The 57,671-nt window shown below is 54.9% G+C and carries 51 protein-coding genes, 7 tRNA genes, 1 pseudogene and 1 riboswitch (1 of these 60 running past the window's edge); of the genes and pseudogenes, 32 read left to right on the top strand and 27 right to left on the bottom strand.

Annotation, left to right across the window (positions count from 1 at the left end; translation table 11 throughout):
- The 9 genes in view from H7U36_RS08590 to H7U36_RS08550 are tightly spaced (at most 30 nt apart) and all read left to right on the top strand, a layout consistent with a single transcriptional unit that may run on beyond the window.
- Positions 1-134: the final stretch of a cobyrinic acid a,c-diamide synthase CobB gene (locus tag H7U36_RS08590; protein WP_205156016.1), read on the top strand. The gene continues 1,318 nt to the left of window position 1, outside the view; the window shows 134 of its 1,452 coding nt (coding positions 1,319-1,452); its start codon lies off the left edge, out of view; it ends in the stop codon at positions 132-134.
- Entirely contained in the window at positions 115-1,191 is a 1,077-nt protein-coding gene (gene cobT, locus H7U36_RS08585; protein ID WP_033126345.1) for a nicotinate-nucleotide--dimethylbenzimidazole phosphoribosyltransferase, read from the top strand. The genes H7U36_RS08590 and cobT overlap by 20 nt, the downstream gene beginning before the upstream one ends.
- Before the next feature lie 19 nt (positions 1,192-1,210).
- Entirely contained in the window at positions 1,211-1,756 is a 546-nt protein-coding gene (locus H7U36_RS08580) for a bifunctional adenosylcobinamide kinase/adenosylcobinamide-phosphate guanylyltransferase (protein ID WP_138303089.1), read from the top strand.
- Positions 1,753-2,511: an adenosylcobinamide-GDP ribazoletransferase gene (locus H7U36_RS08575; RefSeq protein ID WP_033126343.1), complete on the top strand. Its 759-nt coding sequence runs from the start codon at positions 1,753-1,755 to the stop codon at positions 2,509-2,511. Before H7U36_RS08580 ends, H7U36_RS08575 begins: the two co-directional genes overlap by 4 nt.
- A gap of 5 nt (positions 2,512-2,516) precedes the next feature.
- Complete coding sequence (locus H7U36_RS08570) at positions 2,517-3,122, top strand: histidine phosphatase family protein (protein ID WP_033126342.1); 606 nt, start codon at positions 2,517-2,519, stop codon at positions 3,120-3,122.
- Positions 3,079-4,047 (top strand): adenosylcobinamide-phosphate synthase CbiB, encoded by a 969-nt coding sequence (gene cbiB, locus H7U36_RS08565; RefSeq protein WP_243426732.1) that lies wholly within the window; start codon positions 3,079-3,081, stop codon positions 4,045-4,047. The genes H7U36_RS08570 and cbiB overlap by 44 nt, the downstream gene beginning before the upstream one ends.
- Before the next feature lie 18 nt (positions 4,048-4,065).
- Complete coding sequence (locus H7U36_RS08560) at positions 4,066-5,133, top strand: pyridoxal phosphate-dependent aminotransferase (RefSeq protein WP_243426739.1); 1,068 nt, start codon at positions 4,066-4,068, stop codon at positions 5,131-5,133.
- Complete coding sequence (locus H7U36_RS08555; RefSeq protein ID WP_205156014.1) at positions 5,121-6,632, top strand: cobyric acid synthase; 1,512 nt, start codon at positions 5,121-5,123, stop codon at positions 6,630-6,632. Before H7U36_RS08560 ends, H7U36_RS08555 begins: the two co-directional genes overlap by 13 nt.
- Before the next feature lie 30 nt (positions 6,633-6,662).
- Positions 6,663-7,316 carry a precorrin-8X methylmutase gene (locus H7U36_RS08550; protein ID WP_087173737.1) on the top strand — a complete coding sequence of 218 codons (654 nt, stop codon included), beginning with the start codon at positions 6,663-6,665 and terminating at the stop codon, positions 7,314-7,316.
- A 3-nt stretch (positions 7,317-7,319) separates the two neighbouring features.
- Here the strand turns inward: H7U36_RS08550 and H7U36_RS08545 are convergent, their stop codons facing one another.
- From H7U36_RS08545 to H7U36_RS08500, 10 genes are all read right to left on the bottom strand, one after another.
- A complete protein-coding gene (locus H7U36_RS08545) occupies positions 7,320-8,099 on the bottom strand; it encodes a sirohydrochlorin cobaltochelatase (protein WP_205156013.1) in 780 nt (259 codons plus the stop codon).
- A 60-nt stretch (positions 8,100-8,159) separates the two neighbouring features.
- Positions 8,160-9,017, bottom strand: coding sequence for an energy-coupling factor ABC transporter ATP-binding protein (locus H7U36_RS08540; RefSeq protein ID WP_033126336.1), 858 nt, complete (start codon positions 9,015-9,017; stop codon positions 8,160-8,162).
- Between the two features lie 16 nt (positions 9,018-9,033).
- On the bottom strand, positions 9,034-9,834 hold the full coding sequence (gene cbiQ, locus H7U36_RS08535) for a cobalt ECF transporter T component CbiQ (RefSeq protein WP_191493855.1): 801 nt from the start codon (positions 9,832-9,834) through the stop codon (positions 9,034-9,036).
- Positions 9,818-10,192, bottom strand: coding sequence for a cobalt ECF transporter S component CbiN (locus tag H7U36_RS08530; protein ID WP_191493860.1), 375 nt, complete (start codon positions 10,190-10,192; stop codon positions 9,818-9,820). Before H7U36_RS08530 ends, cbiQ begins: the two co-directional genes overlap by 17 nt.
- Before the next feature lie 16 nt (positions 10,193-10,208).
- On the bottom strand, positions 10,209-10,958 hold the full coding sequence (locus H7U36_RS08525) for an energy-coupling factor ABC transporter permease (RefSeq protein ID WP_191493859.1): 750 nt from the start codon (positions 10,956-10,958) through the stop codon (positions 10,209-10,211).
- Positions 10,959-11,154: 196 nt separating this feature from the next.
- Positions 11,155-11,368: riboswitch (cobalamin riboswitch) on the bottom strand.
- A 32-nt stretch (positions 11,369-11,400) separates the two neighbouring features.
- Positions 11,401-12,147 (bottom strand): PHP domain-containing protein, encoded by a 747-nt coding sequence (locus tag H7U36_RS08520; RefSeq protein ID WP_207750589.1) that lies wholly within the window; start codon positions 12,145-12,147, stop codon positions 11,401-11,403.
- 2 nt (positions 12,148-12,149) lie between these two features.
- A complete protein-coding gene (locus H7U36_RS08515; RefSeq protein ID WP_033126333.1) occupies positions 12,150-12,479 on the bottom strand; it encodes a hypothetical protein in 330 nt (109 codons plus the stop codon).
- Between the two features lie 3 nt (positions 12,480-12,482).
- Positions 12,483-13,856: a [Fe-Fe] hydrogenase large subunit C-terminal domain-containing protein gene (locus H7U36_RS08510; protein ID WP_191493853.1), complete on the bottom strand. Its 1,374-nt coding sequence runs from the start codon at positions 13,854-13,856 to the stop codon at positions 12,483-12,485.
- Positions 13,857-13,886: 30 nt separating this feature from the next.
- Positions 13,887-14,309, bottom strand: a complete 423-nt coding sequence (locus H7U36_RS08505; RefSeq protein WP_191493852.1) for an ATP-binding protein — start codon at positions 14,307-14,309, stop codon at positions 13,887-13,889.
- A gap of 36 nt (positions 14,310-14,345) precedes the next feature.
- Complete coding sequence (locus tag H7U36_RS08500; protein WP_191493851.1) at positions 14,346-14,678, bottom strand: DRTGG domain-containing protein; 333 nt, start codon at positions 14,676-14,678, stop codon at positions 14,346-14,348.
- A gap of 306 nt (positions 14,679-14,984) precedes the next feature.
- On the opposite strand from H7U36_RS08500, the gene H7U36_RS08495 reads away from it, so the two are divergent.
- From H7U36_RS08495 to H7U36_RS08445, 11 genes are all read left to right on the top strand, one after another.
- A complete protein-coding gene (locus tag H7U36_RS08495; RefSeq protein ID WP_087173729.1) occupies positions 14,985-15,479 on the top strand; it encodes an NADH-quinone oxidoreductase subunit NuoE family protein in 495 nt (164 codons plus the stop codon).
- A 2-nt stretch (positions 15,480-15,481) separates the two neighbouring features.
- Entirely contained in the window at positions 15,482-16,039 is a 558-nt protein-coding gene (locus tag H7U36_RS08490; protein WP_191493850.1) for an ATP-binding protein, read from the top strand.
- 25 nt (positions 16,040-16,064) lie between these two features.
- Positions 16,065-16,445, top strand: a complete 381-nt coding sequence (locus H7U36_RS08485; protein ID WP_205156012.1) for a (2Fe-2S) ferredoxin domain-containing protein — start codon at positions 16,065-16,067, stop codon at positions 16,443-16,445.
- Between the two features lie 15 nt (positions 16,446-16,460).
- The gene (nuoF, locus tag H7U36_RS08480; protein WP_205156011.1) at positions 16,461-18,248 is read left to right on the top strand and encodes an NADH-quinone oxidoreductase subunit NuoF; all 1,788 of its coding nucleotides are present in this window, start codon (positions 16,461-16,463) and stop codon (positions 18,246-18,248) included.
- 15 nt (positions 18,249-18,263) lie between these two features.
- Positions 18,264-20,009, top strand: coding sequence for an NADH-dependent [FeFe] hydrogenase, group A6 (locus H7U36_RS08475; protein ID WP_138303081.1), 1,746 nt, complete (start codon positions 18,264-18,266; stop codon positions 20,007-20,009).
- A 459-nt stretch (positions 20,010-20,468) separates the two neighbouring features.
- Entirely contained in the window at positions 20,469-21,038 is a 570-nt protein-coding gene (locus H7U36_RS08470) for a VanZ family protein (protein WP_243127157.1), read from the top strand.
- Between the two features lie 337 nt (positions 21,039-21,375).
- Entirely contained in the window at positions 21,376-22,224 is an 849-nt protein-coding gene (locus H7U36_RS08465) for a helix-turn-helix transcriptional regulator (protein WP_138303080.1), read from the top strand.
- A gap of 63 nt (positions 22,225-22,287) precedes the next feature.
- Complete coding sequence (locus tag H7U36_RS08460) at positions 22,288-23,244, top strand: AAA family ATPase (protein ID WP_033126325.1); 957 nt, start codon at positions 22,288-22,290, stop codon at positions 23,242-23,244.
- 2 nt (positions 23,245-23,246) lie between these two features.
- Complete coding sequence (locus H7U36_RS08455; protein ID WP_138303079.1) at positions 23,247-24,296, top strand: DUF58 domain-containing protein; 1,050 nt, start codon at positions 23,247-23,249, stop codon at positions 24,294-24,296.
- 13 nt (positions 24,297-24,309) lie between these two features.
- Entirely contained in the window at positions 24,310-26,385 is a 2,076-nt protein-coding gene (locus H7U36_RS08450) for a transglutaminase-like domain-containing protein (RefSeq protein WP_033126323.1), read from the top strand.
- Between the two features lie 58 nt (positions 26,386-26,443).
- The gene (locus H7U36_RS08445; RefSeq protein WP_191493739.1) at positions 26,444-27,094 is read left to right on the top strand and encodes an HAD family hydrolase; all 651 of its coding nucleotides are present in this window, start codon (positions 26,444-26,446) and stop codon (positions 27,092-27,094) included.
- A gap of 109 nt (positions 27,095-27,203) precedes the next feature.
- On the opposite strand, the gene H7U36_RS08440 is transcribed toward H7U36_RS08445, so the two are convergent.
- Positions 27,204-28,604, bottom strand: a complete 1,401-nt coding sequence (locus tag H7U36_RS08440) for a CapA family protein (protein ID WP_205156010.1) — start codon at positions 28,602-28,604, stop codon at positions 27,204-27,206.
- A 199-nt stretch (positions 28,605-28,803) separates the two neighbouring features.
- Between H7U36_RS08440 and H7U36_RS08435 the strand changes: the two genes are divergently transcribed.
- Positions 28,804-30,531, top strand: coding sequence for a [Fe-Fe] hydrogenase large subunit C-terminal domain-containing protein (locus H7U36_RS08435; protein WP_205156009.1), 1,728 nt, complete (start codon positions 28,804-28,806; stop codon positions 30,529-30,531).
- Position 30,532: 1 nt separating this feature from the next.
- A complete protein-coding gene (locus H7U36_RS08430; protein ID WP_033126319.1) occupies positions 30,533-31,705 on the top strand; it encodes a SpoIIE family protein phosphatase in 1,173 nt (390 codons plus the stop codon).
- Between the two features lie 77 nt (positions 31,706-31,782).
- Here H7U36_RS08430 and aroA read toward each other — a convergent pair whose 3' ends face one another.
- Both aroA and H7U36_RS08420 read right to left on the bottom strand, forming a co-directional pair.
- The gene (gene aroA / locus H7U36_RS08425) at positions 31,783-33,102 is read right to left on the bottom strand and encodes a 3-phosphoshikimate 1-carboxyvinyltransferase (protein ID WP_205156008.1); all 1,320 of its coding nucleotides are present in this window, start codon (positions 33,100-33,102) and stop codon (positions 31,783-31,785) included.
- Positions 33,089-34,192, bottom strand: a complete 1,104-nt coding sequence (locus H7U36_RS08420) for a prephenate dehydrogenase (protein WP_033126318.1) — start codon at positions 34,190-34,192, stop codon at positions 33,089-33,091. Before H7U36_RS08420 ends, aroA begins: the two co-directional genes overlap by 14 nt.
- Positions 34,193-34,431: 239 nt before the next feature.
- On the opposite strand from H7U36_RS08420, the gene H7U36_RS08415 reads away from it, so the two are divergent.
- The 6 genes from H7U36_RS08415 to H7U36_RS08390 all read left to right on the top strand — a co-directional run bounded on the left by H7U36_RS08415 (position 34,432) and on the right by H7U36_RS08390 (position 43,872).
- Entirely contained in the window at positions 34,432-36,507 is a 2,076-nt protein-coding gene (locus H7U36_RS08415; protein WP_033126317.1) for an elongation factor G, read from the top strand.
- Between the two features lie 231 nt (positions 36,508-36,738).
- Positions 36,739-38,100, top strand: coding sequence for a Trk system potassium transporter TrkA (trkA, locus tag H7U36_RS08410; RefSeq protein ID WP_033126316.1), 1,362 nt, complete (start codon positions 36,739-36,741; stop codon positions 38,098-38,100).
- Between the two features lie 12 nt (positions 38,101-38,112).
- A complete protein-coding gene (locus H7U36_RS08405) occupies positions 38,113-39,555 on the top strand; it encodes a TrkH family potassium uptake protein (RefSeq protein WP_205156007.1) in 1,443 nt (480 codons plus the stop codon).
- A 21-nt stretch (positions 39,556-39,576) separates the two neighbouring features.
- Positions 39,577-41,181, top strand: coding sequence for a hypothetical protein (locus H7U36_RS08400; protein ID WP_033126314.1), 1,605 nt, complete (start codon positions 39,577-39,579; stop codon positions 41,179-41,181).
- A gap of 83 nt (positions 41,182-41,264) precedes the next feature.
- Positions 41,265-42,197 (top strand): AEC family transporter, encoded by a 933-nt coding sequence (locus H7U36_RS08395; RefSeq protein ID WP_033126313.1) that lies wholly within the window; start codon positions 41,265-41,267, stop codon positions 42,195-42,197.
- Positions 42,198-42,243: 46 nt separating this feature from the next.
- Entirely contained in the window at positions 42,244-43,872 is a 1,629-nt protein-coding gene (locus H7U36_RS08390) for a Na/Pi cotransporter family protein (RefSeq protein WP_033126312.1), read from the top strand.
- Between the two features lie 111 nt (positions 43,873-43,983).
- Here the strand turns inward: H7U36_RS08390 and H7U36_RS08385 are convergent, their stop codons facing one another.
- Entirely contained in the window at positions 43,984-44,406 is a 423-nt protein-coding gene (locus H7U36_RS08385) for a P-loop NTPase family protein (RefSeq protein WP_033126311.1), read from the bottom strand.
- 431 nt (positions 44,407-44,837) lie between these two features.
- Positions 44,838-46,151: an IS30 family transposase gene (locus tag H7U36_RS08380; protein WP_205156006.1), complete on the bottom strand. Its 1,314-nt coding sequence runs from the start codon at positions 46,149-46,151 to the stop codon at positions 44,838-44,840.
- A 236-nt stretch (positions 46,152-46,387) separates the two neighbouring features.
- Between H7U36_RS08380 and H7U36_RS08375 the strand changes: the two genes are divergently transcribed.
- The gene (locus H7U36_RS08375) at positions 46,388-46,966 is read left to right on the top strand and encodes a DUF5104 domain-containing protein (protein WP_033124991.1); all 579 of its coding nucleotides are present in this window, start codon (positions 46,388-46,390) and stop codon (positions 46,964-46,966) included.
- Between the two features lie 275 nt (positions 46,967-47,241).
- Here the strand turns inward: H7U36_RS08375 and H7U36_RS08370 are convergent.
- From H7U36_RS08370 to H7U36_RS08340, 7 genes and pseudogenes are all read right to left on the bottom strand, one after another.
- Positions 47,242-47,327 (bottom strand) — tRNA-Leu (locus H7U36_RS08370).
- Positions 47,328-47,350: 23 nt separating this feature from the next.
- Positions 47,351-47,423: transfer RNA gene (locus H7U36_RS08365), tRNA-Val, on the bottom strand.
- Between the two features lie 103 nt (positions 47,424-47,526).
- A tRNA-Asp gene (locus H7U36_RS08360) sits at positions 47,527-47,600 on the bottom strand.
- A gap of 62 nt (positions 47,601-47,662) precedes the next feature.
- A tRNA-Ile gene (locus H7U36_RS08355) sits at positions 47,663-47,736 on the bottom strand.
- 27 nt (positions 47,737-47,763) lie between these two features.
- Positions 47,764-47,836 (bottom strand) — tRNA-Thr (locus tag H7U36_RS08350).
- A gap of 34 nt (positions 47,837-47,870) precedes the next feature.
- Positions 47,871-47,942: transfer RNA gene (locus H7U36_RS08345), tRNA-Glu, on the bottom strand.
- A gap of 116 nt (positions 47,943-48,058) precedes the next feature.
- A pseudogene (locus H7U36_RS08340) lies at positions 48,059-48,505 on the bottom strand (NAD(P)-dependent oxidoreductase); the annotation flags it as partial.
- A gap of 89 nt (positions 48,506-48,594) precedes the next feature.
- Between H7U36_RS08340 and H7U36_RS08335 the strand changes: the two are divergent.
- The 3 genes from H7U36_RS08335 (at position 48,595) to H7U36_RS08325 (ending at position 51,407) form a co-directional block, all read left to right on the top strand.
- Entirely contained in the window at positions 48,595-49,017 is a 423-nt protein-coding gene (locus H7U36_RS08335) for a PaaI family thioesterase (protein WP_033124946.1), read from the top strand.
- A 75-nt stretch (positions 49,018-49,092) separates the two neighbouring features.
- Positions 49,093-50,184, top strand: a complete 1,092-nt coding sequence (locus H7U36_RS08330) for a CdaR family transcriptional regulator (RefSeq protein WP_191493743.1) — start codon at positions 49,093-49,095, stop codon at positions 50,182-50,184.
- A 95-nt stretch (positions 50,185-50,279) separates the two neighbouring features.
- Positions 50,280-51,407, top strand: a complete 1,128-nt coding sequence (locus H7U36_RS08325; protein ID WP_138305029.1) for a glycerate kinase family protein — start codon at positions 50,280-50,282, stop codon at positions 51,405-51,407.
- 22 nt (positions 51,408-51,429) lie between these two features.
- Here the strand turns inward: H7U36_RS08325 and kynU are convergent, their stop codons facing one another.
- The 5 genes from kynU to H7U36_RS08300 form a co-directional block, all read right to left on the bottom strand.
- Complete coding sequence (gene kynU / locus H7U36_RS08320; RefSeq protein WP_033124943.1) at positions 51,430-52,704, bottom strand: kynureninase; 1,275 nt, start codon at positions 52,702-52,704, stop codon at positions 51,430-51,432.
- 2 nt (positions 52,705-52,706) lie between these two features.
- Positions 52,707-53,834, bottom strand: a complete 1,128-nt coding sequence (locus H7U36_RS08315) for a YkvI family membrane protein (protein WP_033124942.1) — start codon at positions 53,832-53,834, stop codon at positions 52,707-52,709.
- A gap of 160 nt (positions 53,835-53,994) precedes the next feature.
- Complete coding sequence (locus H7U36_RS08310; RefSeq protein WP_033124941.1) at positions 53,995-55,350, bottom strand: helix-turn-helix domain-containing protein; 1,356 nt, start codon at positions 55,348-55,350, stop codon at positions 53,995-53,997.
- Between the two features lie 92 nt (positions 55,351-55,442).
- Positions 55,443-57,359 carry a sensor domain-containing diguanylate cyclase gene (locus H7U36_RS15410; RefSeq protein WP_191493742.1) on the bottom strand — a complete coding sequence of 639 codons (1,917 nt, stop codon included), beginning with the start codon at positions 57,357-57,359 and terminating at the stop codon, positions 55,443-55,445.
- Positions 57,360-57,447: 88 nt separating this feature from the next.
- Positions 57,448-57,520 (bottom strand) — tRNA-Asn (locus H7U36_RS08300).
- Positions 57,521-57,671: the final 151 nt, after the last annotated feature.

Here is a 57,671-nt window from a genome sequence, read left to right as displayed (position 1 = left end):
GAAGGAGCTGGACCTGTGGACATATAGGGGAGGGCTTCTACGCGGGATTTCCCCACCTGTACCTGTACTCCTCCCCAAAGGTGGCCGCAAGATTTGTCAGAAAGGCGGAAGAATATGGAAACAAGAGACAGTGAGATAAAAATACCGGGAAAGGGGGACATCCCCGCCCTCGATGAGGCGGCCGTGGAGAAATGCCAAAGCAGGTGGCTCTCCATAGCAAAGCCTCTCTTTGGCCTGGGCACCCTGGAGGATGCTGTCACGCAGATAGCGGGTATAACCGGCACGGCGGACGTGTCCATTGACAAAAAGGGACTCATCGTCATGTGCGCGGACAACGGCGTGGTGGAGGAAGGCATCTCCCAGACCGACAGCAGCGTCACCGCGGTGGTGACAGACAACTTTTCCAGAGGGCTTACCTCCGCCTGTATTATGGGCCGGACAGCCGGGGTGGATGTGTTTCCCATAGACATTGGCGTGTCAGTGGACACGAAGGTGTACACCGATAAGATAGCCTACGGCACAAAGAACATGTTAAAGGAGCCGGCCATGACCCGCAGGGAGGCGGAGGAATCTATCCTTGCCGGTATCCGGGCGGCAAAAAGGCTGAAAAAACAGGGTTACCAGATCCTTCTCACCGGGGAGATGGGCATCGGCAACACCACCACCAGCAGCGCTGTGGCTTCTGTTCTCCTGGAGGAGGATCCGGAGGGGCTCTCCGGGCGGGGCGCCGGACTGTCGGATGCGGGGCTTCAGAGAAAGCGGGAGGTAATCCGCCGGGCCATCGGGCTGTGGAAGCCGGACCCGGCAGACCCCATAGACGTCCTTGCCAAGGTGGGTGGATTTGACATCGGAGGTCTGGCAGGAGTCTTCCTGGGCGGCGCCATGGAGCGCCTGCCGGTGGTGATGGACGGATTTATCTCCGCGGCGGCGGCTCTTCTGGCCTGCCGCATCGCCCCAGGGACGGAGCGTTTTATCCTGCCCTCCCACATGTCCGGGGAGCCGGGCATGGGGCGGATTTTAAGAGAACTGGATAAGGAGGCCTTTATCGGCTGTCACATGAAGCTGGGAGAGGGGACAGGGGCTGTGGCCCTGATGCCCCTTCTGGACATGACGCTGGAGGTCTACCGGAAGATGCCGGACTTTGACGGCATCCAGATCGAGGCCTACAAGCCCCTGGGCGGGGAAGCATAGGAAAGAGAGGAGACGAGCGATGCTGTACATGATTTTTGGAGGCAGCGGCAGCGGCAAATCCGCCTACGCGGAGGATCTGGCTGTGAAGCTGTGCCCCGAAGAGAAGGTCTACCTGGCCACTCTGACAGACATTGACGAGGAGATGGAGCAGAGGATCCGGGACCACAGAAAGATGCGGGAGGGTAAAAATTTCCGCACAGTGGAGCAGGGACTGGCCCTGGAGACACTGGACCTGTCCGGGGAGCGGCTTGTACTTCTGGAGTGCATGACCAATCTGCTGGCCAACGAGCTGTATGACCCGAGGGCCAGGCATCCGGAGGCTCCGGCCGCCTACATCATGGAGGGGATCCGGCATCTGAAGGACCAGGCGGAGAACCTCATCGTCATTGCCCAGGACGCCTTCTCGGAGGTGCCCATGGATCCGGAGCTGCGCAGGTATGTAAAGGAGTCCGGCCGGGTGAACCAGCTGCTGGCAAAGGAGGCGGACGTAGTGGTGGAGGTGAAGTTCGGCCTGCCCCTGGTGCTCAAGGGCAGTGAGCTCTTAAGCGAGGTGGAGAGACGATGAGACAGGTCAACAGCTTTCTCGTTGCCTTCAGCATGTACTCCCGCATCCCGGTGCCCCAGCCGGACTGGGAGCGCTCCTCCATGGACTATGTCATGTGCTATTTTCCCTTTGTGGGGACCGTCCTGGGGGCGCTCGCCTGGCTCTGCTTTCAGGGGGGGCGCTTGCTGGGACTGTCCCCTCTCCTTCTGGGGGCTGTGCTGACGGCTCTGCCCCTGTGGATCTCAGGAGGCATCCACATGGACGGGTACATGGACACCCGGGACGCCCTGGCCTCCTGCGGGGATAAGGAGAAGAAGCTGGCCATTTTAAAGGACAGCCACACAGGTGCCTTTGCGGTCATGGGCTGCGGCCTCTACCTGCTCCTCTCCTTTGGCGCCTGGTGCGCTGTGAAGCCGGGGCAGGGACTCCTGTGCGTCTGCCTGGGCTACACGGTCAGCCGGACATTGAGCGGCCTGTCCGTGCTCTGTTTTCCAAAGGCGAAGAAGAGCGGCTCCTATGTGACCATGTTCGCAAAGAGAGCCAGCAAGGGGAGGGCAGTCCTCTTTCTCGCCCTTCTCCTCGTCCTGGAGGGGGTTCTCCTTCTGTGGCTTGGCGGCTGGAGAGGAGGGCTTTCGGCTGCAGCGGCGGCGGCCGTCTTTGGCTGGTACTATTACATGAGCAGAAAACAATTCGGAGGGATCACCGGAGACCTGGCGGGATATTTTGTGCAGCTTTGCGAGCTGGCCGTCCTGCTGGCCATGGCGGTGACAGGTTAGAGAAGATGGAAATCATATTGGTCCGTCACGGACAGACAGAAGGAAATAAAATACACAGATTTATCGGGGGCAGGACGGACGAGCCGGTGTCCCGGGAGGGGATGGAGGCGCTGAAAAAGAGGACATACCCCCAGCCGGAGCACATTTTTTCCAGTCCCATGCTGCGCTGCGTCCAGACGGCGCAGAGCATCTTTCGGGGACGCAGCCCGGAGGTGGTGGAGGGCTTCCGGGAGTGCGACTTTGGCATCCTGGAGGGGAAGACCCACGAGGAGCTTTTGGGGGATCCGGCCTACGACGCCTTCATCGGCACAGAAGGGGCGGACACTTTCCCCGGCGGGGAGAGTATCCCCGGCTTTAACGCCCGGTGCCTGGAAGCGCTGAGGGAAACGGTGGAGATAAGCCGGAAGAGAGGCTATGGCTCCATCGCCTGCTGCGTCCACGGGGGCGTCATCATGGCGGTTCTCTCCCAGGTCATAGAGGGCAGCAGCTACTATGGATGGAATGTGGAGAACGGAGAGGGATACATACTGGAGATTGACGAAAACAAATGGAAGGATGGACAGCTGGATGGTACAGTCACTGGCGGCATTGATCATCGGATCTATAGTTGATTTTATCCTGGGGGATCCAAGGGAGCTCTGGCACCCGGTGCAGGGCATAGGCTGGGTCATCAGCAGGCTGGAGAAAATCCTCCGGCGGCTCTTCCCGGCAGGCAGGAGGGGGGAGAGATGGGCGGGGGCCGTCCTTGTGGTCCTGACCCTTCTTGTCTCTGTGGGTGTGCCGGCCCTGCTCCTCTTCTTTTTGTCTCTTGTCCATCCCCTTCTCTCTTTCCTCCTCTCCTGCATCTTCTGCTGGCAGCTGCTGGCGGCAAGATCTCTGAGGACAGAGAGCCTGAAGGTGGAGGAGGCTCTGGAGAAGGAGGGGCTGGAGGCCGGCCGGCGGGCCGTCTCCATGATCGTGGGGAGAGACACCCGGGACCTGACCGAGGAGGGGGTCATCAAGGCGGCTGTGGAGACGGTGGCGGAGAACACCTCCGACGGCGTCACGGCTCCCCTGTTTTACATGATCCTGGCAGGCCCCCTGGGGGGATTTGCCTACAAGGCGGTGAACACCATGGACTCCATGGTGGGCTATAACAATGAGAAATATCAGTATTTCGGCACCTGCGCCGCCAGGCTGGACGATGCGGCTAACTTTATCCCGGCCCGCCTGAGCGCTCTCTTTATGACCGCCGCCGCCTTCCTTGCCGGGTACGACGGGAAGAACGCGTGGCGGATATTGAAGCGGGACAGGAAGAAACACAAGAGCCCCAACGCGGCCCACACGGAGGCGGTCATGGCAGGGGCTCTGGATGTGCAGCTGGCGGGGGATGCCTGGTATTTTGGGAAGCTTGTCAGAAAGCCCTTTATCGGTGACGGGATACGGCCCATAGAGCGGCAGGATATCAGGCGGGCCTGCCGCCTGGAGTATGCCACCGCCCTTCTCCAGCTCCTTGTCCTTGGAGCCCTGAAGGCGGCGGTCCTTTTTATGCTGTAGAAGACTGAGGTGGATGAGATGGAAGACCACGGCGGAAATATTTACGACAAAGACATACGGATCGACTTTTCTGTCAATGTAAATCCTTTCGGCATGCCGGAGGCGGTCAAAAGAGCGGCCGTCCGGGGAGTGGAGGAGTCCTTCCGCTACCCGGATCCCCGGCAGAGGGAGCTCAGGCAGGCCCTCTCTGACGCCTTTTGCATACCGGCGGAGCGGATCGTGGCCGGCAGCGGGGCGGCGGAGCTTATCTGGGGGATCACGGCGGCCCTGCAGCCGGGGAAGGCTCTCGTATGCGCTCCCTCCTTCGGGGAGTACGAGGGAGCCCTCCTGGCCCGGGGCTGCCAGGTGGAGCGGTTTTATCTGCGGGGAGAGAACGACTGGCTGGCGACCCGGGAGCTGGTCCGCAGGGCCGGGGAGGAGCCGGGGCTTGAGATGCTTTTTCTCTGTCATCCAAACAATCCCACCGGCAGGCTTGCCCCGGCAGAGATATTAAAGGGGCTGGCCCATGTCTGCCATGAGAGGAAGATCACCCTGGTGGTGGATGAGTGCTTCCTGGACCTGACCCGGGAGGGGGAGGCGGCCTCCGCCCTGGCGCTCCAGGGAGACTGCCCGGAGCTCCTTGTGCTGCGGGCCTTCACGAAGATGTATGCCATGCCCGGGCTGCGGCTTGGATGGCTGGCAGCAGGCGGGGAGGAGACGGCGGAGAGGATCCGCCGGATGCTGCCCCCCTGGAACGTGTCCTGGCCGGCCCAGATGGCAGGCTGCGCGGCCCTGGAGGAGCAGGAATTTGCCCGAAAGTCAGCCGACCTCCTTCTGGAAGAGCGGGAGTGGCTGTCCGGACAGCTCCGAAAGCTGGGCTTTCGCGTCTGGCCCTCCGACACCACCTTTCTCCTGTTTGAGGGGCCGGAGGACCTGCAGGAGGCCTGCCTTAAGGAGGGCATCTATATCCGGGACGGCGCCAGCTTTCCCGGCCTTTGGGCGGGGACATGGCGGATCGGCGTGAGGACCAGGGAGGAGAACCTGGTCCTCCTGGAGCTCCTCCGGGAAATCATGAAAGAGAGGAAGATGGACAGATGGCAAAAGTGATCATGATACAGGGGACTATGTCCGGGGCGGGCAAGAGCCTCCTCACAGCGGGACTGTGCCGGATACTGAAGGAGGACGGGCTGCGCGTCGCCCCCTTCAAGTCCCAGAATATGGCCCTCAACTCCTACATCACGGCGGAGGGGCTGGAGATGGGGAGAGCCCAGGTAGTCCAGGCGGAGGCCGCCGGGACAGAGCCCTCTGTCCTTATGAACCCGATCCTCCTAAAGCCCACCACGGACACAGGCTCCCAGGTCATCGTCATGGGGAAGGTGCTGGGAAACATGAGCGCCCGGGAGTATTTTGCCTACAAAAGGAAGCTGGTCCCGGTCATCCTGGAGGCGTACCGGAAGCTGGCTGACCAGTACGATGTCATCGTGGTGGAAGGGGCCGGCAGCCCGGCAGAGATCAACCTGAAGGAAAATGACATTGTGAACATGGGCCTGGCCCGGATGCTGGAGGCTCCCGTGCTTTTGGCCGGAGACATTGACAGAGGGGGCGTCTTTGCTCAGCTCTACGGCACGGCCGCCCTTCTGGAAGAAGAGGAGAGAGCCCGTATCAAAGGGCTTGTCATCAACAAATTCCGGGGGGACAAGACCATCCTGGAGCCGGGCATTGCCATGCTGGAGGAGAAGACCCGCATCCCGGTGGTGGGCGTTGTGCCTATGATACAGGCGGATATCGAGGAGGAGGACAGCATTTCCGAGAGGCTGCGGGAGGACGGGGAAAAAGCAAAGCTCGGGATTCTGGATATTGCCGTCATCCGGCTCCCCAGGATTTCCAACTACACAGACATGGCGCCCCTGGAGAGCCGGCCCTGTGCCGGTGTCCGCTACGTTTCCGGCGCGCGGCAGCTGAAGGAGCCGGACCTTGTCATCCTGCCCGGGAGCAAGAATACCATGGAGGACCTGCGGTGGCTGCGGATGTCCGGACTGGAGGCCTCCATCCTGAAGCTGGCCGGAAAGGGGGTGCCTGTCTTTGGCATCTGCGGCGGTTACCAGATGATGGGGGAGGAGCTCGAGGATCCCTGCGGAGTGGAAGCCGGCGGCTCCATGCGGGGGATGGGGCTCCTTCCGATGCGGACCGTCTTTGGACGCTCCAAGGTGACCACCCGGACGGAGGGGCAGACGGAGCAGCTGGAGGGATTCTGGCAAGCGCTCTCCGGGCGAAGCTACGAGGGATATGAGATCCATATGGGAGATACAGAGACCTCGCCAGAGCTGGCGGAGGTGCAGGTCATGGCCAGAAGGGGGGACCGGGTCCTGGGCATCTGCCGGGGCAATGCGGCTGGGACCTACATCCACGGCATCTTTGACAGCCGGGAGATGTCCGATGCCATCCTTGAGAAGCTGGCTGCGGCGAAGGGCATCACCCTGGAGGCTGTGGGGGAAGGAACAGATTTCAGGACCTACAAGGAGAGCCAGTACAGACTGCTGGCAAAAGAGCTGCGGGCCTCTCTCGATATGGAGGCGGTGTACCGTATCATCGGTGAGGGGCTGTAGTGAATACACAGAGAAGGAGACAGAAGAGCTATGACAGAGAAGCTGGAGCAGGTGCTGCCGGGAGACATTGAGAAAAGGAGCTTTGAGATCATCACCCAGGAACTGGGGGACAGGACCTTTGACCCCCTGGAGGAGCCTGTCATAAAGAGATGCATCCACACAAGTGCGGATTTCGATTATGCGGACAATCTGGTCTTCTCCCCGGGGGCTGTGAGAAAGGCGCTGGAGGCCATCCGGTCCGGAGCCCTCATCGTCACGGACACAAATATGGGAAAGGCTGGAGTCAGCAAGAAGACCCTTGCCTCCTTCGGCGGGGAGGTCCTCTGCTTCATGGCCGACCCCGATGTGGCGGAGGCCGCAAAGAGAGAGGGGACTACCCGGGCAGTGGCCAGCATGAGGAAGGCGGCGGCCCTCTCAAGGGAGACGGAGCGCCCCCTCATCCTGGCGGTGGGGAACGCCCCCACCGCCCTTGTGGAGATATGCAGCCTCATGGACGCGGGGGAGCTGTCCCCTGCCCTGGTGATCGGCGTGCCGGTGGGATTTGTCAACGTGGTGGCAGCCAAGGAGCTGCTCCTGGAAAGAGACGTGCCATCCATCGTGGCGAAAGGAAGAAAGGGCGGCAGCAATATTGCCGCCGCCATCTGCAACGCCATCCTGTACATGGCGCGGGATGGTGTGAAATAGAAATCAGAGAAGGGCCTGAAGGGCGTGGCGGACGTAGAGGTCACAGATGCCGTCGTACTCTCCCAGGCCTTTTAAAATGCAGCAGGTCTCGTACCCCTCCGCTTTGAAGATGCTGTCCCAGGAGTCCTCGTCCTCCCCGGCCAGGTCGTTGCACGCGTGGTCCCCTGCCACCAGCATGAAGGGCGTCAGGTACACCCGCCGGATGTCCTTTTCTCTCAGCTGAGACAGCACGGCCCGGGCGTCAGGGAAGGCCTCCACCGTGCCCACGTACACGCCCGGGTGCCCGGCCTGCTTGAAGGCGTAGTCCAGGGCGGCATAGAGAGTGTTGGCATAGTGGGTGCTGCCGTGTCCCATAAAGACCAGGGCCTCCTGGTATGAGAGGGAGGGAAGTTCTCCCATCAGGGCCTCTATGACTGCAAACTGGTCCTCTGTGCTGGAGATGAGGGGAGCGCCGATAGAAATCCTGTCAAACTGGTCCGCAAAGCTCTGCACGTCCTCCTTCATCTGGTCATTCTCAATGCCGTTCATGATGTGGGTGGGCTGGACGAGGAGGTCCCTGACCCCGTCCTCCAGAGCCGCCTGGACTGCCTCCTTCACGCTGGGGATGAGGAGCTGGTCCCGCTCCCGCAGCTTCCTGCGTATCATGCCGCTTGTGTAGGCGTGGTAGAAGGTCCTGTCCCGGAAGGCCGCGGACAGAAGGCTCTCTATATGTTCGATATTTTTCTTTCTTGTCTCCGGATAGCTGGTGCCAAAGCTGACAACCAGGAGTCCTCTGTGTTCCATGTCTATTCTCCTTATGTTTTTATACAAGTGTACCTGATCTTTACGAAGTGTGTCTGACATTTATACAGTGTGTCTGATATAGTCGGTGAGCTGGTCAAGATGCTTCGGGGCGGGAAGGTCCGCCCCCAGAAGTCCCGCCGCCTGCAGGCTCTCAAAGACCTTTATGACGCCGGGTAGATCCAGGCTGGCCCGGGCCAGCAGCTCCCGGTCTGTCAGGACGGAGGCGGGAGCTCCCTGGGCCAGCACCTGTCCCTCGCTGAAGAGGATGACCTCATCTGCCCACTCCAGGGCAAAGTCCGTGTCGTGGGTGGCGATGACGACAGTCAGGGGGCCGGAGGGGGAGCTGTCCTTTTCCAGGTCCCGTATCATGTCGCGGATGATGTGGACATGGCTGGGGTCCAGGGCGGCAAAGGGCTCGTCCAGGATGAGGAGCTCCGGGTGCATGACAAGGATGTCCGCCAGAGCCACCTGCTTTTTCTGACCGCCGCTTAAGGCGTGGGCGGGGCGGTGGCGGAAGGGAGTGATGCCCAGCCGCCGGATGACTGCCTCCACCTCCCTGGCGGCCTCCTCCCTGGGAAGTCCCAGGTTGAGAGGACCAAAGGAAATCTCCTGGTACACGCTGGCGCAGAAGAGCTGCATGTCCGGGTCCTGGAACACGATGCCCACCTTCTCCCGCAGAGAGAGGAGGTCCTTCTTCCGGTAGGAGAGGGGCTGGCCATTGTAGTATATCTGACCTTCGTCCGGCCGCAGGATGCCGTTGCAGCAGAGGAAAAAGGTGGATTTCCCCGAGCCGTTGGCGCCCATGACCGCGGTGCGTCTGCCCCGGCGGATGGACAGGGACAGGTCCTTCAAGGAGGGCGTCTCCCCGCTGCCGTAAGAGTATGATACATGTCTCGCTTCAAGAATAAGATCGTTCATAGTCATCCTTTCTGTTCTACAGCCATGCACCTGCTCCCGCGGCTCCGGCTGCGAAGGGAAGCAGGGCCAGCAGGAGGAGTACTGCCTCAAACACTGCTATGGAGAGGATTTCCCGCCTTCTGGGCGGGTGTTGCTCCTCCAGCACCCGGATCTGTCCGTCGTAGCACCGGGCCTCCATGGCATCGTAGAGGGAGCCGGCCTGTCTCATGGCCCGTATAAAGAGCATGGAGGCCAGCATGCCCCGGGACCTGAAGGCTGTCCGCAGGTCCCGGTTCCCCAGCCTGGCGTCCTGGGAGAGGAGCATGGCGGAGGCGTTTTCCAGGAGCAGGAAAATGAACCGGTAGGTGAGCATCATAAGTTCAATGAGAAGGCGGGGCAGCCGGCAGGCCTTCAGCACGCCCAGTATGTCTGTCATGGGTGTATTGAAGGACAGGAAGAAGAGGGCAGACACGCTGGAGAGGGCTGTCAGGATCAGCTGCGCGGCCTGCAGCACTCCCGCCCGGCTCCCGGTCAGATAGAGAGAGCCCACAGGCAGGGCAAAGGCGTCCAGGGGAGTCCGGGAGATATTGACCAGGATGGCTCCTGTGCCAAGGAGCAGAAACGTAAGGGGCAGAGTCATGTATCTCAGCCAGCGCTTTATAGAAATACCGCCCTTTCTCACAGTCAGGTACGTGGAGGCGATAAGGAGGAGAAGGGCCGCCGGGACGGACCGGCTGACAATGCAGAGTATGACAGAAGCCAGGGAAAAGAAACACTTTTCCCCGGCGTTCACATACCGCAGCTTTGACGTGTAGCAGAGCTTATCTATCTCCAGCATAGTCTCTTGCAATCCCTCCGTCTTCTTCCGTTTCTTCCTGCTCCTTCTCATATTTTTTCATCCATTTTTTCCGCTCTACAAGGCGGCCCATGCAGAAGGCGATGATGCCAACGCCGATGCCGGTCTGGACGCAGAAGATGAGGCTCTCTACCTCTCCAGGCAGCTCGCCGCCCAGAAGATTTTCCAGGACAGGAGTGGACCAGGGCTCGTAGGATGCGCCTCTGACTTCCTCCACCATGACGCTGCCTGCGTCGTCGGACCCGCCGAAGGAAGCTCCCTTCCGTGCAAAGAGGGGGACTACGGCGATGAGGACAGCGATAACAAGCAGGATAAGCACGGTTTTTGTATTTTTGCTCATATGTTTCTTCTTCATCCTATTTTACCTCCCTGTAGTAGCCGATCAGCTTCAGCTCCGGCTGTGCGTAGGACTCAAGAGCGATGACGATGACCACTGTGAGTATTCCCTCGATGACAGCAAGAGGCACCTGTGTGGGGGCAAAGACACCCAGAAATTTCAGGGCGGAGGCGGCCACTCCCCCCTGCTGGGACGGATAGGCCAGGGCAAGCTGCAGGCTGGTCACGCAGTAGGTGAAGAGGTCTCCCAGAGCGGCAGAAAGGAAGATGGACACTCTCCGGTTGACCCTCAGCCTGCTGAGGAGTGCGTACAGTCCCCAGGCGAGAAAGGGGCCTGCGATGGCCATGGAGAAGGTGTTGGCTCCCAGGGTGGTCAGTCCTCCGTGAGCCAGCAGGATGGCCTGGAAGAGAAGGACGATGACGCCCAGGATGCTGACGCAGGAGGGGCCGAAAAGGATGGCTCCAAGTCCTGTCCCTGTCATGTGGGAGCAGCTCCCGGTGACAGAGGGGATTTTCAGAGAGGAGATCACGAAGATAAAGGCCCCGGACATGGCCAGCAGTATGAGTGCCTTCCGGTTTTCCTGTACGGTCCTTCGGATAGAGAAAAAGCCTGCCAGCACAAAGGGAAGACATAAAACGCCCCAGGCGATGCAGAAGCCCCCGGGCAGATAGCCCTCCATGATGTGCATGGCGTTTGCCTCCGGCGCCGCCGCAAGGGACAGGGCGAAGACGCCGGCGAGAGCCACCAGCAGTTTTTCGCGGTGTGCCATAGATTTGTTTGTCATATTGTGTTGATCCTCCTTCATTTCATACCGTGTGGGTATCTGTATGTATGATCCGGCGCTGTGTGCCGGTATCAGATAAATGCCCCTGTCGGGATCGCAACAGGGGCATCAAAAATACAGAAGCAGACCGGGCGGCTCTGTCTTCCGTTTCCATACCTCTCATCATACTCCGTGACAGACGGCAGTTCCCTACAAGCAGGCAGGTCTTCTGACTTGGAGATCCGCACAGCCTTTGCCTTCCCATATCCCTGAGTGTGAATGACCCGGACACAGTGGACCATAAAGACTGTTCCCTCCTTACAGCGGCGGGACCGTACAGGACTTGCACCTGTTTCCCTATTATCCCTGCCGTTTCTTTTGTGAGATGGCAGGGCACCTGTATGTATCTGATTTTCTTACCACAGGATAGCACACCTGCAGGGGCAAGTCAATCCCTGCGATCCCCGGCATGTTGGATATATGCCGGGGGCGCAGACAGGACCTCCAGTATATCCGGTATGCTGCGGGAGGCGCAGGGGATCTGCAGATCCGGCTCTCTGATGTCCCAGAGATAGTGGGCATCTGAATTTGAGAGGATGCGGCAGCTCTCCAGATAGGGGTGGTCTCTCCTTAGCTGATGCAGCTTTGTGAGATCGCGGATTTCCGCGCAACGGAAAGTGCTCTCCGGGGGGATAAAGCCCAGGTTGGATAGCAGGCTGGTGGAGGATCTGTCCAGGTGGGCCGGAAAGCAGAGGCCGTGGAATCCTGCCACGAGAGCTTCTGTCCGGTAGAAGGGGATGTCTGTAGCATTGATCAGGAGCTTCTCTAAGGTGCCTGTGATCTGATCCTTCTCATCCAGGATCAGCTGTTCTCCGAAAATGTCCGGACGGTTTTTTACGGGAAGAAGATGGAGATACACATACTGGTCGAAATCCATGGCCGCCTCAAGAGTGGGAAACAGACAGACTACATGGACCTCCTCGGAGGTGGTCAGCTCCATGCCCGGGATCAAGGTAATACCCAGATCCTCGGCGTGCCTCATGGCAGCGGGACAGTTCCGGCAGGAATTGTGGTCTGTGAGGGCGATCACATCCAGCCCCTTCACGGCGGCCATGCCGGCGATGTTGGCCGGTGTCATGTCTTTGTCGCCGCAGGGAGAGAGGCAGGAGTGGATGTGAAGGTCGTAGTAGAGCATGCTCACAGCAGACCATGCACCGCCAGGGCTGCCTCGAAGACGGGCAGCTCTGTGTAAAACACGGTGATCTCTTCTTTTTCGGCGCAGGCCAGGTCCTCCGGTGTGAGGGCAGCTCCCTCTGCCAGGATCACACAGGAGACATCCGCCAGGGAGGCCACTGCCAGTGTATTCCGGTTTCCCATGACAGTGACCCAGGCGCAGCCCTCGGGGGCCTTTCCCATGGCAACGCTGAGCAGGTCGCAGCAGAACACCTTCGTCACTGCCTTATCGGCTCTGCCCCGGTTTTTCAGCTCAAAACAATTTTTTTCGATCAGGTCCCGCACGGCAGTCATCTGTCACACATCCTTTCTCCGCAGCTCCAGAGCCAGCTTGCCGATGGAGTGCTGCAGGTTCTGCAGATCCACAGGACTGATATGTCCGGCAGCCTCCATCTCGGTGGTCAGGTAGGACAGGTCGCCGGAGAGGCTCTGGATATACTCGATAAACTCATAGATACAGTCGTTTCTGGAGGCCTCGCCCCGCACGATATCCTCCGCCAGGGCCCGGCAGGTGGGAGCGCCGCAGGAGCCGCAGTCCAGGCCGGGAAGCTGCTCTGTCAGGTCCTCCACCATACCCATCATCTCAAAGCTTTCGCGGAAATTGCTCCCAAGGCGGAAGACCGGCTCGTACTCCACATACTCTTCCCACAGATAGTCCACATCCGGGCAGGCTTCCATATGAGTGCCGGAGACGGGCAGATACCGATGGAGCCGCTTTGTCTTGGCAGTGGCCACGTAGGGGTTTTCCACAGTCAGAGGTCCGCCCACGCAGCCTCCGTTGCAGGCGTTCAGCTCCACGAACAAAAGGCCGTGGAATTTTTCGTCCTCCAGATCGCTGAGCACCCGCAGGACGTTCATGATGCCGTCGGCTGCCAGATAATTGTCCGTTATGAGGCCGGCCGCCTCACCTCCGCTGTTGCTCCAGCCGATGCCGATCCGGCCGGAGGTGGAGAGGGGGCGCAGCTCCGACTCGTCCTGGGTCATGTGGGACAGGAGGATTGGGTACACATCCTTGATGGCAACTACCTTGTCTATCTGGCTTTTCTCAATGCCCAGGGGAGCCTTGGCGTAAGTGACCTTGGAGGGACAGGGAGAGATGAAGAAGATCCCGATGTCCGAGGAGGGAAGTCCGGTCCTCTCCATGGCAAGCTTTCTGGCAATCTGTGCCGCGATCTCCACCGGGGGCCGGATGGGAAGGAGCCGGGGGATCAGGGTGGGAAAGCGGACCCGGATGATGCGCACGATGGTGGGACAGGCGCTGCTGATAAAGGGAGCCTCGTCCCTGTGCTCTTCTATGTAGGAGCGGGTCATCTCAGACACCAGCTCCGCCGCGGCGCTCACCTCAAAGACATCGTCAAAGCCCATGGAGAGTAGGGCGTTGAGGACAATGTCCACGTTGGTCAGATTGTTGAACTGGGCGTAGAGGGAGGGGGCGGGAAGAGCAACCGTGTATTTATAATCATGCATCTCATCCAGAGAGTCCGACTCCGCGATCTTGGCGTGGTGGGGACAGTACCGGATACACCGGCCGCAGTCCACGCAGAACTGGGGCTTGATGGAGGCCTTTCCGCCGTGTACCCGGATGGCCTGGGTGGGGCAGTATTTGATACAGTTGATGCAGCCTGTGCAGGCATCTTTATCCAGTTTGACAGAATGTATGAATTTATCCAAAAGATGTCCTCCTTTACAGGGCAGATACGCCTACAGATGTATGTCCATAGTCACAGTGGTCCCCACCCCCACCTCTGTGTCGATCTGCATATTGTCTGAATATTTCTTCATGTTGGGCAGACCCATGCCTGCGCCAAAGCCCAGGGAACGGACCTCCTCCGGGGCGGTGGAGTAGCCCAGCTGCATGGCTTTTTCCACATCCGGGATGCCGGGGCCTGTGTCCGCCAGTATGATCTGGATATTGTCGTCAGTGACCATGACCTTGATGGCGCCGCCTCCCGCATGGATGACCATGTTGATCTCCCCCTCGTACATGGCGATGGCAACTCTGCGGATGGCACCGCTGTCCACGCCCATCATCTTGAGCTTATTCTTTACACTGCTGCTGGCCTCGCCGGCGCGGGTGAAATCATCGCCGGGGACCTGATATTCAAATGTCAGACATTCGCTCATGTTTTGATTACCTCCTTGAAGCCGGCAGGGCCGGCATTACAGCCCGCTGCTGTATAGAATGCCGCAGGTTGTATACATTCCTTTTTCTGTGTGCAGGACGCACATCTCCCTTGCTCTTGCCAGATTCAGGATCTCGCTGTCCAGGGGCTTGCCCCGCACAAAGACGATGCAGGACACATCCAGCATTTCGGCAGTGCGGATGACCTGTGGATTGCACAGACCGGTGAGAAGGACGCAGTGTGGATTTGCAAAGGCCAGCACATCGCTCATCATGTCCGAGGCAAAGGCCTCCTCCACCTCATGGTCCAGCATCTGTTCCCCGGACAGGATCTGTGCATCCAGAAGGGCTTTGATTTCTCTGATTACCATGGAAACCTCCTGTGAAAATACTGCAAACAAAGTAAAAAAATATAAAATATGAAACAATGAGTATAATGAGAGTATAGCATCAGAAAATAGTCAAATCAAGGCAATTTGTATAAAATAGATAAAAATAGAAGAACAATATTGTGCATTTTTTAACATATAATGTGAAAAAATGGACGTAGAAAAGTTATAATCACTAAAAAACAGGAGAGATAATTGTAGATATTTAGAAAAGTCTGTGATAGAATGATTGAAGAGTGAAAGACAAAGTAATTTTCAGACAAAAATTGAGAACAAGGAGGTTTACAGATGGTTTCTACGAAGTCGACCGTTCCGTTCCGGGGAACGAAAGAGCAGGAAGAGGCGCTTCTTGCTGTCATCCGCGGCATGAAGGATGAGAAGGGCGCCCTCATGCCGATTCTGCAGAAGGCTCAGGAGATATACGGTTATCTTCCCATAGAAGTGCAGAAGATCATTTCCGATGAGACGGGGATCCCCCTGGAGAAAATCTACGGAGTTGTGACATTTTATTCACAGTTTACTCTAAGCCCCAAGGGCAGATACCAGATTTCTGTCTGTCTTGGCACGGCATGCTACGTGAAGGGCTCCGGAGACATCTACAACAAGCTGATGGAGAAGCTTGGCATTGTGGGCGGGGAGTGTACACCCGACGGAAAATTTTCACTGGATGCGTGCCGCTGTATCGGCGCCTGCGGCCTGGCTCCGGTCATGACTATCAACGATGAGGTCTACGGCAGGCTGAAGGTGGACGATATCGACGACATCCTGGCCAAATACGAATAGCCATGCTGCCGGAGATATCCCTTCATATCCTGGACGTGGCGGAGAATTCCGTCCGGGCAGGCGCGACCCTGGTAAGGATCGAAGTGCTGGCTGACACGGCTGAAAATACCCTCTCCGTTACAATAGCGGACAACGGCTGCGGCATGTCAGAGGAACAGCTTGCAAAAGTGGAAGATCCCTTTTTTACCACCAGGAATACCCGGAAGGTGGGGCTTGGCATTCCCTTTTTCAAGCAGGCGGCCCTGGCCACAGGAGGAAGCTTTTCCATCCGGTCAAAGGAGGGGGAGGGGACAGTGACAAAGGCGGTGTTTGTCCTCGACAGCATCGACAGGATGCCCCTGGGAGATATGACAGCCACCATACATACACTTGTCACCTGCCATGAGGAGATGGATCTTTACTACAGATACGCCCGGGACGGACGCGCATTCACGCTGGATACCCGGGAGATGAGGGAAATACTTGGAAATGTGCCGCTGAGCTCGCCGGAGGTGTCCAGGTTCCTGAAGGAATACCTGGATGAGAACCGGAGGGAGGTGGACAGCGGCAGTACGTTATAGGAAAAAGAAAGATTGGAGGAAGGATATGAAATCTCTTGAAGAATTACGTGCCATACGAGAGAAGATGCAGGGAAAAGTAGGCTTCCGCTCCGAGGACGCCACCCAGACCAGGGTGGTGGTGGGAATGGCCACCTGCGGCATCGCAAGCGGCGCCCGCCCTGTACTCACGGCCCTTGCTGACGCTGTGCAGGAGGAGGGTCTGAACAATATCAATGTCACCCAGACAGGGTGCATCGGCCTGTGCCAGTATGAGCCCATTGTGGAGGTCATGGAGCCGGGCAGGGAGAAGGTAACTTACGTGAAAATGACACCCGAGAAGGCGATGGAGGTGTTCCGCCTGCACTTAAAAGGCGGCCAGGTGGTGACCAAGTACACCCTCGCCTCAGAGCAGCTCGGAAAAGAGTAGAAGGAGGTTGCAGCTATGTATCGTTCACATGTACTGGTCTGTGGAGGAACCGGATGTACCTCCTCGGGCAGCCAGAAGATCAGAGACAGACTGGAGGAAGAGATAAGAAAGCAGGGACTGGAAAATGAAGTCGGCGTGGTAAAGACAGGCTGCTTCGGCCTGTGCGCTTTGGGTCCCATCATGATCGTGTACCCGGAAGGGGCCTTCTATTCCATGGTCAAGGAGGAGGATATCCCGGAGATCGTGTCCGAGCACCTCTTAAAAGGAAGAGTGGTCAAGCGTCTCCTCTATGATGAGACAGTCAAAGGCGCGGAGGTGCTGCCGCTCCAGGAGACAAAATTCTACAAAAAGCAGCACCGCATCGCTCTCAGGAACTGCGGTGTCATTAACCCGGAGAATATTGAGGAGTACATCGGCACCGGCGGATACGAGGCGCTGGGGAAGGTGCTCACAGAGATGAAGCCCCAGGACGTGATCCAGATCCTTCTGGACAGCGGCCTTCGGGGAAGAGGAGGAGCCGGCTTCCCCACGGGACTGAAGTGGAAATTCGCCGCCGCCAACGAGGCGGATCAGAAGTATGTCTGTTGTAACGCCGACGAGGGAGACCCGGGAGCATTTATGGACCGCTCCGTGCTGGAGGGAGATCCCCACGTAGTGCTGGAGGCCATGGCCATTGCGGGCTACGCCATTGGCGCCTCACAGGGCTATATCTATGTCCGGGCAGAGTACCCCATCGCAGTAGAGAGACTGAACATTGCCATCGGCCAGGCAAGAGAGTACGGCCTTCTCGGAACAGACATTTTCGGGACAGGATTTGATTTTGACATTGAGCTGCGCCTGGGTGCAGGAGCCTTTGTGTGCGGCGAGGAGACGGCCCTCATGACCTCTATTGAAGGAAACAGAGGAGAGCCCCGTCCCCGTCCGCCATTCCCGGCGCTGAAGGGCCTGTTCCAGAAACCGACTATACTGAATAATGTAGAAACCTACGCAAATATTCCCCAGATTATCCTCAACGGACCAGAGTGGTTCGCCTCCATGGGAACCGAGAAGTCCAAGGGGACAAAGGTCTTTGCCCTGGGCGGAAAGGTGAACAACACAGGACTGGTGGAAATCCCCATGGGCACCACTCTGCGGGAGATCGTGGAAGAGATCGGCGGAGGCATCCCAAAGGGCAAGAAATTCAAGGCGGCCCAGACCGGCGGCCCTTCCGGCGGATGTATCCCGGCAGAGCACTTTGACGTGCCCATTGACTACGACAACCTTATCGCCATCGGCTCCATGATGGGCTCCGGCGGTCTCATCGTCATGGACGAGGACACCTGTATGGTGGACATCGCCAAATTTTTCCTGGAGTTTACGGTGGATGAGTCCTGCGGAAAATGTACCCCCTGCCGTGTGGGTACAAGGCGCATGCTGGAGATACTGGAGAAGATCACAAAGGGACAGGGAACCATGGAGGACCTGGACCGTCTGGAGGAGCTGGCAGAGCACCTGAAATCCAATTCCCTGTGCGCCCTGGGGCAGACAGCCCCCAACCCGGTTCTGTCTACTCTGCGGTACTTCCGGGACGAGTACATTGCCCACATTGTGGATAAGAAATGTCCGGCGGGCGTGTGCAAGGATCTCCTGCAGTACCGGATCGACGCGGACAAGTGCCGGGGCTGTACGCTCTGTGCCCGCACCTGCCCCAATGACGCGATCGTGGGCAAGGTGAGAGAGCCTCACGTGATCAACCAGGAGAAGTGTGTAAAATGCGGCGCCTGCATGGAGAAATGCCGCTTTGGCGCAATCTACAAAGAATAATGGAGGATGGAGAATATGGAGAACATCAACTTAAAGATAAACGGTTTAGAAGTATCCGCTCCGGCTGGTTCCACCATTCTCGAAGCGGCGCACCTGGCGGGCATCCGGATCCCGACCCTGTGTTATTTAAAAGAGATTAACGAGATCGGCGCATGCCGTATGTGCGTGGTGGAGGTCAAGGGGGCTAAGAACCTGGTGGCGGCCTGTGTCTATCCCATCAATGAAGGGATGGAGGTGTGGACCAACACCCCCAGACTCATCAAGTCGAGAAGGCGGACGCTTCAGCTTCTGCTGTCCAACCACGACAAGAAATGCCTCTCCTGCGTGCGCAGCGGTAAATGTGAGCTACAGCAGCTCTGCCAGGAGTACGGCGTGGACGATGAAGACTATTTCCAGGGAGAGTCCAACCACTATGAGCTGGACACCTCCGCGGCCCACATGATCCGGGACAACAACAAGTGTATCCTCTGCCGCCGTTGCGTGGCAGTGTGTGAGAAGACCCAGGGCATCGGAGTCATCGGGCCCAACAACAGGGGCTTTGCCACCTTTATCGGCTCACCCTTTGGCATGGGGCTTGGCCAGACCAGCTGCGTCTCCTGCGGACAGTGCATCGCCGTCTGTCCCACAGGCGCTCTCTATGAGAAGGACTACACCGACCAGATCCTGGAGGCCATCGCGGATCCCGACAAATACGTGGTGGTGCAGACCGCACCCTCTGTCCGGGCCGGCCTTGGCGAGGAGTTCGGCTACCCCATGGGAACCGATGTGGAGGGAAAGATGGTGGCAGCTCTGCGCCGTATCGGATTTGACAAGGTGTTCGATACAGACTGGGCGGCAGACCTGACCATCATGGAGGAGGCCACAGAGCTCCTTGATAGGATACAGAACGGCGGAGTGCTGCCTCTCATCACATCCTGCTCACCGGGCTGGATCAAGTATTGCGAGCACTATTTCCCGGACATGACTGAGAACCTGTCAAGCTGCAAGTCGCCGCAGCAGATGTTTGGGGCCATGCTGAAGACCTATTTTGCCGAGAAGGAGGGCATCGACCCGAAGAAGATCGTGTCCGTCAGCGTTATGCCCTGCACGGCCAAAAAATTCGAGATCGGGCGGGATGACCAGAACGCGGCCGGCGTGCCGGATGTGGACATCGCTATCACCACCCGTGAGCTGGCAAGGCTGATCCGCCGGTGCGGCATATCCTTCACAGCTCTTCCGGACGAGAAATTCGACGATCCCATGGGAGAGTCCACCGGAGCCGGCGTCATCTTCGGAGCCACTGGCGGCGTTATGGAGGCGGCTCTCCGGACAGCGGTGGAGACTCTCACAGGCGAGGAGCTGGCCAAGCTGGAGTTTGCCGATGTGCGTGGAACTAAAGGGATCAAGGAGGCCTCCTACAATGTGGCCGGCATGGACATTAAGGTGGCAGTGGCCTCCGGCCTTGCCAACGCAAGAACCCTTTTAAATAGAGTGAAATCCGGAGAGGCACAGTACCACTTCATCGAGATTATGGGCTGTCCCGGCGGCTGCGTTAATGGCGGCGGACAGCCTCAGGTATCGGGTGAGGTGCGGAATTTCACAGACGTGCGGGCCATCCGCGCCGGCGTCCTGTACCGCAATGATGAGGCCAAGGCCATCCGCAAGTCCCACGAGAACCCGGCTATCAGGAAGCTTTATGAGGAGTATCTGGGCGAGCCCGGCAGCCACAAGGCTCACGAGTATCTGCACACTACCTATGTGAAGCGGACCATCAACGGATAAGACGATAGGACATACAAGAGACACCTCCTAATGTGATATATAAAGAAGCGGGAAGGAAGCCGGTGTGGCTTTCTTCCCGCTTCGAGTGTTATTGCTGCAGGGCTGTACAGAAGGGGGCAAAATTTCCACCTAAAACTTATGGAAACTTCTTTGGGCATGTGATATGATAGTTGCAAAGCATTATATTTCTGGCAGCTTTTTTCTTTTGCGGCGTCTGTCGTGTCTGTAAGTCTGATAAGAAGATCTAAAAGAAATCACGATGCTTCTTATTCCTAATTGACGAAGCAGAGAGGTTTCCTGAAAGCTATGCTTTGAAGCTTATGTTTTCGTCTTTACAGGCTGCCTCCTGCGATACTTGAAAAAGGGGTACCTATAAGTGGAAAAATGTATAAGATAAGACAATCCGGAAGAGGAGTCGTTTTGATTTAAGAGAAAACTAGAGAAAGAGGAGACGGATATATGGATTTATATCAGATCCTGTCTACCCACAGCCGGCCCTGGTCGGAGAGAGAAATCATGTTCTTTGGGATTTTGCTCGTTGCGGGGGCGGCCTTTTTGCTGGCGGCGGCAGGAAGTCACAGGATCAGAAAAAGCCAGGCGGCCGGGATGATGGCCATGCTGGTTTATATAGTGGTTGTGCTGGGATCAACTGTATTCACCAGGGAAGTGAGTGAACGGCAGTGTGAACTGATCCCTCTCTGGTCCTGGAGAGCTGTGCTGTCTGAGCATGACTGGGCGCTGCTGCAGGAGATCATGCTGAACTGCGTTATGCTGGCACCGGCAGGATTGCTTTTGCCATTTGCGGCGGGGAAAAAAGTGCGGCTTCGGGCGGGGATCCTGCTGGGAATCCTGCTGTCCGGTGTGATTGAGGTGAGTCAGTTTCTATTTATGAGGGGACTTTTTGAGTGGGATGACATGTTCCATAATACTCTGGGATGTGTGCTTGGCTGTGCGGTCTCCAACGCTCTGCTGGCCTTCAGGGAAAGCCGGAGGGCCGGTGATCCTTCGGAAGGGGGAGCAAAAGAATAGGAAAGAGTAGAAATCAGCATTAGCCCTTCACAAAAGACAGGATTATAAAAAAGCAGGCAGCTGTTCAAGACCGGACACCGGGAACGGTGAGGGTCAGTGACAGCTGCCTGCTTTTTTGTTCTGCTTTTGTTTCATTGCTGCTTTTCTGCCATTTTTTAGAAGAGATCTCTTGTGTAGATCTGCATATATGTGTCAAAAGAGTCTCTTAAGAAATTGCTAAATCTTCTGATCATATCTGGCACCTCCTCTTTATTTTCAATTGCATTATAGTGTGGCAGGGGATATAATTCTTGTCAAAAGGGAAGATAAATCAGCCAAATCTTGCAGGAGGGGTTTGATGCATTTTTTCTACGAGCTAAAGGAAGATCAGATGGAGATCTATGAAAAGGAGTCTGTCCACTATCCGCCCCACATCCACAAGTCCATGGAATGTATCTATGTGACCAGCGGGACGCTGGAGCTGGGAGTGGGGGAGACGCTGTGCCATATGGAGCCGGGAGATTTCGGGGTTGTTTTTCCCAATGTGATCCACCACTACCAGGTGTTCAGCCGGGAGGAGTCCAGGGCCCTCTACTTTCTGGCGCCGCCTTCATTTGCGGGCTTTTTTTCGGAGCAGCTGCTGACCTGTCAGCCTCTCGGGCCGGTTGTCCCATCGGGGCATGTCCATAGGGATATCCCTTACGCCCTGGAGAGGCTGCGGGAGCTGGAGAATCCCCGGGATGCGCGTCTGGGAAAAATAAAAGACGAGGAGGAGCTTCCGGGAACTGTGCTGCGGCAGGCCTTCACGCAGGTGATTCTGGCCAGGGCGCTGCCTTTTCTGGAGCTGCGAAGGAGAGAAGAGCAGCCGGGACACGATATCGTGTACGATGCGGTGGTCTACATGGCAAAGCACTACGGGGATGAGGAGGTATCCCTCACAAAGATGGCCCAGGATCTGGGATACAGTCCCTTTGCCCTGTCCCGGGTCTTTTCCGGTACCTTTCACACAAATTTCAACCAGTATTTGAATGAACTGCGGCTGAACCAGGCGGTGGCGCTCCTGCAGAGCTCAGAGGATTCCATCACGGATGTTGCCATGAACGCGGGATTTACGAGTATGAGGACGTTTAACAGGGTGTTCCAGGAGCGGTTCCATACGACGCCGAGAGAATACCGGAAGAGACATGCTGCAGAGGTGGATATCTAAAGACAGATATGCTAATATGTTGGCAGGTATACATGATACGAAAAAGGGGAGAGGGGATTTATAATGAATGGAGCATATCAGGAGGCAGCCTGGGGAGTCATCCGCGAGGTGGAGAAGGCTGTCGTTGGAAAAGACCAGGTGATAGAGAAGATCATGACGGCTATCCTGGCGGGCGGCCATATTCTGGTGGAGGATATGCCGGGCACCGGGAAGACGACAATGGCGCTGGCTTTCTCCAGGGCTATGGGACTGAAGGAGAAGCGAGTGCAGTTTACGCCGGATGTGCTGCCCTCTGATCTGACCGGATTTACCATCTATAAAAAGGAGCTGGAGAAATTTGTTTATCAGCCCGGAGCGGCCATGTGCAATTTCCTTCTGGCGGATGAGATCAACCGCACTTCGCCCAAGACCCAGTCCGCTCTTCTGGAGGTGATGGAGGAGGGGCAGGTGACTGTGGACGGCGTGACGAGAAAGACCGGCCGGCCTTTTATTGTCATGGCTACAGAAAATCCTGCAGGTTCAGCCGGAACCCAGCTGCTTCCGGACTCCCAGCTGGATCGCTTTATGATCTGTGTCACCATGGGATACCCGGATAAGGAAGATGAGATCGAGATACTCAAAAGGAATCAGAAGGGACGGCCGGCTGTCAGGACCAGCAATGTGTTCGGCCCGGATATTCTGTGCAAAATGCAGGAAGAGGCGGCAGATACCTATGTCCACGACCTCATCTATGGATATATAGCGGACCTTGTGGAGGCAACCAGAAGCCACGGCCTGATTTCCCTGGGTGTGAGTCCGAGGGGAGCGGTGGCCCTGGCGGCTATGAGCAGGGCCAGGGCCTGGCTGAAAGGGAGAAAATATGTTGTTCCTGAGGATGTGTCCGAAATTTTTGTTGACACAGCGGCCCACCGCATCCAGCTGTCGGCAAAGGCCAGAGTGGGACATGTCCGTCCGGCTGATCTTTTGAGACAAATCGAAGAGAAGGTGCCGGCGCCCTCCATCAGGATAAGGCGGGGATAAATATGGTGCTTCGGATCATTTTGTATGCAGTGGCTGTGGTTTTTACCGGCTATCTGTTTTTTATACTGAACGATACAGTGGTGACGACCGTTCTGATCCTGGAGATCCTCTATCCGGCCGCTGCCTGGTTTTTCCTTGCGGGGGCGAAAAGAGCGGTGGAGGCGCGCCTCGGCTTTGTGCCGGATATGGGGGAAAAGGGGCAGGAGATAGAGGTGCCTGTCCTTGTAAAGAGCAGATATCGGTTTCCTGTCAGGTGTCGGGTCAGCCTACGCGCAGGCAGCCGTTTTCTCCCAGGCAGAAGGCAGCGTGTTTCCTGTTATCTTGTCCCTGGCAGGACGAGAAAGCTTTCGGTCAGGATCCGGGCGGAGCTGAGCGGACGATTGGAGGTCGAACTGACCGGTCTGGTTCTGTGGGATTGGCTGGGGATATTCAAGAGGACTGTGAGGGCAGAAAGCCTGAAGGCAGTGGGCATCTGGCCGGATATGGAGCTCCTGCCGGTGGAGGTGACGAGGAGAACAAGAGAATTTCTTGCAGATGCGGATGAGTACTCTGAGGAGAGGAGCGGGGACGACCCGTCCCAGATTTATCAGATACGGGAGTACAGGCCCCAGGATCCGGCGCGGAACATCCACTGGAAGATTAGCGCCAAGGAGGATGCTGTGATGGTGAAGGAAAACAGCTTCCCTCTGGGGACAGCTGTGCTGGTGCGGATTGACTTCCAAAAGAGCCGGAAAATGGCAGAGGATCTCGACCATATCCTGGGGAGCGCCGCCTCTCTTTGCTTTTCTCTGACAGAGGTCAAATGTGTGCATATGGCTGCCTGGCCGGAGGAGAAAAACCGCCGGATCGTGAAACGGAGGGTGGACAGCGAGGAGAGTCTCTACGAACTGCTCTGGAGTCTGATGGAGATGGAGCCTGTCAGCGACAGAGAGCTGGCGGACGCCTGCTGGGAGGAGGCATTCAGGGGCGTCTGGTTCAGCACAGTCCTGACGATCGACAATGGGGGAGACATTCTCGTCGACGGAGAGAGGCAGGAGCTGCTGCAGGTCTGAGAGGGGGAGAGAGATGAAAAGAGAAAAGGTCAAACATATGTCTGTGAAAGGCGGAGCATCTCTTTTTGCTCTGCGTATCTTTGTGACCTGTCTGGCGGCAGCAGCCTGGTGGGAATGTCTTTTTTCTGTCTTTCCCGGGATGGTGGTGAGTAGAAGCTGGCTGTATGGCGCCGGACTTGTGCTGGCTGTCATCATTGGCGGGGCTGTGTCCTGCCCGCGGCGTAAAGTGGCAGTGCCGGCTGTGATACTGGCTGCGGCTCTTCTGTGCTGGAGATTTTTTTATGTGATACAGGGGGCGGCGGCCCATCTTGTCAACGCCTATCTGGCGGTACACCAGGAGAGAGGGTTTGAAGTCCGGTTCTGGGAGGAGGGGAGCCTTTCAGCCGGGACGCTGGCAGTTGGCACAGCGGTGCTCGTCTGTGTGCCTCTTCTTACGATCCTGCTTCTGGTGATCCGGTGGGGAAGAGGAAAGCTGGTAGCCGTGCTGATCCTCTTGCTTCCCGTACTGGCAGCTATACTGGAAGGAGCTTTTCCGTCTGCCTGGGCGACCTGGATGCTGATTGTGACAGGGGGCTGCTATCTCACTGCCGCGGGAGCGGGAGGAAGAGACATGGCAGGTCCGGCCGGCGCTGCCTGGGCGGGAACCGCTATCGCTGCGGTGACTCTCCTCGTGCTGGGAGGAGTGTCCGTGCTGGCAGGCAGAGCGGCAGATGTGATCCGCCTGGAGGAAGACGGCTTTTACAGTCAGACCAGGCAGGCGATCCAGACCGGAGTCGTGGATAATCTGAATGCCGTCCGGCTGCGCATGGAAGGTCAGGATGAAGAGGCAGACGACAGACCGGAGGAAGAAGAACAGCTGCCGCGGGAAAGGGAGGAAGACAGAGCGGAAGTGGCTGCAAAGGAGGCTCCTTCCGCTTCGGATGAGCAAAGTGAGACGCCCGGAGATAGCGGGGCTGGTACTCTTCCTTGGGACACAGAAGCGGACGGGATGACCGACCTGGCGTCAGTTGCCAGGTTTTCGCCAGACGGGACGGCAGCGGTGGATGTGAGGCTGGAGGAGGCTCCTTACGGAACCGTCTACTATCCCCTCCGATGGGGCGGCGCTTACACAGGGCAGTCGTGGGAGGAGACGTCCGGTGAGGATGGAAGAGATAGTCTCTTTCTCTCCTGGCCGGAGGGACTGGATCGTCTGGAGGAGCTGTGCGCCTCTTGGCCGTCAGATACAGTGGAGGAGGCAGAAAAACAGATTGACAGAGAGTTGACGCAGAAGGCTGTCTATGACACGGAGCCGGGAAGAACACCGACAGGGGAAGATTTCGCGGAGTATTTTGTGTTTGAGAGTGAAAGAGGATTCTGTGTGCATTTTGCCACAGCGGCTGTCCTTATGTACAGGATGATGGGATACCCTGCCAGATATGTGGAGGGCTACGCTGTCCCGGCCTCGGCCTTTTCCAGGCAGGCGGACGGGACCTATCTGGCGGTGGCGGACGGGACCATGGGGCACGCCTGGTGTGAGACATTTGAGGATGGAGAATGGACAGTGCGGGAGCACACTCCTGCTTCCGATGGGAGCGCTTCACCAGGCAGTGAGACGCAGACAGCTTCTGACAGCGCGTTGCGGCACGGGCAGGCGGGCGACCAGGAGAAGGCCGGGCCAGGTGCTATGCGGATCGCGGGAAGGGCGGCTCTCCTTCTGGCTATAGTGGGATGCGTCATAGGCGCATTTTTCCTGCAGGCAGCAGTCCGCAGAAAAAGGCGGCTGCGCGTCCTGGGAGGAAGAAACAGAACAAAAGCGGTGGAGGCCATCTACGGAACGATCTATGACAGGAGCCGTACGATGGGGATGAAGGAGAGCAGCCCCCTGAGAGAGGAGACCTGCCGGCGCATGGCGGATATGTGGGACAGTATTAAGGAGCAGGAGATGAGATGGCTGTATCAGCTTGTGCTGGAAAGTATGTTTAATGAGAAACGTCCGTCTGCCCGGGAGTACAGGAAAGCGATGGACATATACAGGAAGACGGGGGCGGAGATGTACAGTCGGCTGCGGGGATGGCAGAGATGGAAGTATAAATATATCTGGTGCCTCTGACGCCTGGCTGCGAGGCCTGGATATAGCAAGAGGGAAGCAGGGAACAAGGAGGAAGAAAATGAAAGAGTACAAATACATTCTGTTTGACCTTGACGGCACGGTGACAGACCCGGGGGTTGGCATCACAGGCTCTGTCATGTACGCCCTGAAGGGCTTTGGAATCGAGGAGACAGACCGGACCAAGCTGTACCGCTTTATCGGGCCGCCGCTTGCGGACTCCTTCCGGGATTTTTACGGCTTTACCCCGGAGGAGGCAAGGAGAGGCATTAAGCTGTACCGGGAGTACTATAAAGACCGGGGCATTTTCGAGAACAAGGTTTATGAGGGCATGGAGGAGATGCTGGCGGAACTGAAGCGCAGGGGGAAAACGCTGGTGCTGGCCACGTCTAAGCCGGAGTACTTTGCCCGGCAGATACTGGAGCATTTTGGCCTGACCAGATACTTTGCCTATGCGGCAGGGGCTACCATGGACGAGACAAGGGTAGGCAAAGACGAGGTCATCGCCTACGCCATGGACTGCTGCAATATAACGGATCCGGCCCAGGTGCTGATGGTGGGAGACCGGTTCCACGATGTGGAGGGGGCCAGGGCAAACGGCGTGGACAGCCTGGGTGTTCTCTACGGATATGGAAGCAGGCAGGAGCTTTCGCAGGCCGGGGCGGACTACCTGGCAGAGACAGTGGAAGACATCTTGACAATTATAAAATAGAAGAAATAAAAGAAAATGCACTGTCGCATGTGGGAGGATTTCCCACGCGGGCAGTGCATTTTTCTTTGGCATTATTTTCTTATATGGCGTCTTCCCATATGGCATTTTTCTATATGGCGGATTTCAGGGGCAGCGCGGCTTTTACCTTCTCCACGCCCTCTCCGATGATGGCCTGGGTCCTGGCTGCGGACTCGTCCGCCTCAGCCTTGATGCCGGAAAGTCCGGTGGTCTCCTCCAGGGAGGAGGTGTCATTTACCGGGAGGACCGCGAAGGCGGCGCCGGCATCGGTCTCATAGCGGTACGTCCACATGGGAGTGAAGGCCGCGTCTGTGAGTGTGACCTTTCCCTTCTTGTCGCTGGAGAGAGTCAGTGTCAGCAGGTAGCTGTCCTCTGTCTCGCCGGTGGGCATTTCCGCCTGCATGTATTCGCTGCGCTGGTTGGAGAGGAAATTTCCGATGGCGTAGCAGCAGAGCATCTGGTGCTCCCCGTCCGATGAGGTGAGTACGTCTACCGGCTGGATCACGTGGGGATGGCTGCCGATGAGGGTGTCGATGCCCATATCGCAGAGCCTTTGGGCCATATCTGTCTGTTCCTGGGACTGCTGGGTCTGATACTCTGTGCCCCAGTGCATGTAGGCGATGGTGTACTGGACGCCCTCCTCCTTCATGGCGGCCAGTGAGGCCTCCACCTCGCTGTAAAATACATCCGGATTGCTGGGATCAAAGGAGTTGATAAGAGGAGCGACTGCGTCAGACAGGGCAATACCGTTGATGGACTTGGAGCCACTCCCGGCGGTGGTCTCGTACACATAGCTGAGCACGCCCACTTTGATGCCGTTTACATCGACTACATTGTATTTCTTGTGGTCTTTATCCGGCCGGGTGCCCATGTACTGGAGATTTTTCTGGCTCAGGACCTCCATGGTGCGGGCAAGTCCCTCGTCCAGCCCGTCGTACACATGGTTGCTGGCCAGGTTGACCATGTCAAATCCGTCTGCGGCCAGCGCGTCAGCCAGCGCGTCCGGGGCCTTGAACATGGGATAGCCGCTGTACCCGGCCTCCTCACCGGCCAGGGAGGTCTCCATGGTGACTGTGGAGAAATCAGCCGACTCAAGGAGCGGGCGGCAGTGGTCGAATATAGATGTGTAATCGTAGGTGCCGTCCGACGAATTCAGATACACGCCTGACTCCAGAAAGGGCAGGTGAAAGACAATATCTCCCGCCGCTGTCCAGGTGACAGTGGACGGCGTATAAGTCTGAGCCTGGGCGCTGACAGGCTCCGCTTTCCCGTCATCTGCCTTTTTTGCGCCTGACGGAAAGAAGACAGACAGGAGAGCGGCAGCCGCGATGCCGAGGATAATGGTGACAAAGACGAAAAGAAAGAATTTCTGGTCATTTTTCCTCCGGGAATGAGTTCTGGAGCGCCGTACCTCCTGGGCAGCCTGCTCCCTGGCCTCCTGGGCCTGTTGCATTTCCCGGGCTTTTTTTCTGTGGTTTTCAAATTCAGACATCTTTTTTGTTTGAACCGATATTTTGCGATGGAAATACCGGCTCCCCTCCCTCTTATGTAATACTTATATTGTACGTCTGCTTCTGTATAAAAACAAGTCCTGTGGGGTGCTGATTTCAGCCTTTTTCGTTGCCCTGCCTGCACCCGGGATGCTATAATATGCATAAATATGGAAAGAGCGCTGTAAAAGGAGGGCAAAGGTGAGAGTTATAGATTTTAAGGATGCAAGCTGCCGTCACTGCTATAAATGTGTGCGGCACTGTGAGGTGAAGGCGATCTCCGTGCAGAATGAGCAGGCCCACATCATGAAGGATCACTGTATCAACTGCGGCCACTGTCTGGAGGTCTGTCCCCAGAACGCAAAGAAGTTTGCCAGCGATATGGACAGGGTACGTGGATATCTGCGCCAGGGAATGAAGGTGATCATCTCCATTGCGCCCTCCTACCTGGGGGTGCTGGACTACGAACGCCCGGGACAGGTCGTCTCAGCTCTCAAAAAGCTGGGATTTTACGCAGTCAGGGAGACAGCTGAGGGGGCGGCTCTTGTGACGGCCGAGTATCAGAAGCTGCTGCGGGCCGGGGAGATGCCCAATATCATCACTACCTGCTGCCCCAGCGTCAATGACCTGATCGAGAAATATTACCCGGAGCTGGTGCCTCTGATGGCGCCTGTGGTGTCCCCCATGATCGCCCACGGGCGGCTGATCCGGCAGATCTACGGGGAGGATGTGAAGGTGGTCTTCCTGGGACCCTGCATTGCCAAGAAGGCGGAGGCCGAGGGGGACGAGCGGGTGAGCGGAGCGGTGGACGCCATCCTGACCTTTGAGGAAGTGGTGAAGTGGTGGGAGATGGCGGGGATTCGTGTGTCTGCCTGCGAGGATGAGCCCCTGGCAAATCCCTGCCCTATGGTCAATCAGCTCTACCCGGTGGGGGGAGGCATCATCCACTCTGTGCTGGCAGGGCCGGGAGCACCCCTGGAGGGGCAGGGGGGCTACTACAAGGTGGCTGTGGACGGCCTGTCAGCCTGCATGGAGCTTTTTGAGGAGCTGAAAAAAGGGGAGATACAGGGCTGCTTTTTTGAGGTAAACGTGTGCGAGGGGAGCTGCGTCAAGGGACCTGCCTCAGACAAATGGAACCGCTCCGCGGTCCGGGCCAAGATGGACGTGGAGAGGCATGCGGTAAAGCGGGGGCCGGCAGAGGAGACCAGCGGAACCAATGTGGACATGCACAAGACTTTTATGGACTGTCGGGTGGAGGATCCGGCGCCAACGGAGGAGCAGATGGAGGATGTGCTCCGGGCCATGGGAAAATACACGAAGTCCGATGAGCTCAACTGCGGAGCCTGCGGCTATCCCAGCTGCCGGGCCAAGGCCACGGCCGTTTTCCAGGGGAAGGCGGAGATCGGTATGTGTCTTCCCAACGCGGTGGCCCAGGCGGAGTCCATGTCCAATGTCGTCATGGACGTGACGCCCAGCATGATCCTCATTGTGGACAGCCAGATGCGGATACGGGAGTGCAACAAAAAGGCTCTGAAGATTCTGGAGGTCTCCAGGGAGGAGGCGCTGGAGCGGTACATATTTGAGTTTATCGAGTCGGACGATATAGACCAGGTGCTGGATACGAGGGAGCCAATCATCCGGAAGAAAATTCGCCTGGAGCCTGCTGGTCTGCCTGTGGTGGAGAGCATCATTTACATAGACAGGCTGGAGTCTGTGCTTGTCACCTATCAGGACGTGTCCAGGGAGGAGAAGGCAAAGGAGCAGCATTACCACCTGAAAATGGAAACAGTGGAGATGGCCCAGAAGGTTATTGACAAGCAGATGATGGTGGCGCAGGAGATTGCCGGGCTCCTGGGGGAGACAACGGCGGAGACCAAGGTGACCCTGTCCAAGCTGCGGGACTCCATTTTGTTTGAAGAGGAAGATTGATATGAGTGTTTGTCTGGATATTTCGTGGAAAAGCCTGAATAAACATAATGAAGAGCTGTGCGGCGACAAGGTGGAGGTGCTGCACACAGAGAATGCAGATATTGTGATCCTGGCAGACGGCATGGGAAGCGGCGTGAAAGCCAACATACTGGCCACTCTCACTTCCAAGATACTGGGGACCATGTTTTTGAACGGAGCGTCCATTGAGTCCTGCGTGGAGACCATTGCCCGCACGCTGCCCATCTGCCAGGTGCGTCAGGTAGCCTATGCGACCTTCAGCATCCTCCAGATCTTTCATGATGGCAATGCCTATCTGGTGGAATTTGACAATCCGTCCTGCGTCTTTGTGCGGGATAAGAAGATCGTGGACTATCCCTATGAGGAGCGCTTTATAGAGGACAAGAAGATACGGGAGTACCGGTTTCAGGTGAAGATCAATGACTGCTTTGTCCTCATGAGCGACGGAGTGATCTACGCCGGAGTGGGGGAACTGCTCAATTTCGGCTGGACATGGAAGGACATGGCCCAGTACACCCTGAAATGTACAAAGGAGACCCTGTCCGCCTCACGGCTTGCGGCCATGCTGTCCCAGGCCTGCTATGACCTGTACGGGGAAAAGCCCGGGGACGACACCACGGTGGCTGTGGTCAGAGTCATCGAGAGACAGGTAGTCAACATTTTCACAGGGCCGCCTACCAACAAGGAGGATGACGAGCAGCTGATCTGCGACTTCATGAAGAGCGAGGGGAAAAAGGTGGTCTGCGGCGGGACCAGCGCCAATATCGCCGCCCGCGTTCTGAAAAAAGAGATCGTCACTTCCGTGGACTACGCGGATCCATCAGTTCCGCCCACAGCCTCCATCGAGGGGCTGGATCTTGTGACAGAGGGCGTGCTGACCATCGGGAAGGCTCTCAGTATCCTGAAAAAGTACGAGCAGGATGAATTTGACGAGGAGTTTTTCAATGAGCTGGATGCGAAAAACGGGGCCTCAATGCTGGCCAAGCTCATTATCGAGGAGTGCACGGACCTCCACCTTTTTGTGGGGAAGGCCCTGAATCCGGCCCACCAGAACTCCAATCTGCCCTTTGACCTGAGCGTCAGGATGAACCTGGTGGAGCAGCTGAAGGACTGCGTTCAGAAGCTGGGGAAGAATGTAAAGGTCAGATATTACTAGACAATTGACACAATAGTACACCGGTTAACGTAGATGCAGACGTAATACTTTTAAAAAGTATTACGTCTGAAATTGCATTAGTTGAAATAATCGTAGAACCCCGGGAAGGAAATGTCTACACAATTGGCGTTCCTGATGCGGGTCTCACCGCCGGCGGCGAGACCCGCCACGGCGAAGGACATGGCGATGCGGTGGTCCAGGTAGCTGTCGAGGACGGCGCCGTGGAGGGATTTGCCGCCCCGGATGATCATGCCGTCGTCCGTGGGGGTGACGTCGCATCCCATGGCCCGCAGGTTGGCGGTGACAGTGGCGATGCGGTCGCTCTCCTTGACCTTCAGCTCTGCTGCGTCCCGGATCACAGTGGTTCCATCGGCAAAGGCGGCCAGAACTGCGGCCATGGGCAGCTCGTCAATGAGAGTGGGGATCAGGCCGCCCTCTATAGTGACACTGTGAAGGGAGCTGTGCTTTACGAGGAGGTCGGCGGATGGCTCGCCGCCGGCCTGCCGCTCGTTCAGGAGGGTAATATCCCCGCCCATGTCGCGGCAGACTGAAAGAAAGCCCGCCCGGGTGGGATTGATGCCCACATTTTTGATGAGCAGGCTGGAGCCCGGTACCAGGAGGGCAGCGGCAATAAAGTAGGCTGCGGAGGAAATGTCCCCGGGCACCACAATGTCCTGGGCGAACAGCTCCCGGCAGGGCCGGATGGACGCCGTGGCCGTGCCGTCCTCATTTATAATAGAAGAAACATCTGCCCCGAAGCCCTTCAGCATCAGCTCTGTGTGGTTCCTGGAGAGGGCGGGCTCCGTCACGGAGGTGGGTGAGTCCGCGTACAGACCGGCCAGCAGGATGGCAGATTTTACCTGGGCGGAGGCCACCTTAGTAGTGTAGTGGATGCCGTGCAGCTGCCCGGGCTCGATGGCGAGGGGGGCGCATCCGTTTCCGTTTACGCTGCGTATCCGGGCTCCCATCTGGGATAGGGGTTCCATGATCCGCTTCATGGGACGGGTGTTCAGGGAGGCGTCCCCGGAGAGGAGGGAGGGGAAATCCTGTCCCGCCAGGATGCCGGAGACGAGCCTTGTGGTGGTGCCGCTGTTTCCTGTATCCAATACAATTGATACCGCCGGCTCCTGCTGTCCCTTCAGTCCCCTCAGCCCTCTCCCGTGAACCGTCACCTGTCCCGGGGCGGCCTCCACGTCGATCTGGACGCCCAGCCGCCGGAAGCAGTCAATGGTGGAGAGGCAGTCTGCCCCCATGAGGAAATTCCGGATGCGGGTGGTGCCTTTGGCGATAGCGCCGAACATGACTGCCCGGTGGGAGATGGACTTGTCTCCGGGCACGGTGATCTCCCCGTTAAATGGCCGCCCGGCCGGGCGGATGATCCTGCTATTGTCTCTCATAGACGATATACCTGTATTTCTGCAGAAGCTCAGCCGCCTTCCGCGAGGAGGCGTCGTCATAGAACTCGATCCGCAGAACCCCTTCTTCAAATTCTCTGTTGTGCACAATACCTATATTCTTGATGTTGATGTTGTTGGACGCAAGAATAGTGGCGATGGTGGCAATTCCGCCCGCCTCGTCGATGATGTCGCAGTACACCGCGAACACCTTCTTGATGGGGCCCGAGGATCCTCCCGGGATGGAGTTGCGGTAATTCCTGGAGCTGTCAAAGAGCTGGTACAGCGCCTGCTCGTCCCCCTCATCCACAGCCTTTTTGGCCTCCACCAGCATATTGATATACCGCTGCAGGATGACGGAAATATTTTCCCTGTTGTTCAGGCAGATGTGCTGCCACATGGTGGGAGAGGAGGAGGCGATCCTTGTGATGTCCTTAAAGCCGCCCGCTGCCAGCTGCTTCATGAGCTCATCCTTTGTGTCCGTGTCCCGCACCAGGCATACCAGGCTGGCGGCGATGATGTGGGGCAGGTGGCTGATGGTGCCGGTGATCTGGTCGTGCTGCCGGTAGTCCAGCACAACGGGAAGCGCCCGCAGGCTTTCGACAAATGCCTCAAACGCTTCCACCTTTGCCTGTTCCACCTCCTCGGTGGGAGTCAGGATATAGTAGGCGTTCTCGATGAGCATGGCCTTGGAGTTGGCGTAGCCGCTCTTCTCCGAGCCGGCCATGGGGTGGCCGCCGATAAAATATTTTCCAAGCCCCATCCGCTCCACCTCTCTGTGGATGCTGGTCTTCACGCTGCCCACGTCTGTCAGGACGCAGTCCTCATTAAGAAACTGGGAGACCTGCTTTAGGTAGGCGTTGTTGTAGGAGACAGGGGCGCACAGGAAAATATAGCTGCACCCCCGGAAGCTGTCGTCAATGTGGGTGGCCGCCACGTCGATGACCGACTCCTGGGTGGCCAGGGCCAGCGTCTCCTTGTTTTTGTCAAATGCGGTGATGGTGTAATCGGGATAGTACTGCCGGATGGCCTTCGCGATGGAGCCGCCGATGAGTCCCAGTCCGATAAAACCAATTTTTTTCTTCTGATCCATGTACTGTCAAATTCCTCTCTGTAAGCTGAAGCCGCCCCGTTTCATTCTTTGCTCCGGGAGAAGTCGCCTGTCCGCCTGTGAGCAGGCTTATGCGGCTGTCTGCTAAAAATTTTACTACGATTGACAGAAGTTGTCAAAAGAGTATTGAATTTGTAAAACTTGCATGAAAGAGTTGTAAAAACAGAAAATTTTTAGTACAATATACCCATGAGATTTTACAAACGCAAGGAGGCAGCTATATGAAGGTTTACAGAACGGACGAAATCAGAAACGTGGTCCTTTTGGGACATGGAGGAAGCGGAAAGACAAGCCTTGTGGAGGCTATGGCTTACGTCTCCGGTGCTATCAGCCGTATGGGAAAAGTAACGGACGGCAACACCATCAGCGATTTTGATAAAGAGGAGCAGAAACGTAAATTTTCCATCAGCACAACACTGGTGCCCATCGAGTGGGAGAAGGCTAAGATCAATGTCCTGGATACGCCGGGATATTTCGACTTTGTTGGCGAGGTAGAGGAGGCAGTCAGCGCGGCGGACGCGGCGGTCATCGTTGTTTCCGGCAAGGCCGGCGTGGAGGTCGGCACGGAGAAGGCCTGGGAGCTGTGTGACAAGTACAACCTGCCCCGCATGGTCTATGTGACAGAGATGGACGTGGACGACGCCAGCTTCCGCGAGGTCGTGCAGCAGCTCACAGACCGCTACGGCAAGGTGATCGCGCCCCACTTCCAGCCCATCCGCGAAAATGAGAAGCTGGTAGGCTATGTCAATGTCATCAAGAACGCTGGACGCCGGTACACAGGCATCGGCCAGAGAGAGGAATGCGAGATCCCGGACTACTGCAAGCCCAACCTGGAGATATACAGAGAAAAGCTCCTGGAGGCGGTCGCGGAGACCAGCGAGGAGTTTATGGAGAGGTATTTCGCGGGCGAGGAGTTCTCCGTGGAGGAGATCCGGGCCGCCATGCGCACAGAGGTCATGGACGGGGATATCGTTCCTGTGGCCATGGGCTCCAACATCCAGGCCCAGGGCGTTGCCAACCTGCTGTCCGACATCGTCCGCTTCTTCCCCAGCCCGGACTGCAGAAAATGCGCCGGACTGAACCGGACCACCAACGAGATCTTTGAGGCTGACTACAATTTCTCCGCCGCTAAGAGTGCTTACGTGTTCAAGACCATGGTAGACCCGTTTATCGGAAAATATTCCTTCATTAAAGTATGCTCCGGCGTGCTGAAGGGGGATGACACGCTCTACAACACCGCATCAGACACAGAGGTGAAGCTGGGCAAGATCTACACGATGAACGGCAACAAGCCTGTGGAGGTGAGCGAGATGTTCGCGGGTGACATCGGTGCTATCGCCAAGCTGCCGAACACCCAGACGGGAGATACCCTCTCCTCCAAGACAACCCAGGTTGTGTACAGCAAGACCGACTACTCCAAGCCCTATACATATATGAAGTATGTGGTGAAGAACAAAGGCGATGAGGACAAGGTGTCCCAGGCTCTCCAGAGGATGATGGCAGAGGATGTGACGCTGAAGGCTGTCAACGACAGTGAGAACCGGCAGAGCCTTCTCTACGGCATGGGCGACCAGCACCTGGAGATCGTGGCCAGCAAGCTCCTCTCCAGATATAAATGTGAGATTCTCCTGGAGACCCCGAAGGTTGCTTTCCGGGAGACAATCCGGAAGAAATCAGACGTGGACTCCAAGTACAAGAAGCAGACAGGCGGACATGGCCAGTATGGACATGTCAAGATGCGCTTCGAGCCCTCCGGCGACCTGGAGACCCCCTATGTATTTGAGGAAGAAGTTGTGGGAGGCGCTGTGCCAAAGAACTACTTCCCTGCTGTGGAAAAGGGACTTCAGGAGTCTGTTCAGAAGGGGCCCTTGGCCGGATATCCGGTGGTGGGCGTCAAGGCAGTGCTCTACGACGGCTCCTACCACCCGGTAGACTCCTCTGAGATGGCCTTCAAGACAGCCACCATTCAGGCCTTCAAGAAGGGCTTTATGGAGGCCGATCCGATCCTTCTGGAGCCCATCGCGTCTGTGAAGGTTACAGTGCCTGACGAGTACACAGGAGACATTATGGGTGATCTGAACAAGAGGAGAGGCCGTGTGCTGGGCATGAACCCGGTCAGCGGCGGACGCCAGGTCATTGAGGCGGACGTGCCCATGACAGGTATGTTCGGCTACTGCACAACCCTCCGCTCCATGACAGGAGGCCGGGGTACATACGAGTACGCTTTTGCCCGCTATGAGCAGGCGCCTCACGATGTGCAGGAGGCGGAGATCGCCAAGAGGGCAGCGGAGGAATAAGAACACGCTCTTATCTATAGAAGCTTTTCCGCGAAATCATAGATAAAATGCAGGTGTGAAAATAGCACAAAAAGAGGCCGGGGCGGCATACATTTTTTTGTGATGTATGCCGCCCTTTTCATGCCTGTTTCCGTATTGCAGAGCAGATACAAAAGTGCTATAATCCTGTTGCTGTATATCGGAAATGTACAGAGGTTCTAAAGAGAATATGGGAAAAAGAGGTATAAAAAGGTGAAGATAGTTATCATTGGCGACGGAAAGGTGGGGCATAAGCTGTGCGCCCAGTTGTCTGAAGAGGATTATGATATCGTATTGATCGACCAGAACGCAGGGAAGCTGAAGAAAGCCCTGAACCGCATGGACATTTTCTGCATCACCGGCGACGGCGCGAATGTGGAGGTGCAGAAGGAGGCGGACGTGCCTCACGCTGACCTGGTCATTGCCTGTGCATCCACAGACGAGCTTAATATGCTGAGCTGTCTGCTGGCGAAGAGACTGGGGGCAAAGCACACCATTGCGAGGGTCAGAAATCCTGTTTATTACCGTCAGATAGGACTCCTGAAAGAGGACCTGCATCTGAGCATGGCAGTCAATCCGGAGCTGGCTGTGTCCCACGAGATTGCCAGGGTGCTGCTCTTTCCGGACACAAGTAAAGTGGAGACGTTTGTAAAGGGCAGAGTGGAGCTTGTCGAATTCTGCGTGCGCGCTGACAGCAGGCTGAAGGACCTGTCCCTGGCAGATATATACAGAAAATACCAGATCCGTATCCTTGTCTGTGCCGTGCGCAGAGGCAAAGAGGTCTTCATCCCCAACGGTGACACAGTCCTTGAGGAGGGCGACCGGATCCACATTGCAGCCACCCACAGAGAGCTTGAGAACTTCTTCAACGCCCTGGGCAAGAGGACAGGGAAGGTCAAGAACGTCCTCATCTGCGGCGGGGGAGGTGTCAGCTACTACCTGGCTCACCAGCTGCAGCACAGCAGGATGCATGTGAAGATCATCGAAAAGGATTATGCAAGGTGCGAAAAGCTGACAGAGCTCCTCCCCGAAGCAACCATCATCCACGGAGATGCCACCGACCACGACCTTCTCCTGGAGGAGGGAATCGAGAGTGCGGACGCACTGGTGGCGCTGACCGGGATGGATGAGGAGAACATTATCATGGCGCTGTTTGCCAGGACCCAGAACGTGCCGAAGATCATCGCAAAGGTCAACGAGGATTCCCGGGCGCAGATGGTGGAGGGGCTGGGCATTGACAGCATCGTGTCCGCCAAGAGCGTGACGGCGGATGCCATCCTGAGCTATGTGCGGGCCAGGAGGAAATCCATCAAGAGCGCCAATGTGGAGACCCTGTACCGCCTTGTGGAGGGCAAGGTGGAGGCCCTTGAGTTCCTGATCCGTCAGGAGTGCGAGTACACGGACGTGCCGCTCAAAGAGCTTCCCACAAAGCCGGAGTATCTGATCGCCTGCATCGGGCGGAAGGGAAGGATCATCATCCCCGGAGGAGATGACCGGATACAGGCGGGGGACAGTGTTGTCATTGTCACGACAGAGCGCGGGACAGAGGACTTAAGAGAGATGTTCCGCAGATAGAGGTAGACAGATATGAACAAAAAAATGATTTTACATATCCTTGGGAAAATGATGGGGGTAGAGGCTCTTTTGCTTCTGCTCCCGGCCTTTGTGGGACTGCTTTACGGAGAGGCCTGTGCGGTCTGGTTTGTCGTCACGGCGGCGGTCCTGTTTGTGTTCTTTCTCATGACAGGCCTGAAAAAGCCGCAAAATCCAGGGCTTTACGGGAAAGACGGGCTGTTTATCGTGTCCTCGGCCTGGATACTCTGGTCCCTCTTCGGGGCCCTGCCCTTTTTCCTGTCCGGCTCCATACCAAACTATATGGACGCGTTCTTCGAGACCGTGTCCGGATTCACAACGACAGGCTCCACCATCCTGAGGGATGTGGAGGTGCTGCCCCGCTGTATGACCTTCTGGCGGAGCTTTACCCACTGGGTGGGAGGCATGGGCGTGCTGGTCTTTGTCATGGTGCTGACAAATCTGGACAAACAGAGCTCTATCCATCTGATGAGAGCCGAGGTGCCCGGGCCGGAGAAGGATAAGCTGGTACCCAAAGCCAGAGAGACGGCCCAGATACTGTACGGCATGTATTTTGTCCTTACCGTGATCCTTGTCATCCTCCTGATGGCGGGCGGCATGAACCTGTTCGACTCCCTGATCCACGCCTTCGGCACAGCCGGAACCGGTGGATTTTCCAACTACGCGGACAGCGTGGGACATTTTGACAGCGCCTATCTGGACGGGGTTATCACCGTGTTTATGATCCTTTTTGGCGTCAATTTCAACCTGTACTTTTTTATGGTGCTCAGAGACTTTAAGCCGGTCTTCAAAAATGAGGAGCTGCGGGCCTATCTTGTGATCATCGGCGGCGCTATCGCGGCTATTACCGCCAACACCTGCCACCTGTACGGCTCTGTCCTGGAGGCATTCCGCTATGCGGCCTTCCAGGTGGCCTCCATCATCACCACCACCGGCTACGCCACGGCAGACTACACCCTCTGGCCCGTGTTCTCCCAGAGTGTGCTGGCGGCCCTGATGATCGTGGGGGCCTGCGCCTCCTCCACAGGAGGCGGCATCAAGGTGTCCCGCCTTCTGATCTCCCTGAAGAGCATCTGGAAGGAGGTCAAGCAGATGGCCCATCCCAAGTCTGTCAATGTGGTGCGCCTGAGCGGGAAAAAGCTGGGGGAGGACACGATCCACAACGTGTACATCTACCTGATGGCCTACGGCTTCATTGCCATTGTTTCCGTCCTGCTCGTGTCCCTGGACAACTTTGACTTTACCACAAATGTAGGCTCTGTCCTGACCACCATTGGAAATGTGGGCCCGGGACTGAACCTGACAGGGCCTGTGGGAAGCTTTGCGGACTACTCCCTGTTCTCAAAATTTGTATTTTGTATTGATATGTTGGCCGGAAGGCTTGAAATATTCCCCTTTTTGATGTTATTCTCATATATGTGGAGAAAGAAATTCTAACTCCCTCAAAAAGGAGGAATTATGAAAAAGAGTAAAAAGATCATTCTGGGTATTGCGCTGGTGCTTCTTGCAGGTATCTACTATTATATTGCGCTGCCGGCAGTCAATATCCATTCTTCGGACACCTGGTTTTTCCTTCTCTTCCTGCTGGTGGTCCTCGCGGTTGCTTATGCCGCGAGGAAACGGCTGGGGAGAGGGGAGATCAGAAAGTCCCGTCCTATGAAGTTTTTCCTTGGACTGATCCTGGGTGTGGGCATCGTATATCTGGCCGGAACACTGCTATCTTCCCCTGTCATCAACGCAAAGAAATATCAGCAGCTTATGACAGTGGAGGAGGGCGATTTTGCGGAAGATATAGAGGAGCTCTCCTTTGACAAGATCCCGCTCCTTGACAAGGATTCAGCGGAAATCCTGGGAGACAGGAAGATGGGGAGCATGGTGGACATGGTCTCCCAGTTTGAGGCGGATGACATCTACAGCCAGATCAACTACCAGGACCGTCCTGTCAGAGTCACACCGCTGAAATACGCCAGCCCCATCAAATGGCTGACGAACAGGTCGGAAGGGATCCCGGCCTACATCCTCATTGACATGGCCAGCCAGAACACGGAGCTTGTAAAGCTGGATGAGGGGATCAAATATTCCACGAGCGAATATTTTAACCGGAATATCTACCGTCATCTGCGGTTTGCTCACCCCACTTATATCTATGGGGAGCTGAGCTTTGAGATAGACGAGGAGGGGGTGCCCTACTGGATCGCCCCGGTGAAAAAATTCAATATCGGCCTTTTTGGCGGGGAGACGGTAGGAAGAGTAGTCCTCTGCAATGCCATCACGGGAGAGACGACCACCTGTGATGTGGAGGACGCGCCTCAGTGGATCGACAGAGTGTACTCGGCTGACCTTCTGGTTGATCTTTTTGACTATTACGGCACACTGAAGCACGGATTTTTCAACAGTATCCTGGGACAGAGAGACTGCCTGCAGACAACAGAGGGATATAATTATCTTGCGATGGACGATGACGTGTGGATGTACACGGGTGTGACCTCCGTCAACGGTGATCAGTCCAACGTGGGGTTTGTCCTTGCAAACCAGAGGACCATGGAGACCAAGTATTACGAGGTGGAGGGCGCCACCGAGCAGGCGGCCATGGACTCGGCAGAGGGGCAGGTACAAAATCTCAAGTACCAGGCAACCTTCCCGCTGCTGCTGAATATAGCGGATGAGCCCACCTATTTTATCGCTCTGAAGGACGACGCCGGACTGGTGAAAAAGTACGCCATGGTCAATGTGCAGAAATACCAGATCGTGGCCATCGGGGACAGCGTCAGCGAGTGCCAGGAAAACTACCGTGAGCTCCTGGTGAGCAATGGCATCAAAGAGGAAGAGGAGGCTGAGGTGGCTGAGACTATGACAGTCACCGGTGTGATCACCCGGATGGCGGAGGCTGTGGTGGACGGCAACTCCCACTACTACGTCATGGTGGAGGGCTCCGAAGAGATCTTCGATGTGCCGGTGGCGGACTGCCTGGATATCATCCGGTACCAGGAGGGGGACAGTGTCACCCTGGAGTACCAGGAGGGAACGCCGGCCAACACAGTTACGGCCGTGAAGCAGCAGTAGGGATTTTGGCGCGGAGGATGCACGATAAAGAGCTTTGCGATAAAGAATTCATTACAAAGGAGAAGTGAGATGAAAGAGACACCATGGAGATAAGCATACTGCTGGCAGAGCAGATCGCAGTCCTGTTCCTCATGGGCCTGGTGGGCTTTCTGACAGTGAAATCAGGAAAATTTAAAGAGGAGGACAGCAGGATCATCTCCAACATGGTGGTGTATATCTGCTCCCCCTGTGTGGTCATCAACGCGTTTCAGATTGATTTTACATCAGATAAGCTGATGGGCTTCCTGCTGGCGGGGGCGGCCTGCATCCTTGTCCATATCATACTGATCGGAGGGGGGCGGCTCCTGGCGGGGCCTCTGCACTTTAACGGGATCGAGAAGGCGTCTGTGGAGTACAGCAACGCGGGCAACCTGATCGTTCCCCTTGTGTCCGCGGTGCTGGGAGAGCAGTGGGTCTTCTACACCACCGCGTACATTATCGTGCAGACGATCCTGATCTGGACTCACGGACAGTCCGTGATCTGCCAGGGACAGGAGAAGAACTGGAGGAAGATCCTCCTCAATCCGAACATCATAGCGATTGTCATCGGGTTTATCCTCTTTGCCACCGGTATTCGCCTTCCCTATATCGTTGGCGAGTGTGTCGGCGGTTTTGGGGACATGATCGGCCCGGCCAGCATGCTGGCGGTGGGCATGATCATCGGGAATGTGGACCTGGGATGGGTGTTCCGGCAGAAGAGGCCCTACTTTATCTGCTTTATACGCCTGGTCTTCTTTCCGGTCATAGCTATACTGATTTTTACCTTCAGCGGGGCAGTGAGCCTGCATCAGGATGCGGAGTACATCCTGATGGTAGTGCTCCTGGCCACAAGCGCGCCGGCGGCGGTCATGGTGACACAGCTGGCCCAGATCCACGGCAGGGACGCCCGATACGCCAGCGTGATCAATGTCATGTCCGTGATCTTCTGTATTGTTACGATGCCTCTGATGGTGCTTCTCTATGAGGCGCTCATCTGACAGGCTTTGTATAAAAATTTGAAAAAACAAAGGATGGAAAAAAGAAATGGGAATTACAGAGGTTTTGCAGCTGCTTGGGGGTCTTGCTCTCTTCCTGTACGGTATGCAGATGATGAGTACCGGCCTGGAGACGGCAGCGGGAAACAAAATGAAGACGATCCTGGAGAAGCTGACATCGAACCGTTTTAAGGGCGTCATTGCGGGAGCTATCATCACAGCGGTGATCCAGTCCTCCTCGGCGACCACGGTTATGGTAGTGGGATTTGTGAATTCAGGACTTATGACACTGAGACAGGCAGTGTGGGTAATCATGGGTGCCAACATCGGTACCACCATCACAGGACAGCTCATTGCGCTTGACGTGGGAGCTCTGGCGCCCTTCTTCGCCTTTGTCGGCGTTGCCTGTATCATGTTTGTGAAAAAGGAAAAGGTAAAGCATATCAGCGAGGTTATCGCGGGCTTTGGCGTTCTCTTTATCGGTATGGATATGATGGGAAATGCCATGGTGCCCCTCCAGAGCTCCGAGGTGTTCATCAACTTTATGACCACCTTCTCCAACCCGCTGGCAGGCATCGCCATGGGAGCTGTGTTCACAGCTATCATCCAGTCCTCCTCCGCCTCCGTCGGCATCCTGCAGGCGCTGGCGACAGCGGGACTGGTGCCCCTGCACAGTGCGGTATTCATCCTGTTTGGGCAGAATATCGGAACCTGTATCACGGCTGTGCTGGCCTCCATCGGAACGAGGACAAACGCGAAGCGGACCACCATCATCCACCTCATGTTCAACATTATCGGTACCACGATATTTACGATTATCTGTATCGTGACGCCCTTTGTTGACTTTATGGCCACCACAGCGCCGAACAACCCGGCGGCCCAGATTGCCAATGTGCACACCACCTTCAACGTAGTGACGACCCTGCTCCTCCTTCCATTTGGAACCTATATGGCCAGCCTGGCGGAGAAGATCCTGCCGGAGAGCGAGAAGGAGAAGGACGAGATCAAGCGGCTCAAGTACATTACGCCCTTTGAGACCAGCTACCAGGTAGGTCAGGCAGCCATTGTCCAGGCTCAGGTAGAGCAGGAGGTGGGCCGCATGACAGGCATGGTGCGCCAGAATATTGAGGACAGCTTTGAGTCCCTGCTGAAGGGGGATGTGAGCAAGAGTGAGGAGATCGATGAGAGGGAAGAGTACATTGACTATCTCAATGTGGAGATATCCAGGTACATTGTCCACGTCATGTCCTCCGAGTCGGCCAGCCAGGATCTGAAAAATATCAGCGGCTACTACACAGTGGTAGGCAACCTGGAGCGGATCGGCGACCACGCCATGAATATTGCCGGATATGCGGTAAACCTGAAAAAATGGGGGCAGACCTTCTCGGAGGATGCCTTGGGTGAGCTGAAGAAAATGCGGGATATGTGCCTGAAGACGCTGGATGATATCCAGAACTTTACAAACGGGCAGAAGGATCATATCCTTCAGAAGACGGCCCAGAATGAGCAGAAGATCGACGACATGAGAGACGATTACAGAGACAGGCAGGTGGCCCGTATGCAAAAGGGAACCTGCCAGGCGGATACCGGCATTATTTACTCCGAGATCCTCACCGACTTTGAGCGGATCGGCGATCACGCCCTCAATATCGCCCAGAAGTACAACGAGATCGCATAGGCGGCTGGTATAGAAAAGAAGATAAAAAGACAAAAAAGGAGCTTCGGTCCAGTTTTGAAAACTGTTCCGAAGCTCTTTTTTCCTTCGCTCAGAATAAATTCCCCGGCTTTGTTAGTTTAATACCTTGCAGTCGGTCAGATCCACATCTGAAAGCTGATTCTTGTCAGCGCTGATGCTCACATAGAAATCAATGCCGCACTGAGAGGAGATCTTTTTCAGACGATCCACAAACTTCGGCATATCCTCCGCCTTGATGTGGTCCCTTTTAAGGATGCCGTCGATGAAGATGCACTCCACATCGTGGTTGGCGCTGTACATGCCGTAGAGGAAGCCTATGTACTCGTCAATGTTCGTGATAGCCTCGTAATCGTCCATGCATACAACGCGGATGTCAAACGTCACGCTGCTTGTGTCGCGGTGGCTGTTTTTGATGAATACTACGTTGCCGTTGCATGCCTTTGCCTGCTGATTTGCAAGATCGATCATCTGCTGGGTCTTGCCGCTGCCTTTGGGTCCTGTCAATAAATTTACCATGGGAAACACTCCTTTTTTATGTATTTGACATACGTATTTTTCTTAACATTTATTATACATGAATTTAATCAGATACACAATATAAATATTTGTATAGATGACAGAGAAAAAATGAGGGTGTCCCAAAAGTCACGAAGTGACTGAAAGGACACCCGACTATAAAAAAGGAGAACGGTGCTGACTTGAAATTTTAAATTCCAGTGCAGAGTTAAATTCCACATGCCATTAAAAATTCATTGCTATTATAAGTTTTTTGATGCTGAAATCTTCAATAACTGTTATAATGAGATTGACTTCTCAAAGAAATTTCTGTTTTTGGGCATGGCAAACGGGCCACTGGAATTCTGTGTGCTAGACTAAATTCCACTGACCGTCTTTAAAAAATATGAAAAGTATACTTCCATTCCGACAGCAGATTTTTGAGATGGTTTTTAATGGTTAAAGCGGATCAGCTTAGGCGTCAGATTGACATGGTCAGGATCAATCGGCCTAAGCTGAAATGCGTTTAAGACTTCTTTTCCAAGTGTTTCCAATGCCATACTATACGGCGTCCTTCCGCCCAGACATTCTCTGGGAGTGGAATTGATATGGTTCACGATCAGGTTTACGTCCCATTGTGTAAGGAATTCAAAACTGGTTCCTTTTGGGAGGATCATCCGCAGCATCGTATGAGCCTGTTCCAGCCCGCCCTTCTGCCCGCTCTGCATGGGATCACAATAATAAATGCTGGAACGCTGTATTCCGGTCACGCCAGTTTCCAGAGCATCCGGGTCACCGAATTCGGAGCCGCGGTCCGTCAGAATGTATTCAAACACAGAGGCGAACTCGAAGGTGCCCATACGTTTTTCCAAACGATCAAAAATAAGACGGACAGCGCCTTTGGTGCAGCGGTTCATCAGGAATGCAAGAAAGAGCTTTTCTCTTGTAAAAAACATGGTCAACAGCGTTTCCTTTGACTCTCTCGAAGAATGGACAGTATCCATTTCAACGTGCGCTGTAAGATCCAGGGCGCAAAAATCGCTGTAAAGTCTGCCGGAAAAAACAGCTCTGTTCGTGATCTGTGTTTTGTGACATTTCCTTGGCTTAAAACGAACTTTCCGCTTCAGATCGACATTCCTTGCGGTGAAAAGTCCCTGATCAAGATAAGAATACATGGTGCGGACAGACATATCTAATTCCGGATGATTCGTCAGGATATGATAAGGCGACTGTCCTTGTTCAATTAACGGGGAAATGATCTTATCTTTTTGATGCAGCTCCCGTTTGGTCATGTTGATCCCGGCTCTGGAATCTCGAAGCTTTTCACGATATTTTCTGTCGGCAAATCGGGCATTATAGTTGTACTTATGGGCGATTGTACAGTGAGTGATCTTTTTATCACAGCCATTGCAGACATAAGGTGCCCGATCAAGCCTTGAGCAGCGCTCCTTTACAAAGTCTTTGCATGTTTGGTTACAAGTAGGGCAGGATGTACATTTAATGCCACACAGAACGATTTTTCCACAGGCATTGGTTTTCCTGCAATGATAGCGGTGAACACAGAAGTTTTTGGCATTATAAAATGTGCCTTTGTGATACCAGTCGGAAAGTCGGTGAGCCCTTACCTCTTTTGAGATAGTAGTTGGGTCCTTGCACAGGAATCTGGCAATATCCTTAAAGGATGTTCCCTTATTCAATTCATTTTCGATGTAAATACGGTCTTCAAGGGTAAGGTGTTTCTGATTACCTGGAATATATTTACTCATTGGTATTATTCCTCCTTCTACTGCTGTCAGAAGGAGAGATAAACATAGCACAGCTATATGAAAGAGTAAATACCAACTGTGCAGGAGTAAACTCTACACTTTATTAAAGGAGTGGAATTTAAAATTTCATTTTAGGGCGCCCGGCAGTTTCTCAAAAGGGCGGGACACCTCTCCCTTCTCTGTGATATAATGGGCACATATATAAACAGAAGGCACGACTGAAAGGAACTGTTCATATGAAAAAGGGGAAACACATCCGAAAATACATCCTGCCCTGCACACTCCTGTCCGCTTCCCTCTGCCTGAGCGGCTGTCAGGCGGTCGGCACAGCCGCAGACATGGTCCGCTCTGTTGTAGAGATTGCCACCGGCGCCAATCCCCGCGCCCACATGACCGGGACGGTCTTTGAAGACCAGATCCTGCCGGCTCTGGACGCAGGCGACAGAGAAGCATTTAAATCCATGTTCTGCGATGACACGGCCGCACTGCCTGATTTCGACGAAAAGGCAGACGAGTTCTTTACTTTCTATCAGGGCACATCCACAAGCGTGCAGTGCACGGCAGCATACGAAAGCGGCATGCTCTCGGAATATATGGAAAAAAATTACAACGTGCTCACGGATAAGGGGAGCTATTCTGTCAGTCTCTGCTTCACCCTGCTGGAAAATGAGGAAAAGGGTCTTGATGAGGGCCGTATCGGCCTGAACTCCATCCTAATCCTGACCAGCGACCTGGCCGATGAGGCGCAGTACACCCAGTGGCCCCCGGAGGATGGAATTTTTATCCTCTATGACATCGGGGACTGCCGGACGTAGGAAAAAGCTCTATAAGAAAACCACCGGCCGCTGCTTGGCTGATGGTATCCATAAATTCCAATATTTGCAAAAAATGAGAAGTTATTCGGCAGGCATCGCCTCTCCTGCATCTCTTTTGACCCAAAGGGTGCGTGGTTGCAACGAAATTTACCACCTCGAATAACTCCTCATTCATTGTATCTAAATTATACAGCAATTTGACAACGTACTGAAAGCAGTATATAGACAAGCATCGGAAGAAAAATAAAACCCTTGAAAAATCAAGGGTTTTTAAATGCCGCAGACCGGAATCGAACCGGTACGGGAGGTTAGTCCCGCAGGATTTTAAGTCCTGTGCGTCTGCCAGTTCCGCCACTGCGGCATATCTCATATGTATGAGATAAGTGGGACCTATAGGGCTCGAACCTATGACCCTCTGCTTGTAAGGCAGATGCTCTCCCAGCTGAGCTAAGATCCCAGATGAAACAACCGCGCTGCTAAGTTCGTGAAAAACCTCGCTAAGCCAGCAGGTTGCAGCTTAACACCAGCCTCGAAAAGACCTCGGCAAGTGCCTAAGCTAACGACCCAGAAGAGACTCGAACTCTCGACCTCCGCCGTGACAGGGCGGCGCTCTAACCAACTGAGCCACTGGGCCAAATTCTATTGTAATATATTCTGAGCACTCAGTGCCCTTATCCCAGGCACTTCTGTACTCGATGGACCTTCGGGGACTCGAACCCAGGACCGACCGGTTATGAGCCGGTTGCTCTAACCAACTGAGCTAAAGGTCCAAAATTATCAGTCCCTTAAAGGACTAAAGCCGATGATCGGACTCGAACCGATAACCTGCTGATTACAAATCAGCTGCTCTGCCAATTGAGCCACATCGGCGCACTTAACGCAAACCTTACCGTTGACGCGCTAATGACTCCGACGGGAATCGAACCCGTGTTACCGCCGTGAAAGGGCGATGTCTTAACCTCTTGACCACGGAGCCGTAAACAGTCACTTGTCAAAAATGCGCACAGCAATTCCTCAAGTGACCGTTTTATATGATAGCATACCATCCTGCTATTTGCAAGATTTTTTTTAATTTTTCGTCTCTTTTTTCATCTAGCCATTTACCACATTCTGAGGCTGTCCCTCCAGAAATGCTTTCAGGTTGGAGACTGCTATATCCATCAGACGCTGGCGGCTCTCCTTCGCTCCCCAGGACATATGGGGCGTTATGATACAGTTCTTTGCCTGAAGAAGCGGATTATCTCCCCGGATGGGCTCTGTGGAAACCACGTCCAGCCCGGCCGCATAGACCTTCCCGCTGTTCAGCGCGTCCGCCAGATCCTGCTCCTTCACAAGGGGCCCTCTGGAGTTGTTCAGAATGATGACGCCGTCCTTCATCTTCTCAATATTTTCTTTGCAGACGATTCCCTCCGTCCCAGGGAAGAGAGGACAGTGGAGCGCGATCACATCCGACCTGGCAAAGAGTTCCTCCTTGTCCACGTACTCTGCGATCTGCCTTCCGGCCTCATTGGGATATGCGTCGTTGGCCAGAACCCCCACAAATCCCGCGTTGACATTCCCCTGTATTGCGGTTATAACTAATTTAGATTAAAAAATATAAATTTTTCAATTCCAAAGGAGAGATGACCATGGATTATGAGAGACTCAGAGAGCTGCGGAACAGCACCAACCCCTTTGCCCGCCACTTGGGGCTGACCATCACAGCCATACGGGACGGTGAGGCGGAGGCAGAGCTTCCTGTCACATCCGACTACCTGAACCCGGGCGGCTCGGTTCACGGCGGATGCCTCTATACTCTGGCTGATGCCGTGGGCGGCGCCGCGGCCAGCTCCTGCGGCATGCATATCGCCACGGTGGACAGCAGCTTTCACTTTCTGCGGGCCGGTCTTCAGACCTCACGTCTAACCGGAAGGGCCCGGGCCATCAAGAGAGGAAAGCGTCTCCTCGTCTACGAGGTCACCGTATATGATGACCAGGACAGCCTGCTGGCCCAGGGTATTTTCACCTACATGCCATTAAGCAAACCCCTCTTCCCGGAAAATGCCGGTTAGAGCCTGTGAGCCGGCATTTCATATTTCACGGTAGGATATAGAAGTAAAACGCGGAGCAAAAAAGGAGTACACCATATGATCCACAAGAAGACTGCGCAGCAGATTGCGGACACCGTCAAGGAGGTCTGCGGCTACGACATCAATTTTATCAATGACAGAGGCCTTGTCATCGCCAGCACGGATCCGGCGCGGATCGGCACTGTCCACGAGGGCGGGAGGCAGGTCATCGCCCGTGGAGAGACTCTGGAGGTGGAGCAGGACGATCTCCTTCCCGGCACGAAGAAGGGTGTGAACATTCCCGTCTTTCGAGGCGGTGTTCTGGCCGCGGTCATCGGCATCAGCGGGGATCCGGAGAAGGTACGCGCCTTCGCCCACCTGGCGGAGCGGATCACTCTCCTCATCCTCCGGGAGCAGGAGATCGGCGCCAGAGCCCGCTCCCTGGCCGAGAAGAAAAATTATCTCCTGGACCTTCTTTTGGAGGAGGACAGACAGCGCTTTTCCGATGGCCTTCCCGAGCTTCTTGAGGAGCTGAAGCAGTTCCATATAGACCCGTCCTCCTCCAAGCGGATGCTGCTGCTCAGGCTGCGGTATCCGGAAAAGGAGAGCCTATCCGGCCTGGAAAGCAATGTAGCCCGGCTGCTGGACGAGATGCCCGGCTGTCTCTATGGCTATCAGTATCCCTCCTTATTCCGGGTCCTTATCAATGACAGGGATCTGGAGCTGTTCCGCGAAAAACTGAAGCAGTTCCACGCAGCCCACTCTTCTGCTCTCCTGGCGGGAGCCGGCTCCTCTGTCCCCCTTGAGGATCTGCCCCGCTCCCTGGCCACAGCCCGCATCGCGCTGGAGGCGCTTGGAAGCGGGGAGTCCTTTTCTCTCTTTGATGACCTGACACTGGAAGTCCTGCTGTCCGGTATCAGCCGGGAAAACCTGAAGCTCTTTCTGGAAAAGGTTCTGTCCGCCCTTTCCGGCGACGACCTGCGGCTCCTGGAAACCTATTTTGAGAAGGATCAGTCCCTTGCGGACACCTGCCAGGCTCTCTTTCTCCACAAAAATACGGTCCAATACCGGCTGAACCGAATCCACCGGCTCTGCGGCCTCAATCCCCGCAGGTTCCGGGACGCCGCTGTCCTCTATCTGGCCTTAAAGGCCAAGTATTGTTATATATAACATATTTTTTCTTTTTTTTGTCATAAATTCTATTTCTATAACAAAGGAAAGATGATAGACTAAGAATAACAGATCAGAATAAGGAGGAATTTCTAATGAAAGTTGTTGCTGCAATAGACTCGTTCAAGGGAAGCCTCTCTTCCATGGAGGCCGGGAACGCGGCCAAAGAAGGCATACTCCTGGCAAAGCCGGACGCGCAGATTGCCGTAAAGCCGCTGGCGGACGGAGGTGAAGGAACCACAGACGCCCTCATCGAGGGAATGAACGGAGAAAAGGTGGAAATGACTGCCACCGGTCCCCTTGGCAAGCCTGTGGACTGCTACTACGGCTACCTGCCTGACAGCCAGACCGCCATCATCGAGATGGCAGCCGCGGCCGGCATCACCCTTGTAACCGATGCGGAGAAAGACCCTCTGCGCGCTTCCACCTACGGCGTGGGGGAGATGATCCTGAACGCGGTGGAGAAAGGCTGCCGAAATTTTATCATTGGCATCGGCGGGAGCGCCACCAACGATGGAGGGATCGGCATGCTCAAGGCTCTGGGCTTCTCCTTTGCAGACGCGGACGGCAATGACCCCGGCGAGGGCGGACAGGCCCTGGCAAAGGTAGCCTCAGTCAAAACAGAAGGGCAAAATCCCCTCCTGAAGGAATGTCACTTCCGGATCGCCTGCGATGTGAACAACCCCCTCTGCGGCGAGAACGGCGCCACCTACATCTACGGCCCCCAGAAGGGTGTCACCGATGAGATGAAGGAATCCCTGGATCAGGGTATGGCTCACTATGCAAAGGCAGTCTCCCGGGATCTGGGATGCGACTACGCGGAGTATCCGGGCGCGGGAGCTGCCGGCGGACTCGGCTTTGCTTTCCTCTCCTTCCTGGGCGCGGAGCTCTCGCCGGGCATTGACCTGATCCTGAACGCTGTGGGACTGGAGGACGAGCTGGAGGGCGCGGACGTGGTCATCACCGGAGAGGGCCGTCTGGATCACCAGACAGCCATGGGCAAGGCCCCGGTTGGCGTGGCAAAGCTGGCCCACAAGCACGGCGCAAAGGTGATTGCCATTGCAGGCAGCGTCACAAGAGAGGCCACCGCCTGCAACGACGCCGGCATCGACGCCTTCTTCCCCGTTGTCCGGGGCGTCACCACACTGGAAGAAGCTATGAAACCAGAGAACGCAAAAGAAAATATCAGACAGACAATAAACCAGGTCTTCCGGCTTCTGTAAGCCGGAGGACCTGATCCTCGTTTTATGCTACTGTTCCACGCTTATTTTCAAAATTTTCGTATTCTTTCTTCTCCATGATGTCCACGATAATATCCACCATGTCATAAACCTCTGTGTAGGATATGTAAAGAGGAACCGGTGCAAGTCTGATCACATCCGGGAACCGGAAATCCGGGATCACTCCCCGGGCCTTCATAGCCGCATTAATGCGGATGGCATCCTCATGTACCAGAGCCACATGTCCGGTGCGCCTGTAGTCCTCCCTGTAATTTCCTACAGAAAATCCGTATTTTGCCAGCTTGGTGTCGATCAGATACATCAGATACTCTGTGATGTCGAGGGATTTCTCTCTCAAATTCTGAAGCCCCGCCTCCTGGATCATCTTCAGGCTGCCCTCCAGGGGCGCCATGGACAGAACAGGCTGTGTTCCCGTCTGCCAGCCTCCGGCATACTCCGCATGGTCAAAATACTGCTCCAGATTGAACTGGGTATCCTTTTTGTTGCCGTGCCAGCCCGCAAGTCCCGGCTCCATGCCAAAATGCTTCCTGTTGATATACAGTCCCGCGATCGCTCCCGGCCCGCCATTTAAGTATTTGTAGGTGCACCAGAGCGCAAAGTCCGGCTGGATCTCCTTGAAGTCATGGGGCACAGCTCCTATGGAGTGGCACAGGTCAAATCCTACATAGATCCCTCTCTCGTGAGCCGCATCCGCAATCTTCTTCATATCAATCAGCTGCGCGCTCCTGTAGAGGGCAGAGGGGAGAAGCACAAGACACACATCATCTGTCATGGCCTCGATCACATCGTCCTCATAGATATACTCACCATCGCGGCTCTTGACCACCTTCAGGCACTCCTCAGGGTCATAGCCATGCACCCGTATATTACTGTACACCGCATAGCGGTCTGTAGGAAAGTTCAGATCATCCATGATAATCTTATTTCTCTCCGGTGTGGGATGATAGAAAGTGGCAATGGCCTGATGCACGTTCATTGTTGTGCTCATGCAGATCGTCACCTCGTCCGGATCAGCGTTCACAAGTGGCGCGCACAGCTCTCCCAACTTATCCTGATAGAGAAAATATCCATACTGGCTCCAGATATCGATTCCTGCCTTCTTCCACGCATCCAGCGCCTCCATCAGGCTCGCCTCCGCATCCTTGCTGCAAAGTCCGAGGGAATTGCCGTCCATATAGATAATCCCTTCCTGTTTGTAGAAGCGCTCCTGAAATTTCTTCAATCCGTCCGCCGCATCCTTCTTCTGCGCAAACTCTCTTCCATCTTCATACGTTCTCATACTTATGCCCTCCTTTTTCCTATGACATCATTTTCATCAAAATCTTCATATTTTTTCTTCTTAATATATTTTGTGTAGATCATTCCCGCAAAAATGACAATTCCCGCATACCCGGAAATCGGGTAAATAATTCCGATCATAGTGGAAAACGAAAGCTGTCCGCCAAAGATACTAACAATAGCCGTCACGATCGCCGCCACCCGGTACGGTGTACTCTTTGAATCCGATGAGACCCTGTTACATACAGTATAAAGCATCGGCACTGCAGTTGTGTAAATGGCTCCGATCAGCAGGACAGAAAAGATAGTGCCAAACACCGGATGGATGGATGCCGCCACAAAAAGCGACGGAATCTCCAGATTGTACACATCTGCCAGATTGGCCAGCAGCCCGAAGTTCAGGATCATCACCGCGATCAGAAAAGCGCCGCCCCCGAAAAATCCTCCCAGAAGAGCATTTTTCTTGTTTGTCGCCGTAGACTTTCCTATATCCGCCAGGTACGGCACCACCCCTGTAACCGTGTAAGCCCCGTACATAAAACCGGATACTGCCCAGTTGTTAAATGTGTTTTTGACCTCCACATGCTTCAGAACCTCGTCCGCCTCCGCAATACCTGCCGGGTTGTTGATAATTGAAATCACTCCGATCACCATAGTCACCACAAGAAGCACAGGGGCTATGTATCCGACGATCTTGACGAGCTTGTTCAGCCCCAGAAGCACTGTGGCCAGTGAGGCGATGATCATAAACGCCCTCCCTATATTTCCGTTTACCCCGTAATACTCCTCAAAGGTCGATCCCGCTCCTGATATCATGGTAGAGTACACGAAGAAAAGCATGATGGGCGTAAACCACTCCATGACATAGCCCAGGTATTTTCCGAGATAGAAGTTAAACATCTTTCCGGAATTCTGAAGCTTCAGCTGTCTTCCGTCTTCTACGATCACTGTGACAAACCAGATATACAGGATCATTGCGATGATGCCAACACCAATACTGCCCAGGACCCCGTGGCCCGTGAAATACTGCATACATTCCTGTCCAGACGCAAAGCTGGAGCCGATCACGAATCCCATAAAAGCTCCGCCTATGGCAATAATCTGGGGAATACTGATTTTGTTGCCTTCCATGAGAAACCTCCTTTTTCATTTTATTTCCGTCCTTGTAATTTCACTATACACTTCAGGAAATTATCATTCAATTGAACCTTATTTTCATCATTTACCGTCAAATTTGCGCAAAAAATAAGAGGTTGAATTCAAATGGTTCAACCTCTTTCTCAGCATCCTTTTACAGGTACCTGCGCAGCTCTTCCGCTGTCAGCTCCACACAGTTAGGCTTCTGTTTTATATCGTCAAAATAATTCGCAAACATTTCTATCATCTGCGGATACATAGAGATATGATAGTTCTCATTAGGCTTTCTCTGGGAATTCTCAATCGTGACCGCATTTGTATCAATAAAAATGGAGGGCGGTTTTGGAAAATTCGTCCTCATGTTGGAGGTATCTTTCAAGACAAACAGCCGAAAATTCTCATTTTCCTCCAGACACCTTGCCAGGTAGTTGATATGTGCTTTCACCTGCTCCGGCTCCATCTGATGGGCTACATTGCCAAGGCTCAGTTCACCGGTCATGATATAGTCGCTGATCACGGAAGAGTACAGGATCAGATCCACGTGAGCCTTACAGGTGTATTTTTGAAACACACGCTTTAATTTCCGGAGATATTCCTGATAGCTTCTGTTTTCTGTCCCATGGATCAGCTCATCCATGACAGAGTCCGGCAGAAGCATAGCGGGTGCCTCGTTGAAAAACAGCCTCTGCCTCTCAGAAGAATAGGAATCCAGCTGAATATTTGTCTTTCTCAGATTTTCAGGAGACGCATAGGTCAGAAGCTTATCAGGCCTCTCCAGTATTTCCGCGCATATCTTTGCAAATTTTTCCGTAATCTCCCTGGCCGCGCTGTAGCAGGCAGCAAACTCATCCCCGGACATGTGGAGTATCTGGACATAGAACAGGTCTCCCACCATGAGCATCCTTGGCATGTCCCTCTCGCTCTGTATGATCGTAATCTCGGCCCGTTCAAATCCGGCCACCATGTTCAGTAGAGTCTCGCAGTAAAAGTGATAGTCCCCCACTGCCTCATCCATGTCCATACACATTTGAAGAGAAATGAAATGTATCCCCAGAGATGGGAGCTCGCGGATCAGCTCATAAAATCTATGTCCAAGAAGCTTCAGAACATCAAAGGTCGCACAGATTTCAATAGACTTTTCTCTGACCACGCCTGTCTGCCTGAAAATCTTCCTCATCAGATCAAAAAAAGCTCTTCTGTCGTCTACAAAAGCCAGACTCCCGGATAGTCCTGGCACATTCATATCCTGATAGGCAAGATCCTTCTCCCAGGCTGAGCGCAGACTGTCCGCGACTTCCTCCTCGGACAGATCAGCCCCTTCCCCATCGGCAAAGCATTTAGCCATCTTCCGGATAATGTCTTCGCCGTTTCTGCTGGAAGGCAGCTTCGCCCCATTGATCCATTTACTTATGGATGTAATATCATAGTTAATAAAAGCAGCAAGGTCCTTTTCCTTCAGTCCTGAACGCTTCAGATATTTTTTCAGGCTATCTCCAAAATTCTTTTCCACTCTACCACTCCACTCTTTTGTCCCACAAGCTACAAATATAACAGTTAGTCTATCATATATTTCATTTTGAAACAAGAAACGCAGTCAGCTGCCTACAGGCGACTCTTGCCCCTTCTGTCATTTACCGCTTGCTCATAGAATTTCTTTTTCTCTATATACATTTTCCTTTCCGCCGTCTTGATCAGGCCGTCTACAGCTCCGTTCTCCTCCCATGCGATTCCCACAGAGATATAGTACCCATCCTCTTTCAGAAATCCGATGAGCTCTTCAGCGAGCCTGCCGGAGACCTCCTCCGGTTGGTCAGGCACAAATACGACAAACTCATCTCCCCCTATCCTGTAGGCATACTCCTCGCCAAACCTGTCTCTTATTTTCCGGGATACAGTCTTAAGCATCATGTCGCCAGCCTCATGTCCTTTTGTGTTGTTCAGCTCATGCAGTCCATTGACATCAATATAGACGCATGCCAGAGAATGTTCATAGCACCCCTGTACTTTGGGCAGGTCTTCCTCATATTTGTTCCTGTTGTACAGTCCTGTCAGCGCATCCCTTTCTCCATACTCCCTGACAGCGTTAAGCGTATCCAGATTTTGACAGAACATACTGAAGCTGAATTTTACACTCTCCAGGAACGCGGTATCTGCCTTGTTTCTGTCCATATTACAGCCTATCAGGATACCGCAGATCCGCCCTTCCAGATCCTTCACTGGAACAGCGATGATGTTTTCCATCATACCCTGGCTGTTGCCAGGCAGCTTCCTTTCAATCTCCTCCGGGCTGTACGCGGCAAACTCATTGTTTCCCTGTCCAAAATATTCCAGCAGTCTGTAAATTTTTTCCTTTCTGGTACTCAAATCCTGGTCTGCCGCCCCTTCATCTCTTTGCCAGATAAACCGCTTTTCCTCCCGGGATCTTCCAACCATCCAAAAGCATACTCTCTCTGCCGACAGGATATGAGCGATCTTTTCCAGGGTCGTGGCAATATTCTCCTGCTTTTCATGAGCATTAAAAAGCAGGTTTTCTACATCATACATGTAGTTGATCGTCTCCAGCTTTCGCTGCTTCTCATCTGTCACACTGCGGAAATACCGGCTGATCCAGAGGAAATAGAGGATAAAGCAAATAATTTCAAATATAAAGGCATAATTCAGCGCGCCTTTGATCTCGTCCGCATTCTGAAACACAACATCTTCTGGCACGGACAGCGCAATCCGCCACTGATTGATATTCATAGGTTTGTAGCAGAAATACAGATACTCCCCAATAGACGCAGAAACAAAGACCACATACCCGTCTTTTCCATCAATCAGTCCCTGCTCCAGCTGTTTCTGGTCATATCCCGGCGCCATTTTACGCTCGCCCAGAGCCCATATATTTCCCGTCTCGCCGGGATGCCATGTATCGACCAGGAAATCCCCCGTCTCTCCATCAATAACATAAATAGCCGCATCTCCGTCATAAGGCTTGTTCGCAATACTGTCCGGCAGCGTACCCAGCTCTATCACACCATAGAGCATAGCAATCGTTTCATTGTCCTTCTTTACTGGCACATAATGCCTGACAATATACTCCTCGTCTCCAGTCAGATCCGTCTCCCGGTCTGAAATATGCTCTCCAAGGGAAGCCTCCTCTGAAAAGGAAAGCCTTCCCTCCGCGTCTATCCGTTGCCCTCCCTTTGTTATGACCGTGTTGTCCGGAAGCAGCATTTCCACTCTGGACATCATCCCAATTGTTGTATACGAATCCAGAAGGCTCCATAGCTCCTTTGAGCCCAGATCGTTATAGCTGGCTACAACTGCCGCGATCATTTCCAGCTCTTCCCTGTCGTTCTTCATATTGTACTCAATCTCGTCCGCAATACCGCCGGCTTCTTCATAGAGACGTTCAAAGCTCCGCTCCTCCTCCCTGTGATTGATCCAGGCACTTACGCCGCAGGAAACCGATATGATCAAGGCAATCAGTATAGCTGTCACGGTCATAGGTCTTCCCCAGTTTATCTTTTCTCTCACTTTCATCAGTTCACGTCCCTTGCTTCTTTCCTTGCGCCAATAGTAAAAAAGAGTCTCATATCACCTCAGTAATATAAGACTCTGTCAGCTCCCCCTGTTGGACTCGAACCAACGACAACTCGGTTAACAGCCGAGTGCTCTACCGACTGAGCTAAGGAGGAATATTTAATTGAGGTACATGTACCTTCAAAACCACATACAAGAAATCTTCCATCCATTCTCTCTACCCGAACCTCTTTGGTTATGCCCTCGACCGATTAGTAACAGTCAGCTCCATGTGTTACCACACTTCCACCTCTGCCCTATCTACCT

It is taken from the genome of Faecalicatena fissicatena, assembly GCF_016900595.1.
Classification (GTDB): Bacteria; Bacillota; Clostridia; order Lachnospirales; family Lachnospiraceae; genus Claveliimonas; species Claveliimonas intestinigallinarum.
The sequence above is the reverse complement of the archived record's forward strand: the minus strand, read 5'-3'. Positions and strand labels throughout refer to the sequence as shown.

Coding starts and splice junctions, on each gene's coding strand:
- H7U36_RS08395 (WP_033126313.1), top strand. CDS start 41,265: ATGGAGATAAGCATACTGCTGGCAGAGCAGATCGCAGTCCTGTTCCTC.
- H7U36_RS08375 (WP_033124991.1), top strand. CDS start 46,388: ATGAAAAAGGGGAAACACATCCGAAAATACATCCTGCCCTGCACACTC.
- nuoF (WP_205156011.1), top strand. CDS start 16,461: ATGTATCGTTCACATGTACTGGTCTGTGGAGGAACCGGATGTACCTCC.
- H7U36_RS08575 (WP_033126343.1), top strand. CDS start 1,753: ATGAGACAGGTCAACAGCTTTCTCGTTGCCTTCAGCATGTACTCCCGC.
- H7U36_RS08385 (WP_033126311.1), bottom strand. CDS start 44,406: ATGGTAAATTTATTGACAGGACCCAAAGGCAGCGGCAAGACCCAGCAG.
- H7U36_RS08545 (WP_205156013.1), bottom strand. CDS start 8,099: ATGGAACACAGAGGACTCCTGGTTGTCAGCTTTGGCACCAGCTATCCG.
- kynU (WP_033124943.1), bottom strand. CDS start 52,704: ATGAGAACGTATGAAGATGGAAGAGAGTTTGCGCAGAAGAAGGATGCG.
- cbiB (WP_243426732.1), top strand. CDS start 3,079: ATGGTACAGTCACTGGCGGCATTGATCATCGGATCTATAGTTGATTTT.
- H7U36_RS08415 (WP_033126317.1), top strand. CDS start 34,432: ATGAAGGTTTACAGAACGGACGAAATCAGAAACGTGGTCCTTTTGGGA.
- H7U36_RS08530 (WP_191493860.1), bottom strand. CDS start 10,192: ATGAGCAAAAATACAAAAACCGTGCTTATCCTGCTTGTTATCGCTGTC.
- H7U36_RS08540 (WP_033126336.1), bottom strand. CDS start 9,017: ATGAACGATCTTATTCTTGAAGCGAGACATGTATCATACTCTTACGGC.
- H7U36_RS08500 (WP_191493851.1), bottom strand. CDS start 14,678: ATGGTAATCAGAGAAATCAAAGCCCTTCTGGATGCACAGATCCTGTCC.
- H7U36_RS08570 (WP_033126342.1), top strand. CDS start 2,517: ATGGAAATCATATTGGTCCGTCACGGACAGACAGAAGGAAATAAAATA.
- H7U36_RS08330 (WP_191493743.1), top strand. CDS start 49,093: ATGATCCACAAGAAGACTGCGCAGCAGATTGCGGACACCGTCAAGGAG.
- H7U36_RS08505 (WP_191493852.1), bottom strand. CDS start 14,309: ATGAGCGAATGTCTGACATTTGAATATCAGGTCCCCGGCGATGATTTC.
- H7U36_RS08580 (WP_138303089.1), top strand. CDS start 1,211: ATGCTGTACATGATTTTTGGAGGCAGCGGCAGCGGCAAATCCGCCTAC.
- H7U36_RS08470 (WP_243127157.1), top strand. CDS start 20,469: ATGGATTTATATCAGATCCTGTCTACCCACAGCCGGCCCTGGTCGGAG.
- H7U36_RS08430 (WP_033126319.1), top strand. CDS start 30,533: ATGAGTGTTTGTCTGGATATTTCGTGGAAAAGCCTGAATAAACATAAT.
- H7U36_RS08515 (WP_033126333.1), bottom strand. CDS start 12,479: ATGACTGCCGTGCGGGACCTGATCGAAAAAAATTGTTTTGAGCTGAAA.
- cbiQ (WP_191493855.1), bottom strand. CDS start 9,834: ATGCTGGAGATAGATAAGCTCTGCTACACGTCAAAGCTGCGGTATGTG.
- aroA (WP_205156008.1), bottom strand. CDS start 33,102: ATGAGAGACAATAGCAGGATCATCCGCCCGGCCGGGCGGCCATTTAAC.
- H7U36_RS08315 (WP_033124942.1), bottom strand. CDS start 53,834: ATGGAAGGCAACAAAATCAGTATTCCCCAGATTATTGCCATAGGCGGA.
- H7U36_RS08465 (WP_138303080.1), top strand. CDS start 21,376: ATGCATTTTTTCTACGAGCTAAAGGAAGATCAGATGGAGATCTATGAA.
- H7U36_RS08525 (WP_191493859.1), bottom strand. CDS start 10,958: ATGGCACACCGCGAAAAACTGCTGGTGGCTCTCGCCGGCGTCTTCGCC.
- H7U36_RS08490 (WP_191493850.1), top strand. CDS start 15,482: ATGCTGCCGGAGATATCCCTTCATATCCTGGACGTGGCGGAGAATTCC.
- H7U36_RS08390 (WP_033126312.1), top strand. CDS start 42,244: ATGGGAATTACAGAGGTTTTGCAGCTGCTTGGGGGTCTTGCTCTCTTC.
- H7U36_RS08460 (WP_033126325.1), top strand. CDS start 22,288: ATGAATGGAGCATATCAGGAGGCAGCCTGGGGAGTCATCCGCGAGGTG.
- H7U36_RS08455 (WP_138303079.1), top strand. CDS start 23,247: ATGGTGCTTCGGATCATTTTGTATGCAGTGGCTGTGGTTTTTACCGGC.
- H7U36_RS08405 (WP_205156007.1), top strand. CDS start 38,113: ATGAACAAAAAAATGATTTTACATATCCTTGGGAAAATGATGGGGGTA.
- H7U36_RS08485 (WP_205156012.1), top strand. CDS start 16,065: ATGAAATCTCTTGAAGAATTACGTGCCATACGAGAGAAGATGCAGGGA.
- H7U36_RS08445 (WP_191493739.1), top strand. CDS start 26,444: ATGAAAGAGTACAAATACATTCTGTTTGACCTTGACGGCACGGTGACA.
- H7U36_RS08475 (WP_138303081.1), top strand. CDS start 18,264: ATGGAGAACATCAACTTAAAGATAAACGGTTTAGAAGTATCCGCTCCG.
- H7U36_RS08560 (WP_243426739.1), top strand. CDS start 4,066: ATGGAAGACCACGGCGGAAATATTTACGACAAAGACATACGGATCGAC.
- H7U36_RS08380 (WP_205156006.1), bottom strand. CDS start 46,151: ATGAGTAAATATATTCCAGGTAATCAGAAACACCTTACCCTTGAAGAC.
- H7U36_RS08420 (WP_033126318.1), bottom strand. CDS start 34,192: ATGGATCAGAAGAAAAAAATTGGTTTTATCGGACTGGGACTCATCGGC.
- H7U36_RS08520 (WP_207750589.1), bottom strand. CDS start 12,147: ATGCTCTACTACGACCTTCACATCCACTCCTGCCTCTCTCCCTGCGGC.
- H7U36_RS08335 (WP_033124946.1), top strand. CDS start 48,595: ATGGATTATGAGAGACTCAGAGAGCTGCGGAACAGCACCAACCCCTTT.
- cobT (WP_033126345.1), top strand. CDS start 115: ATGGAAACAAGAGACAGTGAGATAAAAATACCGGGAAAGGGGGACATC.
- H7U36_RS08325 (WP_138305029.1), top strand. CDS start 50,280: ATGAAAGTTGTTGCTGCAATAGACTCGTTCAAGGGAAGCCTCTCTTCC.
- H7U36_RS08550 (WP_087173737.1), top strand. CDS start 6,663: ATGACAGAGAAGCTGGAGCAGGTGCTGCCGGGAGACATTGAGAAAAGG.
- H7U36_RS08400 (WP_033126314.1), top strand. CDS start 39,577: ATGAAAAAGAGTAAAAAGATCATTCTGGGTATTGCGCTGGTGCTTCTT.
- H7U36_RS08555 (WP_205156014.1), top strand. CDS start 5,121: ATGGCAAAAGTGATCATGATACAGGGGACTATGTCCGGGGCGGGCAAG.
- H7U36_RS08495 (WP_087173729.1), top strand. CDS start 14,985: ATGGTTTCTACGAAGTCGACCGTTCCGTTCCGGGGAACGAAAGAGCAG.
- H7U36_RS08450 (WP_033126323.1), top strand. CDS start 24,310: ATGAAAAGAGAAAAGGTCAAACATATGTCTGTGAAAGGCGGAGCATCT.
- H7U36_RS08440 (WP_205156010.1), bottom strand. CDS start 28,604: ATGTCTGAATTTGAAAACCACAGAAAAAAAGCCCGGGAAATGCAACAG.